We start from the raw sequence: 56465 nt of genomic DNA, 5'->3' as shown, positions 1-56465 counted from the left end.
CAGATGGGCCACCGTGGGCTCGGCGACCGCGCCCAGCGTCAAGGAGCAGACGGTGATGCCGAACTGGGCCGCGGCCATCATCTGGGGAAGCCGCTCCAGGCCGTACAGCACCTGGCGGGCCCGGGCCGTGCCGAGCGGTTCGATCTGGCTTCGGCGCACCGACACGAGAGCGAACTCGGCGCCGACGAAGAACCCGTTGGCGAGCACGAGCAGCCCGGCGAAGAGGAGTTGGACGAGGCTCATCGGGCGACCTCCACGACCGGTCCGGTCCGGACCAGCCGTACGCGCTCGGCTCGGTAGTGCCCGACACGGCGGACCGTGAGCCGCCAGCCGGGGAGTTCGGCCCTGTCACCGGCGGCCGGGATCCGGCCGAGCAGGTCGGCGACCAGGCCCGCGACCGTCTCGTACGGCCCCTCGGGCACGTCGAGGCCTATGCGCTGCAGGATGTCGACCCGGCAGCTGCCGTCCGCGTCCCAGGCCGGCCTGCCGTCCTCGGGCGGGGCGGCGGCGAGTTCGGGCACGTCCTGGCCGTCGTGCTCGTCGCGGACCTCGCCGACGATCTCCTCGACGATGTCCTCCAGGGTGACCACGCCCGCCGTGCCGCCGTACTCGTCGACGACGACCGCGATGGGCTGCTCGCTGCGCAGCTGGGCCAGCAGCGGCTGGACCGGCAGGGTCTCGGGGACCAGCAGCGCCGGACGGGCGATACGGACGACCGGCGTACGCAGCCGATCGTGCGCGGGAACCGCCAGCGCGTCCTTGAGATGGACCATGCCGACGATTTCGTCGATCTTGTCCTTGTAGACGGGGAAGCGGGACAGACCGGTCGCGCGGGTCAGGTTGACCACGTCCTCGGCGGTGGCCGACGACTGCAGCGCGCTGACCTTCACGCGCGGGGTCATGACGTGCTGCGCGGTCAGCTCCGCGAGGGAGAGGGTGCGGACGAACAGATCCGCGGTGTCCTGCTCCAGCGCGCCGGCCTGCGCCGAGTGCCGGGCCAGGGAGACCAGTTCGCCGGGGGTGCGGGCGGAGGCCAGCTCCTCGGTGGGCTCGACGCCGAGCGCCCGGACGAGGCGGTTGGCGACGGTGTTCAGCGCGGAGATGACCGGCCGGAACAGCCGGGCGAAGGCGTGCTGCGGGCCGGCGACGAAGCGCGCGACCTGCATGGGCTTGGACACCGCCCAGTTCTTCGGCACGAGTTCACCGATCACCATCTGCACGGCGGAGGCCAGCAGCATGCCGACGACGACCGCCACGCCGGAGACCGCGCCCTCGGGGATGCCGGCCGCCCGGAAGGGGCCGTCCAGCAGCTGGGCGAGGGCCGGTTCGGCGAGCATGCCGACGACGAGGGAGGTGATGGTGATGCCGAGCTGGGTGCCGGAGAGCTGGAAGGAGAGTTCCTTGAGCGAGTCCGCGACCCTGCGGGCGCGCTTGTCGCCCTCGGCCGCGGCCTTCTCGGCGTCCGTGGACTCGACCGTGACCAGGCCGAACTCGGCGGCGACGAAGAAGCCGTTGGCGAGGATGAGCAGGAGGGCCGCTCCGAGGAGCAGCAGGGGGCTGGTCATGATGCCGCCGCCTCGGTATGTCGTGAGGGGGCGGCGCAGGTACTACAGGACGATCCGTCCATCGCTGGAGGGAGTCACTCCTCGGGTAGCAGGGGCAGCCGAAGTCCGACGGGAACATCGGCGGCGGAGGCGCGACGAAAACGCCTCCGCGAACAGATTAATCAAGACAAGGCCCTCTACGGCAGATCCCTTGTCGAGCGGGCCTCGGCGAGCGCCCGCAGGGTGCGCGCGTCGGCGATGGCACGTTCCTTGGCGATGCCGGGCTGGATGCCGAGGGCGGGCAGGCTGGTGCCGTCACTGAGGTTGAGGAAGACCCAGGGGTCTCCGGGGCGCAGGTTCACATGGAGGATCTCGGCCCATTCCAGGTGGCGCCTGCTGGCGATGTTGACCACGGTGACGCCGTCCTCCGCGGCGACCACTTTCACCCGGGCGAGGGTCGCCAGTACTCCGAAGAGGATGGCGCCGGTGAAGACGAAGCTGAGCTTCTCGCCGGGGCTGAGCTGGTCCAGGAGCAGCGCGACGAGCGTGATCACCGCGAAGATCACGACTCCGCTGGTGAGCAGGACGACACGGGTGCGGCCGGGCCGGAAGGTGACGGGGAGGGTGGGCAGGTCGGACATCTCGTACGGACTCTCAGCTCACGGTTGTCGCAGTGACGGTCTCTCAGAGACGGCAGGCGTGGATGGCCGTGGTCAGGATGGCCCGGGCGCCGAGGTCGTAGAGGTCGTCCATGATCCGCTGGGCCTCCTTGGCCGGGACCATCGCACGGACGGCGACCCAGCCCTCGTTGTGCAGCGGGGAGACGGTCGGCGACTCCAGGCCGGGAGTGAGCGCCACGGCCTTCTCCAGCTGCTCGACCCGGCAGTCGTAGTCCATCATCACGTACGTCCGGGCGACCAGGACGCCCTGGAGGCGGCGCAGGAACTGCTGCACCTTGGGCTCCTCGCCGTCCGCCCCGGTACGGCGGATGACGATGGCCTCGGACTTCATGATCGGCTCGCCGAAGACCTCCAGGCCGGCGTTGCGCAGGCTGGTGCCGGTCTCGACGACGTCCGCGATGACCTCGGCGACACCGAGCTCGATGGCGGTCTCCACGGCGCCGTCGAGGTGGACGACGGAGGCGTCGATGCCGCTGTCGGCGAGGTGCCCGGCGACGATCCCCTCGTAGGAGGTGGCGACCGTCTTGCCCTTGAGGTCCTCGATGCCGGTCGCGGTACCCGGCTTGGAGGCGAAGCGGAAGGTGGAGCGCGCGAAGCCCAGCGGGAGGATCTCCTCGGCGTCGGCGCCGGAGTCGATCAGCAGGTCACGGCCGGTGATGCCGATGTCGAGCTGGCCGGAGGAGACGTAGATGGCGATGTCCCGGGGGCGGAGGTAGAAGAACTCCACGTCGTTGACCGGGTCGACGATCCGCAGTTCCTTGGACTCGCGGCGCTGCTGGTAGCCGGCCTCATGCAGCATCTCCGCCGCAGGGCCTGACAGGGAACCCTTGTTGGGGACGGCGATGCGCAGCATGAGGTCGGCTTCCTTTGCGGTGAGGTGTGCGGGTGGGGTGTGCGGTTCAGAGGTGGGCGTAGACGTCGTCCAGGGAGATCCCGCGGGCGACCATCATCACCTGGACGTGGTACAGCAGCTGCGAGATCTCCTCGGCGGCCGCCTCCTTGCCCTCGTACTCGGCGGCCATCCAGACCTCGGCGGCCTCTTCGACGACCTTCTTGCCGATGGCATGGACGCCCTTGCCGACCAGCTCTGCGGTGCGGGAAGTGGCGGGATCGCCGTGGGCGGCCTTGTGCTGGAGCTCGGTGAAGAGCTCCTCGAACGTCTTATTGGACATGGTGGCTCCCACCCTATCCACATACGCGATTCGTCAGCGCCACGGTTCAGATACTGAGCGGAGGGTGGCCGCAGTCGCCACCGCCGCCGTCACCGCCTCGTGCCCCTTGTCCTCGTTCGAGCCCTCGATTCCAGCGCGGTCCAGGGCCTGCTCCTCGGTGTCGCAGGTCAGCACGCCGAAGCCGACGGGGACGCCGGTCTCGACGGAGACCTGGGTGAGGCCCTGGGTGACGCCCTGGCAGACGTACTCGAAGTGCGGGGTGCCGCCGCGGATGACCACCCCCAGGGCGACGATCGCGTCGTAGCCGCGGCCCGCGAGGACCTTGGCGACGACGGGGAGCTCCCAGCTGCCGGGGACCCGGAGCAGGGTCGGCTCGTCGATGCCGAGGTCGTGCAGGGCGCGCAGGGCGCCGTCCACCAGGCCGTCCATCACCTTCTCGTGCCACTGCGCCGCGATGACGGCGACCCGCAGGTCACCCACATTGCGTACGGACAGCTCCGGTGCGCCCTTGCCGCTCACGTTCTCTTGTCTCCTAGATGTGCGAAGTGCGAAGTGCGATGTGCGATGTACGAAGTGCGATGCGCGATCGCTCAGGTGTGCGAGGACGCCCTTACTGGTTGCCGCAGGTGGACACGGGGGCCGGGTCCAGCCAGGGCAGGTCGTGTCCCATCCGGTCCCGCTTGGTGCGCAGGTAGCGGAGGTTGTGCTCACCCGCCTGTACGGGCATCGGCTCCCGGCCGGTGACCTTGAGCCCATGGCGGACGAGCGCGTCGGTCTTGTCGGGGTTGTTGGTCATCAGGCGGACGCTGCGGACGCCGAGGTCCTCCAGGATCTGCGCGCCGGCGCCGTAGTCCCGGGCGTCGGCGGGCAGGCCGAGCTCCAGGTTGGCGTCGAGGGTGTCACGGCCGCGCTCCTGGAGCTCGTAGGCGCGCAGCTTGGACAGCAGGCCGATACCGCGTCCCTCGTGACCGCGCAGATAGACGACCACTCCCCTGCCCTCCTCCTGGATGCGTTCCAGGGAGGCGTCCAGCTGGGGGCCGCAGTCGCAGCGCAGGGAGGCGAAGATGTCGCCGGTGAGGCACTCGGAGTGGACGCGGACCAGGACGTCCTCGCCGTCGCCGATCTCGCCGTGGACCAGGGCGACATGCTCGACGCCGTCGACGCTGGAGCGGTAGCCGTAGGCCTTGAACGCGCCGTGGGCGGTGGGCAGATGGGTCTCGGCCTCACGGCGGACGGTGGGCTCGCTGGAGCGGCGGTAGGCGATCAGGTCCTCGATGGAGATGATCGTCAGGCCGTGCTTGCGGGCGAAGGGGATCAGTTCGGGCAGGCGGAGCATACGGCCGTCCTCGCCGGCGATCTCGACGATCGCGCCGGCCGGACGCAGGCCCGCGAGGCGGGCGAGGTCGACGGCGGCCTCGGTGTGGCCGTTGCGGGTCAGCACACCGCCGGCCTTGGCGCGCAGCGGGAAGATATGGCCGGGGCGGACGAAGTCGGAGGCTTCGGCGTCGCCGCTCGCCAGGAGCTGGAGCGTGGTGGCGCGGTCGGCGGCGGAGATGCCGGTGGTCACGCCGTGCGCGGCGGAGGCGTCCACGGAGACCGTGAAGGCCGTCTTCATCGACTCCGTGTTGTCGTCGACCATCTGCGGGAGCTTCAGCCGCTCCAGTTCGTCGCTCTCCATCGGCGCGCAGATCAGGCCACGGCACTCGCTCATCATGAAGGCCACGATCTCGGGCGTGACCTTCTCGGCGGCCACCACCAGGTCGCCCTCGTTCTCGCGGTCCTCGTCGTCGACGACCACGATCGGGCGGCCGGCCGCGATGTCGGCGATGGCCTGCTCGATCGGGTCGAGGGACCAGTCCTCGATGCCGTCCGTGCTGTAGAGAATGGGTGCCGCGGTCATGCCGGGGCTCCTTCCAGGACGGGCTGCGGCGTCCTGCGGGAGCGCAGCCACCAGTCGCGCATGCCCCACAGGACGAGTGCGCCGTAGATGACGTAGACGAAGCCGGAGAAGGCGTAGCCGTTGGCGAAGTTGAGGGGGACGCCGACGACGTCGACGAGGAGCCAGGCGAACCAGAACTCGACCATGCCGCGGGCCTGTGCGTACATGGCGACGACGGTGCCGACGAATATGTACGCGTCCGGCCAGGGGTCCCAGGACAGGGTCGGGTAGGCCTTGAAGAGCAGGGCGACGGCGACCGTGCCGACGGCGGCGGCGGCGACCATCGCGCCGCGCTCGCGCCAGGTGGCGAAGCGGGGGGCGATGTGGCCGTCGCCGGACTGGCCCTTGTTGCGGTTCCACTGCCACCAGCCGTACAGGGCGACGGCCATGACGACCGCCTGCTTGCCCGCGCTGCCGGTCAGATGGCCGAAGAAGGCGCCGAAGAGGATGAGGCCGGAGGCGAACTGCACCGGCCAGCTCCAGAGGTTGCGCCGCCAGCCGAGGGCGAGGGCGATCAGACCGAGGATGTTGCCGATCATGTCCGACCAGAGGATGTGCTGGCCGAACAGGACGAAGGCCTCGGAGTTGAGGGAGTTCACTTCCCGGCCCCCTGACCGCTGCTCGCGAGCAGCCGCTCGACGTACTTGGCCACGACGTCCACCTCGAGGTTGACCGGGTCGCCGGGCTGCTTGATACCGAGCGTGGTCAGGGCGAGGGTGGTCGGGATGAGGCTGACCGTGAAGTAGTCGGGGCCGGCGTCGACGACGGTGAGGCTGATGCCGTCGACGGTGATGGAGCCCTTCTCGACGACATAGCGCGTGAGGTCCGCGGGCAGGGAGATCTTGATGATCTCCCAGTTCTCGGAGGGCTTGCGCTCCAGGACCCGCCCGGTGCCGTCGACATGCCCCTGCACGATGTGTCCGCCCAGTCGGGCGCCCACGGCCATCGGGCGTTCCAGGTTGACCCGGGAGCCTTCGGCGAGGGCGCCGAGGCTGGAGCGGTCGAGGGTCTCGGCCATGACGTCGGCGGTGAACCAGTCGGCGTCGTACTCGACGACGGTGAGGCAGACGCCGTTGACGGCGATGGAGTCCCCGTGCTTCGCGCCCTCGGTGACCACGGGACCGCGCACCCGGAAACGACAGGAGTCGCCGAGGTTCTCGACGGCGGTGATCTCACCCAGCTCTTCGACGATTCCGGTGAACACTTCCCGGGTCCTCCTGCCTCATTGGGGCACGGACTCCGGGGCTGTCGAAGACGACAGAGGACGAGCGAGGACACCGAGGGCGACGCCGGACAGAACCCATCCCCATGGATGAGCGCATACGGCGGCGCGCACGAATGCCCGCCCGCCGCGCACTGCCTCCCATCCGGACTTTAACCGTCGGTCCAGGAATTTCACCTGGTCAACCGGCCGCTGGAAGCGGACGGGTCGCGGACTGTAACCGCCGGTTCGGAATTTCACCGACCCCGGAGTGCGCTGCTTCTGGTACAGAGCCAGTCTGCCACGCCCGATCGAGGTCCATACGGGCGAACGATGTGGGTTGGCTCACAGGTGACGTCGCTGGACTTCTCAACTCCCGTTTCCCCGTTGGACCCTATGGTCTAGTCCTTTCTGGATCTCCCGTTGCCGGCCCGGCGGCGGTGACGACGGCCCTTGCCCGTCGCCGGGCCACCCCATCCGCTCGGGTGGGCTCCGGCAGGGTGGAGCCATGAGCAGCGCGACCGCCGACGACTTCGAGCCGCACCGCCCGCGCCTGTTCGGCCTGGCCTACCGACTGCTGGGTTCGGCCGACGAGGCCGAGGACGCGGTACAGGACACCTATCTCCGCTTCAGCGGCACGGACCGTACGGCCATCGAGCATCCCGCGGCCTGGCCGGCCAAGGTGGTCACCAACCTCTGTCTGACCCGTCTGACCGCCGCGCGGGCCCGGCGCGAACAGTACGTCGGCACCTGGCTGCCGGAGCCGGTCCTCACCTCGGACGGCTCGCTCGGCGAGGGGGCGGGGCTGAGGCGACGGCATCAGGAACGCGGAGACCAACGCTCGGGGGGCGCGAACAGCTCCTCCTGGGCGCGGTCCCGTGCCGTGAGCAGCGCCCCGCGCAGTACGGCCCCGCCGCCGAGGGCGCCGGCCCGGACCTCGGTGAGCAGCGGTGACATCCGCCGGACCCGTTCCTGCACCCGTGCGGCCAGCTCACTCCCGCCGGCCTGCCCGACCTCGCCGCCGAGGACGACGCACCCGGGGTCGAGGATGGCGACGACGGACGCGACCCCCAGGGCGAGCCGATCGGCGAGGGCATCCAAAAACCGGTCGGCCGAGCCGTGAGCCCCCGCGGCACCCCCAGCACCCGTAACGCCGCGACTCGCCCCAGCACCCCCCTCACGCATCCGAGCCAGCACCCCCACCGCCCCCCGCACCACCCCCGCGGCCGACGGTTCGTCCCTGACCCCGTCCGGCGCCAGCCCGAACTTCGCCGCCAGCTCCACCACCGCCGCCGAGCCCGCCAGCGAGTGGAAGCCTCCCTCACACCCCGTGGCCGACGGCAGTGCGGTCGTGCCGGGTACCGGCAGGAAGCCGATCTCGCCGGTGCCGCCCGAGGCCCCTCGGCGCAGGGAACCGTCCAGCACCACCGCCGCCCCGGTTCCGTGTCCCAGCCACAGGAGGACGAAGGTGTCGCGGTCGCGGGCCGCGCCGTCCCGCTGTTCCGCCAGGGCGGCGAGGTTGGTCTCGTTCTCGACGCTGACCCTCGCCTCGGGGAAGCGTTCCTGGAGGGCGGCGCACAGACGGCGGTGCCATTCGGGCAGGCCGGTCGAGTCCCGCAGCTCGCCCGTGACCGGGTCGATCAGCCCCGGCGCACCGATCCCGACCGTGTGCAGCCGGTCCGCGCCCGCCTCTTTCGCCACCCGCTCGACCAGCGCGACGGCCTGCTCCACCGCCGGCCCGGTCCCCATGTCCCCGCCGATCGGCACCGACGCCTCCGCGAGCACCCGCCCCACCAGGTCGGACACGACGACCGAGACGCCCTCCGTCCGGGCGTCCAGCGCCGCCAGATGGGCGCGGTCGGCCACGATCCCGTACAGCTTCGCGTTCGGCCCCCGCCGCTGTTCCCCCGCCTCTCCGGCCACACCGATCAGACCGGCCGCGGTGAGGCGTTCGACGAGGTCGGCGACGGTGGGCCGGGACAGTCCGGTCAGCTGCTTCAACTGCCCTGCCGTCAACGGGCCTTCCTGCTGCAGCAGCCGCAGCGCGAGCCGGTCGTTGATGGCCCGGGCGGTGCTCGGGGATGCGGGCATGCCGGGATCCTTCCAGACGGCGGGACGGGCAGACGCAGTGCGGTGCGGTGCCATGCCTGGCCCGCTCGGCCGTTAATCCCCTATCTATCAGGAAGGGACCCTGATAGTTTACGCGGCGTTGACCGAGCACAGGACGGGAACCGGGAAACGGGAGGGACGCAGAATGAGCGACGTGGTCCATGACCTGCGCGAGGTGAGGCGCGCCCGGTACGCCCTGGCCGCCGTGTTCACCGTGCACGGGGGCGTCACCGGCTCGTTCGCGACCCGTGTGCCGTGGATCCGGGAGCACGCGCACCTCAGCGCGGGCGAGCTGGGCTTCGCGCTCGCCTTCACGGCCTTCGGCGCCTCCTGCGCGATGCCGCTGGCCGGCCGGATCAGTCACCGCTTCGGCAGCCGTACGAGCCTGCGCGGACTGATCGCCCTGTGGACGCTCTCCCTCGTCCTGCCGTCCCTCGCGCCGAACATGCTCACCCTGTGCCTGGCGATGTTCGTCTACGGCGCGAGCGCCGGCATGGCCGACGTCGGCATGAACGCGCTCGGCGTGGAGATCGAACGCCGGCTGAACAAGTCGATCATGACCGGGCTGCACGGCATGTGGAGCGCGGGCGCCCTGATCGGCTCGGCCGGCGGCACACTCGCCGCGCATCTGGGCGCGGACGCCCGTGTGCACTTCGCGCTCGCGTCGGCGACCCTCACCGCCCTCGGCCTCCTGGCCTGTACCTGGGTCCTGGACCTGCAGCCCGCCGAGGACGAGGAGCCGCCGCCACGGTTCGCGCTGCCGCCGAGGTCCGCGCTGCTGATCGGTGCGGTCGGGTTCTGCGCGGTCTTCGCGGAGGGCGCGAGCCTGGACTGGTCGGCCGTCTTCCTGCGCGACCAGCTGGAGACCTCGGCGGGTCTCGCCGCGGCCTGTACGACCGGGTTCATGCTCACCATGGCGGTGGCGCGGCTGGTGGGCGATGCGGTGGTGAACCGCTTCGGCGCGGTGAGCACGGTCCGGGCGGGTGGCGGCTTCGCCGTGCTCGGCGGGGTGCTCATCGTCCTCGCCGGACATCCCGCCGTCGCCATGACGGGCTTCGCGCTGCTCGGCCTCGGCATCGCGGTCGTCGTACCGCTGTGCTTCGCGGCGGCCGGGCACAGCGGCCCGAATCCGAGCCAGGCCATCGCGGGCGTCGCGACCATCACCTACACCTCGGGGCTGATCGCGCCCAGCCTGATCGGCGGGGTGGCGCAGGCGACGAGTCTGGTGGTGTCGTTCATGCTGGTGACGGTCCTGGCCTGCGGCCTGGTGGGTTTCGCCGGCGTCCTGCGCACCGGCGACCCCCGTACCCGGCGCGAGGTCAGCCGGCCGGCCGCAGCAGTGCCCGACCCGCGGCCCTGAAGCCGTCGCTCCAGGGCGCGGGGCGCATCGTGGCCGCGTCCAGCCGGACCAGCACCCGGGTGCCCCGCGCGTACGTCTCGGTCCCGTCCGCCGAGCAGAACCGGAAGCCGTAGGTCAGCCCGGTGTTCCCGAGCCGCTCCAGCCACAGGTGGACGGCGTACTCGCCCGGCCGGGTCACCGGCGCCCGGTAGCTGATGGTGAGCTCCTTGACGGCGTTGCAGGCGTCTCCGGCCGCGGCCCAGTCGCCGTCGAAGTGGATGCCGTGCTCCTGCCACAGCTCGGTCCAGGCCCGCTCGACCTTGAGGGGATAGCGGGCGTTGTGCAGCAGCCCGAGCGCGTCCAGATCGTCGAAGTGGACGGTGACGGGCATCAGCCGTCCGTACGAGACGGCGGGGGCCGTGGGGGCTTCTGCGGTCACGGGTGGGACTCCTGGGCGTCGCGGGATGGAGCGGTGGGGACACTCCATCCTAAGCGGACGCTCAGGAGTCCCGGTCGGGAAGGGCCTGGTCAGCCCGTTATGGAGTCCAGCTGTTCGGCGGCCGGGCGCAGCGCCCAGAGGTCACCGCCGGGCGGGGTCTCCAGTTTCGGCACCGCCTCGCGCGCCGCCTCGTCCCCGGCGTCCGCCGCCGCGTGCACGATGTCGCTCGCCGCGAACCGGTGGAACTCGAGCTCGGGATACGGCCAGACGGCCGCCCCGGTCGCCGCGGGCAGCAGATAGTCCAGGGCCTTAGACACCCCTTGTCCGGCCGGTCCTTGATAGGCCCACAGGTTCACGCCGACGTGTCGGCCGATGGCCGCGAGGCGGGTGTAGGCGACCAGGTCGAAGGTCGAGTAGTGCCAGCTGCGCGTCCGCGCGAGCTCCTGCGGCTGGCTGCCGTCGGCGGCGATCTGGGGGTCGATGCGCCTGGTGCGCGCGTCGAGCACGGTCCGCCGGGCGAGCGCCCGGTCGCCGGTCGCGTACGCGAGGGCGGCGAGCTGCAGGTCGTAGAAGGTGCCGTGGTTGTTGCCGGCCGCGCCCTCCTCCTTGCCGAAGCCGCTGTTCCTGAGCCAGCCGAGGAAGTCGGAGTTCCACCTGCCCATCGCGGTGCGGTCCCGGGCGCTCCAGCCCGGCGCTCCGGTGGCGAGGACGGCCTGGGCGTCGAGCACGCTCGTGTACGACTGGGAGAAGTCGATGATGCCGATGGACCGGCCGTCGTACTTGCAGGGGATGAACTGGGCGTGGTCCAGGTTCGGGTTCATCCGGGTGGCCGGGTCGAGGAACCAGGTGCGCAGGATCTGGGCGGCCTTCTCCGCGTAGGCCCGTCTGCCCGTGTAGTACCAGGCCAGGGAGAGGTCGTACGTCGAGTCGAAGACGTGCTCGACGTCCTGGCGGTCGGTACCCGAGTCGACCTCCGGGTTGCGCTGACCGTCGCGCTGGACGTACGGGCAGCCCCACGGGTTGTCGGCGGTCGGGGTCGTGGTAGGCCACCAGTAGGGGGCCTGGCTGAGGTACTCGTGGACGTCCCCGCCGGGTGCGGGTTTCGGCTTGTCGACGACCGTCCAGGGGCCCTGGGACAGCCAGTTGTCGGCGCGGGCCGTCAAGGTCCGCAGTTCCCGGCGGAGTTGGGGATCACCACGGTCCAGCCGGGTCTTGGTCCGCTGCAGCCGGGCGCCGTCGAGGACGGCCGTGTCGGGGGCCTTCGGACTCGCGTGCGCCGAGGGGACGAGGACGGTTCCAAGACTCACCACCGCGGCCAGCAGCACGGCCGCACGGGATCTTCCTCTCATCGAGCACTCCGATCCATCGAACGAATGGTCAGGAATGTGAACGCAGTTCATGAGTAGGACCGTGCGAGCGTAGAACTCCGAGGTAGCCGTGACAATGGTCCGGACACCACTTCACGTACAGAACCTCGCGCGGGAGAACGCGCCCGGAGAAAGCGACCGTTCCCATGGATCTCGGCGTCCGCTGGAAAGTGCACGGCGATGGGCGGACACCCGCGCCCGGTGCGGTGGTGCGCCCCGACGAACGCCTCTCCTGGCCCCGCACCCTCGGCCTCGGCCTCGGCGCCCAGCATGTGGTGGCCATGTTCGGCGCGTCCTTCGTGGCCCCTGTGCTGATGGGCCTGGACCCCAACCTCGCGATCATGATGTCGGGCGTCGCGACCGTGGTCTTCCTGCTCGCGACGCGCGGCCGGGTGCCGAGCTACCTGGGCTGTTCGCTCTCCTTCGTCGGGGTGGCCGCGGTGATCCGCGCACAGGGCGGTACGAGCGCCACGGTCACCGGCGCGGTCTTCGTAGTCGGCGCGGCGCTCTTCCTGGTCGGTCTCGCCGTGCAGCGCTTCGGGGCGCGGATCATCCACGCCGCGATACCGCCGATCGTCACCGGCGCGGTGGTCATGCTGATCGGCTTCAACCTGGCGCCGGTGACCGCTTCGACCTACTGGCCGCAGGACCAGTGGACCGCTCTGCTGGTGATGCTGTTCACCGGTCTGGCGGTCGTCTGTCTGCGTGGTTTCTGGTCACGGATCGCGATCTTCCTCGGCCTGGTCTTCGGCTACGGCCTCTCGTGGGCCTTCGACCGGATCTTCGGCAGGATCCACTCGGTCGACGCCGGCGGCAGGGTCACCGACCACTGGCGGCTCGACCTCTCCGGCGTCGGCAGGGCGGACTGGCTCGGTCTGCCCTCCTTCCACGGCCCGACGTTCCAGTGGTCGGCGATCCTGGTCGCGCTCCCCGTGGTCATCGCCCTGGTCGCGGAGAACGCCGGACACGTCAAGGCGGTCGGCGAGATGACCGGCGACCCGCTCGACGACAGGCTCGGCACGGCGATCTCGGCCGACGGCATCGGTTCCATGCTGTCCACGGCCGTGGGCGGCCCGCCCAACACCACGTACTCCGAGAACATCGGCGTGATGGCCGCGACCCGTGTCTACTCGACGGCCGCCTACTGGGCCGCCGCCGGCTTCGCCCTCCTGTTCGGTCTGTGCCCGAAGTTCGGCGCGGTCGTCGCCGCCGTCCCCGGCGGCGTCCTCGGCGGCATCACCGTCATCCTCTACGGCATGATCGGCCTGCTCGGCGCGCAGATCTGGACCAACTCCCGGGTGGACCTGCGCAATCCGCTGAACCTGGTCCCGGCCGCCGCGGGCGTCGTCATCGGCGTCGGCAACGTCACCATGAAGTTCACCGACAACTTCTCGCTGAGCGGTATCGCCCTGGGCACCCTGGTCGTCATCACCGGCTACCACACGCTGCGGGCGTTCGCCCCGGCGCACCTCAGGACGCGGGAACCGCTGCTGGACGAGGGGAATCAGCGCGCCAGGTCGTAGGCGTACGACGGACTGAACGTCCCCGGCGCCCCCTGGCACCCGTCCGACTCCCCCGGCAGTTTCACCCACAGGTAGGCGTCGATCCGTGCCTCGCCCGTGTTCAGCGTCGGCGCCCGGCCGAGCTTGCGGCCGGCCGGGTCGCACCAGTCGCCCTCGGGCGGCGCGCCGTTGCCGTTGCGGCTGGTGTCGATGACGGCGCCGAGGCTCGACGGTCCGCCCAGGTCGTCGAGGACCTGGCGGTCGTAGGCGATCTCGTCGGACGTCGTGTGGAAGTTGGAGACGTTGCTGAAGATCCCGTCGGAGGAGGCGGGCGAGGCGGCGCCGGCCTGCTTCAGCATCCCCGCCTGCGCGGCGGCCGTGTTCCAGCCGGAGTGCCCGGCGTCGTAGTACACGCGCGCCTTCGGGTCGGCGGACTTCAGGACGCGGCCGGCCCGGGCCAACGAGGCGAACCGGTCCGCCCGTTGGTCGTCGGAGAGGCACTCGGCCTGGGCGACGGAGTCGGGCTCCAGGACGACGACGACCTCACCGGAGCCCAGTCCGGCCGCGAAGTCGTCGATCCAGCCGTCGTAGGCGTCGAGGTCCGGTGCCCCGCCCTGGGAGGCGCCTCCGCAGTCGCGGTCCGGGATCGCGTACGCCACCAGCACCGGAACGCGGCCCTGTCCGGCGGCGTCCGAGGTGACCTCACGGACCCGTGCGGTGATGGTCGCCGGCGTGAAGTCGGCGAACCACACGGCGGCGGGCCGGTCGGCGATACGGGACTCGATGAGCGGGGTGCGCGGGTCGGTCGGGTGGGCGCGGACCCAGTCGAGGACATGGGACTCGGGGTGGAGGTAGAGGCGGGCGGACGCGGGCGCGGGGGCGGGCCGCTGCTTCTTCTCCGGCGTCCTCGTGGGTGAGGGATCGGCCTTCTTCGTCGGACTGGGCCGGACAGCGGGGGACTTGGTGACCGTGGCGGACACGGACGGCTCGACGGGCAGCTGATCGAGCCGCGGCGAGCTGCTCACCTCGGGCTTGGCCGCCTCGGCACCGCTGCCGTCGTCCAGGGCGGACATCATGCCGGTGGCCGTGCCGACGGCGACCACCACCGAGGCCACCGCGACCATGGCACCCCGTCGGGCGCGCCTGCGCCGGGCCCTGCGTGCCGCCAGCCGGTGCGCGCGTGAGCCTGACACGTCCGCTTCCCTCCCCCACCACAGGCACCCGTTCCCCCGTTCCGGGGAAGCGTCGGGCCCGCCGCCACTTGGGTCAGCCTAGGACTGGGACCCTTCCCCCATGCCGCAATTGGAACAGTTCACCCCATCCGTGGGCGAGGTCGTCTCCCGGATGCGCGCCCTGGACGCCGCCCTTCCCGAGCGGGACGGGATCGCGGTCTTCAACCGCGTCTACCTCGCCGTGACGGAGGCGATCGACCGGGGGATCGACGCCGGCCGGTTCCCGGACGCGCGGGCGGCGATCACGCTGGACGTACGGTTCGCGCAGCGCTATCTGGCGGCCGTCGAGGCGGTGTCCGACGGCCGGCGGCCACCGGCCTGCTGGCGCCCGCTGTTCCAGTTCCGCCGCCATCCCGGCGTACGTCCGCTGCAGTTCGCGCTGGCGGGCATCAATGCGCACATCGGCCACGACCTGGCGCTCGCCGTTGTGGACGCCTGTCGTAGCCTGCGCTGCGAACCGGCCGAGCTGGAGGATGAGTTCGATCGCGTGGGCGACCTCCTCGTTTCGCTGGAGGAGCGCATCCGCGAAGAGCTGATGCCGGGTCCCGACCTGCTCCAGATCGCCGACCCGCTCACCCATCTGCTGGGCTCCTGGAGCCTGGAGCGGGCCCGGGACGCCACCTGGACCGCGGCCCGCGCGCTGTGGGCGCTGCGCGGACTCCCGGACGTGGCCGAGGAGTTCACCGAGCGCCTTGACACGGCGGTCGGCTTCGCCGGACGCATGCTGCTCACGCCCTTGCCGGACTGATCCGGCCACGAGCCGCGACACACCTCACCGACTGCCCTGCCTCGGGGTTAAGTTGCGGATTGAACCGACGCAAAGGAGCGTACGCATGGCCATTCGACTGGGCCTGAGCCTTCCCCAAGCGCGGCAGTACGACCTCGGGCGTGATGTGCCCGACGTGGCTCGCGCCGCCGAGCGGATCGGCTACGAGAGTCTGTGGGTCTACGAGCGTGCCCTGTTCCCCGAGCCCATGACGCAGGGCCTGTACGGCATCGAGGGCCTCGCCTGGCCGGACGTGTACCGCGGTGTCCCCGATCCCCTGGTGACGCTGACCCTTGCCGCGGCGTCGACCGGGACGGCCCGGCTCGGCACGAGCATCCTGGTCGCCCCGCTGCACAACCCCTTCCAGCTGGCCAAGTCCCTCGCGACGCTCGACGCGGCGAGCGGGGGCCGGGTGCTGGCGGGCCTCGGCACGGGCTGGTCGCTCGACGAGTACGCCGCGGCCGGTGTGGCGCCGTTCGAGGAGCGGGGCCGGGTCCTGGACGAGGTCATCGACGTCTGCCGGGCGGTGTGGGGCCCGGACCCGGTGACGTACGAGGGCCGGCTGACCAGGATCGCCTCTGCCGTGGTCGGTCCCAAGCCGGCCGCTCCGATCCCGATCCTGCTGCCGACCAACAGCAGGAAGGCGATGATCCGGCTCGTCGACCGCGCGGACGGCTGGATGCCCATCGCCATGGGAGCCGACCGACTGGCCGCGCAGTGGCGCCGGTTGCAGGACCTGGCGGCCGAGCGCGGACGCACCGAGCCGATCGAGACGGTGGTCAGGGTGAACGCCCAGTACACCGCGAAGGCCTACGACGGCTCGGACCGCGCCGCCTTCCAGGGCAGCGCCGCCCAGATCGCCGAGGACCTCGCGGTCCATGCCACGAGCAGCGGCCTCGACGCGTTCTTCTTCGAGGTCCAGGGCGGCGCCCGGGACGCCGAGGAACTCAAGGACGTGGCCGCCGAACTCTACGAGGCGGTACAGGCCACCGAGGCCCAGGGCCTGGCCTGAAGCCCTAGTCCTCGGGCAGTTCGACCGGTGCGATCTCGTCGTAGAGGTCGCCCGGGCCGGGGTTGGTCGCGTCGGTCTCGCCGCCGAAGTGGTGCATGACGCCCCAGACCGCGTTCAGCGCGGTCTGGACGGCGCCCTCGGCCCAGCCGGCGGTCCAGGAGATGTCGTCGCCGGCGAGGAAGACGCCCCGCTTGTCCTCGGGCAGCCGGTCCTGCATGAAGTGGGTGAACAGGCGCCGCTGGTAGCGGTAGTGACCGGGCAGGTTGGCCTTGAACGCGCCCATGAAGTACGGCTCGTTCTCCCAGGACACGGTCACCGGGTTGCCGATGATGTGCTTCCTGATGTCGACCTTCGGATAGATCTCCGACAGCGACTTCAGCATGACCTCCATCCGCTCGTTCGCGGACAGCGGCAGCCACTTCAGGCTGTCGTCGCACCAGGTGTAGGAGAGACAGATGACGGCGGGCTTGTCCGGGCCGTCGTCCAGGAGGTAGGTCCCGCGCGTCATGCGGTCGGTGAGCGTCATCGACATGACGTCCCGGCCCGTCGGGTTCCCCCGGTCGTCGACGGCCTTGTCCCGCCAGAACGGCCGGTCCACGGGCACGAACAGCTTGGAGCTCTCCATGTAGTGGGTGCGCTCGATGGCGGTCCAGTGGTCGATCGGGAAGAGCGAGTCGTCGCACGCGATCTTCGAGAGCAGCATCCAGGACTGGGCGGTGAAGATCACCGCCCGGTAGGTGCGGATGTCGCCGTTCGCGTCGGTCACGGTGATCCGGTTGTTCGCCGTGCGGTGCAGACGGGTCACGGCCGGGCGGGGCGCGCCGCCCTCGTGCAGGCTCGCCAGCGAGGTGCCGTACGCCCAGTGCACGATCTTCTCCGGCTCCCGCTCCCACAGGCGCAGCGGCAGCTGCTGGGAGCCGCCGACGATGCCCCGGTGGTGGTCGTCGGCCTCGGTGTAGACGACGCGGAGGATCTCCAGGATGGAGTTCGGGAAGTCGGTGTCCCAGCCGCCGGTGCCGAAGCCGACCTGACCGAAGATCTCGCGGTGCCGGAAGGACCTGAAGGCCGCGGAGTCGCAGAGGAAGCCGTAGAAGGTCTGGTTGTCGAGCTTCTCGACGAGCCGCCCCCAGATCTCACGGATGCGCGGCACGTCCCGCTCGCGCAGGGCGCGGTTCATGTCGGAGAAGTCGGCGCCCTCTTCGAGGCACTTGTTCCAGGCGTCGGCGACATCGCGGTAGACCTGCGGCAGGTCGTCGACCGTCTCGGCGTAGTGCGACTCGCCCTTGAGGTCGACGACCGTCGAAGGGGTCGTCTCCGCGAGGGGGTTGGGGAAGGGCCGGGTCTCGAGTCCGACCAGGTCGATGTAGTGCTGGAGAGCGGTCGAGGAGGGCGGGAAGCGCATCGCGCCCATCTCGGCGGTCAGGCCCTCGGTGCCCTGGCCGTCGAAGCCCACGGTCCGCAGCCGCCCGCCGATCCGGTCGGCCTCGTACACGACCGGCTTCAGGCCCATCTTCATCAGCTCGTAGGCGGCCACGATGCCGGACAGTCCGCCGCCGACGACCGCGACCTCGGTGCCGTGCTCGGTCGCGGGTATCTGGCCGAGGCCCGCCGGGTGGGCGAGGAAGTCGTCGTACGCGTACGGGAAGTCCGGGCCGAACATGGTGATCGGCGGCGACTGCCGCTCGTCCGCATGCTCGACGGCGTTGGGCACGGTGGACGTCATGGGGTACGGACTCCTTGCGGGAAAGCTACTGGGGAAGGCGCGGGGGATTCAGGCGAGCGACCCGTACAGGCCGGGACGGCGGTCGCGCAGATACGGGTTGGCCTCGCGGGACGCGGCGAGGAACGCGGGGTCGACGTCGGCGAGGACCAGCTCCTCGCCGCGCCCGGCGCGGGTGCGGGCGACCCCGTCGGGCCCGGCCAGCGCGGAGAGGCCGACGAAGTCGAACTCCCCTTCCTGACCGACGCGGTTGACGTACGCGACGTACATCTGGTTCTCGAAGGCGCGCACCGGGATCATCGCCTCGGCGACGAACTGGAACGGGTGCATCTGGGCCGTCGGCACGACGAGGAGGTCGGTGCCGGCCAGGGCGTGGGCCCGGACGTTCTCCGGGAACTCGACGTCGTAGCAGATCATCAGGCCGACGGTGAGCCCGTCGAGTTCCGCCTGGACGACGGGCTGCCCGCCCGGTGTGAAGTGGTCGCGCTCGAAGCGACCGAAGAGGTGGGTCTTGCGGTAGTTGGCGAGGCGGTCGCCCTGTGCCGAGATCAGCTGGGCGGAGTTGAAGACCGTGCCGCCCGTGCCGTCGCTCCCGCCGTCGCGCTCGGGGTAGCCGTAGGCGATCGCGAGCCCGTGCCGTGCGGCGATGTCGGCGATCGCGTCGGCGGAGTCCCCGTCGGCGGGCTCGGCCAGACGACCGATGTCGTCGCCGATCGCGTACCCCGTCAGGAACATCTCCGGCGCGGCCAGCAGCGCGGCACCCGCGGCGGCGGCACGACCGGCGGCCGCGTCGAGGACCTTGAGGTTCTCGCCGACGGAGCCGGGACGTCCGGAGCTCTGGAGCAGGGCGGTGCGCATGCGTGGTCCTCAGCGGTACGGAGGGTTTCGGGGGCCACCTAGACGGTACGGTCGCCGGGCCGCGGCCAGCAAGAAGGAGCCGTTGCGCGCCGCCGAGCGGTTCGTTGCGTACGGCACGTCCGCGGCGGCGATTCGTTGCGTGCCCTCAGTCACGGCCGCGGCTCACCAGCAGCAGCGCCGTCACCAGGTACGGCACCGCGAACAGCGCGAAGGCGGTGCCGTGGCCGGAGCTGGTCGAGATCGCCGCGTAGCCGGCGTAGACGGCAATGGTGGCCACTTCCGTGCCCAGTCCCGCGACGGAGGTCAGCGTCGCCCGCCCGGAGTCGTCGATGTGCCGCTGCAGTCGTACGTCGGCCAGTACCGTCGCCAGCTGGAAGCCGCCGAAGGCGAGCGCGACGAGGACCAGGGCGGCCGGGGTCCCGGCCGTGGCACCCGCGGCGAGCGCCACGGCCGCCGCGCCGAGGAGCCACCCGAGTCCCGCCGTGCCCAGCCGTTCGCAGCGCCCGGCGAGCAGGCTGCCGGCCGTCGCGCCGGTCCAGATCACCAGCAGCAGCCAGGGGACCGTCGCCTCCGCGACACCGGTCGCACGCACCAGCAGCGGTGTGTACTCGTCCAGCGCTCCCCATACCGCGGTCACGACCGGGACCAGCACCATCGCCCCGCGCAGGGACCGCTCGCGCCGCACCTCGGCCAGCCCCGCCCGAAGAGTGGCCGCCCAGCCGTCGCCGTCGTCCTCCCCCGCCACCCGGTGTTCCGGGAACCGGGTCGCCGTCACCGCGCTCGCCAGACAGACCAGCACACTGGCCGCACCGACGGCCGGATAGCCGCCCCACGCGAACACGGGCCCGGCGAGCCCCGTCGACGCCATGACCGCGACCAGCCCGAAGGCCTTGGCCCGGCCCATCACCTCGGCGTACCGCGCGTCCGCGCCGACCCGCTCCAGCTCCTCGTAGACGAGTGCCTCCAGGGCGCCGGAGACCAGCGCGCCGCGCGCGCCCCACAGCACGAAGCCCGCGGCGAAGGCCCCGTACGACGGGGCGAGCACCCACAGGGCGAAGCCGACGGCGGTGAGCAGCGGGCCCAGCCACAGCAGGAGCCGCCGGGAGACGGCGTCGGCCCAGGCGCCGGAGGGCACCTCCAGCGCGACACCGGTGAGCGACCAGATGACGAAGAGCGAGGAGATCTGCCAGACGGACAGGCCGGTGTCGCTGAACAGCAGCGCGTACACCGGGTAGAGCAGGACGAAGTCGTCCAGGAACGCGTAGCCGTACAGCGTGGCCGTCAGCCGGCGGGCGCCGGCGGTGGAGGATCAATGTCGCCAGGTCATGTCACCGATGGTAGGCGCACCGGGCGCGGCCGGCCCCTGGATTACGTCGGTGATCCGGACGAGAAGCGGCGCAGCAGCGGCGACAGCACCAGCACCGACTTGGTGCGCTCGACGAACGGCTCACCGGCGATCCGTTCCAGGACCCGCTCGAAGTGCCGCATGTCGGAGGCGAAGACCTGCACGATCGCGTCCGCGTCGCCGGTGACGGTCGACGCGGCGACGACCTCCTGGTACCGCTCCAGGCCTCGCCGGATGGTCTCCGGCGAGGTGTTGTGCCGGCAGTAGATCTCGACGAACCCCTCGGTCTCCCAGCCGAGGGCCGAGGGGTCCACCCGTACGGTGAAGCCGGTGATGGCCCCCGTGGCGCGCAGCCGGTCCACGCGCCGCTTCACGGCGGGCGCGGAGAGGCCGACGAGCTGCCCGATGTCCGCGTAGGAGCGGCGGGCGTCCTCGGCGAGGGCGTGCACGATGCGTTCGTCGAGATCGTTCAGCACGGTGGGTGGTTCAGCTCTCAGGTGTCGCGAGACGGGAACGGCCTTGGCGGTATACGAAGCCTTGGCGGTATGCGAGGCCTTGGCCGTATGCGAGGCCTTGGCCGTACACGAAGTAGAACACGACTCGGATCAGCCCCAGCTGGCGTGCAGCGGCTTGCCCTCCGCGTAGCCGGCCGCGCTCTGGATGCCGACGACCGCCTTCTCGGCGAACTCCTCCAGGGAGCCCGCGCCGGCGTAGGTGCAGGAGGAGCGGACGCCCGCGATGATCGAGTCGATCAGGTCCTCGACGCCCGGTCGGGCCGGGTCCAGGAACATCCGCGAGGTGGAGATGCCCTCCTCGAACAGCGCCTTGCGGGCACGGTCGTACGACGACTCGTCCGACGTGCGGTTGCGCACCGCGCGCGCGGAGGCCATGCCGAACGACTCCTTGTAGAGCCGGCCGTCGGCGTCCTGCTGAAGATCGCCCGGCGACTCGTAGGTCCCCGCGAACCAGGACCCGATCATCACGTTGGACGCGCCGGCAGCCAGCGCCATCGCGACGTCACGCGGGTGGCGCACACCGCCGTCGGCCCATACGTGCTTGCCGTACTTCCTGGCCTCGGCCGCGCACTCCAGCACGGCGGAGAACTGCGGCCGGCCGACGCCGGTCATCATGCGGGTGGTGCACATGGCGCCGGGGCCCACACCGACCTTGATGATGTCCGCGCCGGCCTCGATGAGGTCCCTGACCCCCTCCGCGGCGACGATGTTGCCGGCCACGAGCGGCACCCGCGGGTCGAGCGCCCGCACGGTCCTGATGGCGCTGATCATCGACTCCTGGTGCCCGTGCGCGGTGTCGATGACGAGCGTGTCGACACCCGCGTCGAGCAGCTGCTTGGCCTTGCCCGCCACATCGCCGTTGATACCGACGGCCGCGGCGACGCGCAGCTTGCCGTCCGCGTCGACGGCCGGGGTGTAGAGCGTGGCGCGCAGGGCGCCCTTGCGGGTGAGGATGCCGGCGAGCCTGCCGTCCGCGTCGACGGCGGGGGCGTAGCGGCGGTTGGCCCCGTCCAGCCGGTTGAAGGCCTCGCGGGGGTCGATGTCCGCGTCCAGGAGCAGCAGGTCGCGGGACATCACGACCTCCAGCTGGGTGAAGCGGTCGACACCGGTCAGGTCCTGGTCGGTGACGACACCGACGGGCCGGCCGCCCTCGTCGACGACCACACCGGCGTTGTGCGCCCGCTTCGGCAGCAGGGCCAGCGCGTCGGCGACGGTCTGGTGCGGGGCCAGCACGATCGGGGTGTCCAGAACGTGGTGGCGGCTCTTCACCCAGGAGACGACCTCGGTGACGACCTCGATCGGGATGTCCTGCGGGATGACGACGAGGCCGCCGCGCCGGGCCATCGTCTCGGCCATCCGGCGCCCGGCGATGGCGGTCATATTGGCGACGACCAGCGGAATCGTGGTGCCCGTGCCGTCCGGGGAGCCGAGGTCCACTCCCTGCCGCGAGCCGACGGCACTGCGGCTGGGGACCATGAAGACGTCGTCGTACGTCAGGTCGTACGGGGGCTGGATGTCATTGAGGAAACGCACGTGCTGCACATCCCAGTCGATCAGAGGTGGCCCCCGGACAGGTCAGCCAGGGGGAAAGAGCACGTACTTCATTGTCCCATGAGGGACGGATCGACGAGCCCGGGCGTTTCGTCCAGAGACCTCGGTCCCCGTCTTGGAGGATCCCCCGAGTCCTGGAGGATCCCCCGAAAGCGGCGATGCCCCGATGGATATCGATCGCGTGTGCGGAAATGATCCGTTCAGGGTGCGGCTGTTCTCACACGGCGGGAGTCACGCGTGCGCGGGGATGAGTTCGGGTCGAGGAACGAACTGAGCGGCACGGTGCACGGCGCGAGCATCCAGGCGGGCGTGGTGCACGGCGGTATCCGCGTCGTCTCCGGGACGGGGCCGGCGGGACCCACCCCCTGGCAGTTCCCGCCCTCCGTGCGCATGGTCGACCGCTCCGAGGAGCTGGCCGCGCTGGAGCGGCACCGGTCCCTCGCGCTGCGCGAGGAGCGGCCCGCGCTGGTCGCGGTGAGCGGGCTCGGCGGGGTCGGGAAGACCGCCCTGGCCCTGCGCTGGCTGCGCACCCTGCGCCCGCACTTCCCGGGCGGCCAGTTGTACGCCGATCTCGGCGCCCAGTCCCCCGGCGGGCCGGCGTCCCCGGCCGAGGTGCTCGGCCGCTTCCTGCGGGCGCTCGGTGTCCCGTCCCCGGAGGTGCCCACGGCACTGGCCGAACGGACCGCGCTGTACAGGTCGTTGACCGAGGGCCGGCGTCTGGTGGTGCTGCTCGACGACGCCGCGACCGCGGCCCAGGTACGGCCGCTTCTCCCCACGGGCAAGAACGTGACCGCGGTGACCAGCCGCAGCCGATTACCGGGGCTGGTCGTCGACGGCTGTCTCCCCGTGCAGGTACAGCCGCTCGCGGCCGAGGCGGCGGTGGAGCTGCTCGCGGACACCCTGTCCGACGACCGGGTGGCCGCGCAGCCGGATGCCGCGCGCACCCTGGTCGAGCTGTGCGCGGGACTGCCGCTGGCGGTGCGGGTCGCCGGTGCCCGGCTGGCGGCGCGGCCGGAACGCGGGATCACCACGATGGTGCGCGCCCTCGCCGAGGAGCGCGACCGGCTGGAGGCGCTGGCGATCGACGGCGACCACGACGTACGGGCGGCCCTGGACCTGTCGTACCGGGCGCTGCCGCCTCCGGCCGCCCGGCTGTACCGGCTGCTGGGGCTGCATCCCGGCCCGGAGTTCGGGGGCGCGGTGGCGCAGGCGCTGTGCGCGAACGCCGAGCCGCTCCTGGAGACGCTGCACGACGCGAGTCTGCTCCTGGACGCCGGGGACGAGCGCCACCGCTTCCACGACCTGGTGCGGCTGCACGCCGCCACGAAGGCCGAGGAGGACGAGCCGCCGCACGAGCGCGTGGCGGCGCTGCGCCGTATCGCCGACCACTACCTGGCGAGCGCCACCCGGGCCGAGGAACTGATCGACCCCCAGCACCGCACCATGGCACGGGACTTCGGCCCCGGTCCGGTCGTCACCGCAGACGTCGGGGAAGACGCCCAGTCCGCCCTGGACTGGCTGGAACGGGAGTTGCCGGCCCTGATGGCCGTGCTCCGCCAGGCACGCCCCGCGGGCTTCCCGACCGTCGCCTGGCAGCTGGCCGACGCCCTGTGGCCGCTCTTCCTGCGGCGGAAGTTCTACGACGACTGGAGCGCCGCGCACGACGAAGGGCTGTCGGCGGCGCGGGAGTCGGGCGACGCGGCGGCCGAGTGCCGGATGCTCACCTCCGGCGGGGTGGGGCAGCTCGGCGCCGGGAACCACGAGCGCGCCCTGGAGATGTTCGAGCGTGCGGCCCGGCTCTTCCTGGACGCCGACGACCGGCTCGGGCATGCCCGCACCCTCAACTACCGGGGGCTCGCCCTGCAACGGCTCGGACGTCTCGGCGAGGCCACCGACCGGTTCCGGCGCGCCGCGCGGGAACTGCCGGAGCAGGGCGACCCCCGGGCCGGTGCGCTGGCCCTGCTGAACCTCGCCGACGTGGCGCTGACCACCGGGGACGCCGAGGCGGCGGTCCGCCACGCCGATGCCGCCCGCACCACGCTGGACGCGGAGGGCGACGCCTACAACGCGGCCCGCGCGAGCGTGCTCCTGGGTCGCGCGCACCTCGCGCCGGGCCGTCTCGAGGAGGCGGCGCGGCAGGTGTCGTACGCCCTGGAGACCTTGCGTGGCATGGGGGCCGGGTACGAGGTGGCGCGGGCCCTCGGGGTCCTGGCCGAGGTCGCCGAGCGGCGCGGGGAGGTCCGCGCCGCTCGGGACCACTACCGGGAGGCGCTGGAGCTGTACGCCTCGGTGGGCCGGTCCGGATCACGGGAGGCGCAGGCCGCGCGCCGTGGGCTCCGGCGGACCGAGGGGTGACCGAACTCCCCGGCCGGCAGCCCCGCCACCAGCCACGCATGGGCGAGCGAGGCGACGGCCGCCCAGTCCTCCTCGGCACCGGGTCCCCGCAGTTCGAGTACGGTCCCGTCGGCGCCGAAGGCCAGCCAGCACCGGTCCCCGTCGTGCACCGCGACCACCAGGGCCCCCGGATGGGCCGCCGCCGTCTCCCGCGCCCGGCGCGCTCCCCTGCCGTGCACGGTCAGCACGTCGGCGAGCTCGGCCAGGCGGGCGGGGGCGGGCAACCGGACCCGGAGGTGCTCGTCGACGGTCACGGGCGTCGCCATGGCGCCCCCGCGCTGCCGGGATCGTCGTAGGACACGGTGACCGGGAGGCGTGCCGGTTCCGTCGTCGTCCGGGTGGCGGGGGCGCGCAGCCGGAGCTTGCGGTAGAGCAGGGCCCGCATCTTGCGGGAGAACCTGCCCGGTTCCGAGGAGATGCGGGCCGCCACCCGCTCGTAGCGGTGCGGAGGGCGGGTGGCCGAGCTCCGGCTGAGCTGCGGGCGCAGGGGGCGGTCCCCGCGCAGGCGCGGCGCGAAGGACATGAGTTCGGCGAGCGGCGAGCCTGGGTCCACCTCGGCGTCGGACCTGCCCGCCATGAGGACGGGCACCCCGGTCATCGCGCCGTAGAGGGTGACCGAACCGTGGTCGCCGACGATGTAGTCGGCGGCGACGACCGCGCCGGCCCAGTCGCCGTACGGGCTCACCAGGGTCAGTCCGGAGCGGACCAGTCCGGCGAGCCAGGCCCGCACCTGCCAGGCGCCGTGCGCGGTCCAGACATGGGGATGCAGGAGCGCGGCGATCCGGAACTCGTCCCGGGGCAGCTCGCCGACCAGCCGCTCCAGGAGCTCCCAGCCCTGTCCGAGCAGGGAGTCGGGCCCCCAGGTGGAGCAGACGAGGACCAGTCGCTGTCCGGGCGCGGTGTCCAGGGCGTCGCGGTACCGCGCCCGGGACGGCAGGCTGGCGGCGATCCGGTCGAAGCACGGGTCGCCCACCACCTCGGCCACGGGCAGCGCCTCGGGGCACTCACGGCCCAACCTGGTCAGCTCCTCGTGGTGGGCCAGCACGATCACCTCGGGCACCACCGCCCCGTCCCGCACCAGTCGCTGCCTGCTGAGGCCGTACACCGCGCGCCGTGCCACCGTCCGGCCCGGCCGACCGGCCGGGGCGAGCTTGTTGTGGCCGGCTCCGTGCGGGAGCACGATCACCGGAGTGGGCAGTTCGTGGAGGCTGCCGTGGCTGGCGGCAAGGGCGAGGTCGAAGACCGTCTGCACGGCCTGGCTCCACGGCAGCACCAGGCCGCCGAGCCCCTCCAGGAACTCGGCCACGCCGTTGCCGAACACATCGGGCGCCTGGGTGAAGAAGGTCTGCACCCTGATGTCGCCCTCCAGCAGGCGGATCGCGTCGAGCAGGCGCTGCCCCGCGATCATGGTGTGCACCACCACCAGTACCCGTCTGCGGGTCCTGCGGGTGGCCCAGCGTTCGACGTCCGGCCGTACCGGCACATGCCGCCAGTGCGTCTCGGGCACTGTCACGCTCATCGTTGTCGTCCCCCGGTTCCTCTTCGAGCCTTCTCGGTCGGCCGCGGTCTGGGCGGCCGTCACCGAGGGCGTGCCCCGGGGTCTGGATGGCGGGCCTGCAGAATTCCTGTACTCCCGCCCTGTGCGCCCCTCACGCTCCTGTGCGCCCCTGGCCCCTCCCCGGAACCCCGCAGAACAGTGGATCGAGTTCCGCACATACGTACGGCAGTGCCGAGGTGGCAGGAACCGCATACACCCACGGGGGTAAGGGTGGAACTTCTCGCGCTGGGACCGCTGGAGCTGTGGCACGACGGGCGGCAGTACGCACTGGGATCCCTGCAGGAGCGCCGTGTGCTCCTGATCCTGATCCATGCCCGCTGTGAACCGGTCTCCGTGGACACGCTGACGGACCGGGTCTGGAACGGTGAGCCGCCCCCGACCGCGGTGGACACACTGCAGAGTTACCTCTCCCGGCTGCGGGGGCGATTACGCGCGGCCGTGGGCGACGAACAGGCCTGGGTGGGCCGGGTCTCGCCGCGGCTGTACCAACTGCGGGTCGCCGATCCGGACGACATCGACCTGCTGCGGTCCCAGCGGCTGCGGGCAACCGCGGCGGCCGCCGCGGGACGGGGTGAACGCGAGCTCGCGATCGGCCTGTTGCGCACCGTGGAAAGCATGTGGCACGGCGAGCCGTTGAGTGAGTTCAGCGACAACGACTGGGCGCTGTCGGCGCGTTCGCGACTGGTCGAGGACCATCGCCGGGTGCGCGAGGAACGCATCGGCCTGGAAATGGAGTTGGGCCGCCACGCCGACCTCGTCGGCGAACTCCAGGAGCTGGCCTCGCAGAACCCCTTCGCGCAGAAGGTGATCGGCTCGCTGATGCTGGCGCTGTATCGCTCCGGGCGGCACGACGAGGCGCTCGCCGTGTACCGGGAGGCACGGGGCCGGCTGCACGAGAGCCAGGGCATCGAGCCGGGGGCGGAGCTGCGGGAACTGCATCTGCGGATGCTGGAGCAGGATCGCGCGCTGATGCGGACGGAGGGCGCGCGGGTCGCGGTGGTGCCGGCCGTCCCCGAGCCCCGCAACTGTCTGCCCCGGGACACACGGGACTTCACCGGGCGCGCCGGTGAACTGCGGATCCTGCTCGCGCGCGAGAGCGCCTCGGCGGGTGCGGACGGCGGGGACAACGCCCTGCCCGTCACCGTCGTCCACGGCATGCCCGGGATAGGGAAGACGGCTCTGGCCGTGCATGCCGCGCACCGGCTCTCCGCCGCCTATCCCGACGGCCAGTTCTACGTCGATCTGCGCGGCTACAGCAGTGAGCGACCGCTGGACCCGGCCGAGGCGCTGGCGCTTCTGCTGCACTCGGCGGGATGGTCGGGCGAGCTGCCGCCGACGCCGGCCGAGCGGGCGGCGAGGTGGCGGGAGTGGACGGCGCGGCACCGCGCGCTGGTGCTGCTGGACAACGCCAGGGACGCGTCCCAGGTCGTCCCGCTGTTGCCGGGCGCACCCACCTGCCGGGCGATCGTGACCACCCGGAGCCGGCTGGCCGGGCTCGACGGCGCCACGTTCCTGCGCCTGGACGCCCTGTCGAGGGCGGAGGCGGCCACCCTGTTCACCCGGATCGTCGGCCCGTCGAGAACCTCGGCCGAACCCGAGGCCCTGGAACGGGTGGTGGACGCGTCCGCGTGTCACCCTCTCGCCCTGCAGCTCCTGGCGAGCCGTTTCCGTCACCGCGAGTCATGGATGCTCCAGGACCTCCTCGACCGGCTGGCCCACGCGGCCGATCCGCTCGCGGAGTTCGACGACCAGGTCTCCGCGGCCTTCCATGTCTCGTACGCCGGACTCGGTGCCCCGGCCGCCATGTTGCTGCGCCGGCTCGCCCTGCACCCCGGCCCCGACATCACCCTCGCTGCGGCGGCCGCGCTGGCCGGCCCGGAGTTCGAACGGACACCGGGAGTGCTGGAACGCTGCGTGGAGGAACTGCTCGACGCCGGCCTCCTCGAGGATCCGGTCCGGGGCCGCTACCGGCTCCACGACCTGACCCGTGCCTTCGGGCTGCGGGCCTGCGCCGCCACCGACCAGGACGCGCTCCCCCGCCTCCTCGCCCATCACCTCACCGCGGCCCACCGCGCCGACCGCACGGCCCATCCGCACCGCCGGACGATCACCCTGCCCCCGGGCCGGGACCGTCACACCCCGCACTTCGCGGACGCGGACGAGGCCTCCGTATGGCTCACCGTGGAACGGTCCAACCTCCTAGCGGTCGCCCGCACGGCCGCCGCACGGCACCCCGAGTACGCCGCGCTGTTCCCGGCCGTGCTGGCCAGATCCCTCAAACTGTGGGGCACCTGGGACATCACGACGGAACTCTTCGACGCCGCCCTCCCGGCGCTGCGGGCCGCGGGCGACCGGGCCGCACTCGCCCATACGCTGACCGCCCACGCGGACCTGCTGGCCCAGCGCAACCACACCGAGGCCCTGCGCCGCGCCACCGAGGCCCTCTCCCTCTGCGAGGAGCTGGACGACACCCATGGCCGTGCCGACGCTCTCCTCCAGTCCGGCCGCGCCCATCTGGCGGCCGGCCACGGGGGTCCGGCGATGCGGGCCCTGGAGCGGTCCCTGGCCCTGTACCGCGAGGCCGGGGACCGCGCCGGCGAAGCCGAATGCCTGAATGTGCAAGGGGTGGCCCTCTACTACGCCGGCCAGTACGACGCAGCCCTGAACCGGGTCCAGCTCATGCAGACCATCTACGAGGAACTGCCCGACCACTACGGTCTGGCCCAGGCCCTCAACAACCGGGGCGAGTTGGCTGCCCTGCAGGGCCGTCACGACGACGCCCGCGACTGCTACGAGCGGTCCCTGGCCCTGATGCGGGAGCACGGCGGCCCACAGGACCTGGCGATTCTGGCGACCAACCTGGGCGCCGTGCACCAGGCGACCGGACGCACCGACCTCGCCCTGGCCTGCTACCGGCGCGCACTGGACGCCCACCGCAGCAGCGGCGACGTCCTCGGCGAGGCCGATGTCCTCATCCGGCTCGGCCTGGCCCACGCCCGGTCCGGGCGCCGGGGCGAGGCCCTGCTGCACCTCTCCATGGCGGAACAGGTCGCCGCCGGCATCGACAACCCCTTCGAACGGCTCCGCGCCCTGATCGGAGCCGCGGACGTGCAACGGGAGTCGGGCCAGCGGGACATCGCGTTCAGGGGCTACGAGGAGGCGCTCGCCGTCGCGCGGGAGATCGACGTCCCCCTGGGCACCGCCCAGGCCCTCGACGGCCTCGCCCGGACCGCCCGTAGTGCCTCTCAGGCCCGTGCGTACGGCGAGCGGGCGATCACCCTGTACCGCGGCCTGGGCGCCGAAACGGAGGCGGACCAGTTGCTTGAGCTACTGGTCGGTCACACATCGACCGGCTCCTGAGCACCTTCCCAGGAGCCGGCGACGACGGCCTAGGACAGGGTCACCACATCCAGCGGTACAGCTCGATGAGGTCGCCGTCATTGCGGTTCGGGGAAACGTTCAACTTGCGCTCCGTCATGTGAGTTTCCGAACCCGATGTAGATCATCACATCGGCGAGGCAGAAGCTATCGAACACTCGGGGAGTTATGCGAATGCATCCGCGAAGTACGAACACGTGTGGTAAACCGTGAGCCGAGTGCACCCTCTTTCGTTTCCGCGAGCAAACGACCCGAAGGAGCGCCATGGACGCGGAGCTGGCCATGCTGGTGGGGAGCGGGGCCACCACCGTGGTAGGCCTCATGGTCACCGAGACCTGGGAACAGGCGAAGCAGCGTCTGATCCGGCTCTTCGCCCGTGGAGACGACGAAGCGGCCTCCCTCACCGGCGAGTTGGAGGAGTCCCGCGCCACGCTCGCCGCGGCGTCCGGCACCCCCGACGAACAGGACGTCACCGCCGACACCACAGCGGCGCTACGGCTCCGGCTGCGCCGTCTGCTGGAGCAGCACCCCGACGCGGCCGACGAACTCCGCCTGCTCATCGAGGAGTTCACGACGAGGGACGGTGGTCGGGGCTCGGTGCACAACACCATCACCGGCGGCACCCAGCACGGCCCCGTCTTCCAGGGCCGGTCCTTCTCCCGTCTGACGTTCGGCGGGTCCGGGACCCCGCCCCCCGAACAGTGAAGTCCGTCAGCGACCGGCCCCGCCGAGGGCCAGGGCCACCGACAGGTCCGTCGTCCGGTCCACCGCCTCGCCGAGGACGTCGACGGCGGTCTCCCACTCCTCGGGCCGCGCCGCCGCGTACGGCCGCCAGTTCCGTACGACGATCGACAGCCCCTTCTCCACCGCGCCCTCGGGCCAGACGGTGTGGTCGCAGAGCGAGTCGGCGAGGGCGTCCCAGTTGCGCCCGAACCAGTCGGGCAGCCCCAGGGCGCCGGCGACGCGGTCCATGAGCCCCGCCTTGTCCGCGACCCCGGCGAGGTCCAGCGTGACGAGGTGCTCCGTCATCTCAGTACCGCCCTGAACGAGTTGTAGTGATCATCGGTGTAGTAGATCTCGCCGGCCTGTCCGGTGACGATGCGCCGGGCCCCGCGATCGCGTGAGCCCGGCGTCGGCACGGTGTACTCGTGGTAGTAGCCCCGCTCGTGCCGGGGCAGCAGGCCTTCGAAGTTCCCGAAGACGACGCCGTCACGCGCGTACGGGAACGGGCCGCCCTCGTCGATGAGGGCCAGCGTCCGCCGTGCCTCGGCGGGCAGTCGCGAGACCCGGACGGTGGCCATACCGTCGGTCCGTCCCGACCCCGGTCCGGAGTCGGTGGCGGAGCACCCCACCACGAGGACCAGCAGACACAGCAGCAGACGAGGGACGAACCGCAGCACCATGGGTCCGATGCTGCCACGGCCGCCCCTGCCCGACCTCCCGTCAGGGCCCGTCGGGGTCGGCCCGGTTGAGCGCCGGCCGCGGTGTCGGACCCGCCGTCATGAGCACGTCCGCGGCGGAGGTGTCCGTCACCAGGCTGGTGACGAGTCCGGAGCGCAGCACCGCGTCGATCGCCGACGCCTTGCGCGCCCCGCCCGCGATCGCGACCACCTCGGGGATACGGCGGAGCTGGTCGGCCTTGACGGTGATGCACCGCTCGCCGAGGTCCCGTCCGACCCGGCGCCCCTCCCCGTTGAAGAGGTGCGCGGACATCTCGGCGGCGACGCCGAGAGAGGCGTAGTGCGCGCGCTCCTCGTCGCTGAGCATGTCGTGCACCGTGGAGATGCCGGGCTCCCAGGAGCCGATGGAGACGCAGGCGACGGTGACCTTGTCGAAGTACTCGAAGGCCCGCGCGATCCCGGTCTGGTTGCGCAGGGCCGCCGCGGTCGCGGCGTCCGGCAGCAGCATCGGCGCGTAGATGGGGTGGGCGTCGCCGCCGGACACCTGGGCGGCGCGGCGCACCGCCTCCACGGAGCCGCGCTCGGCGGTCCCGGCGTCGTAGACACCCGTCAGCTGCACCACCGTGCACGGCGGCAGCCGGTCCAGGGCCGCGGCCATGTGGATGGTGGAGCGGCCCCAGGCAAGGCCGAGCACATCGCCCTCGTTGACGAGCTCGCCGAGCAGGTCGGCGGCCACCTCACCGAGGTTCTCGGGATCGGGCGACTCCTCGGCCTCGGCCGGGGACTCCACCACGACGGCGTGCCTGAGGCCGTAGCGGGCGCGCAGCGCGTCGGAGCGCTCGGCGTCCAGCTCGGCCGGGACGCGGATCTCGATGCGTACGAGATCCCGTTCGAGAGCCGTCTCCAGGACCCGGGCCACCTTGAAGCGGCTGACGCCGAACTCCTCCGCGATCTGGATCTTGGACTTGCCCTCGAGGTAGAAGCGGCGGGCCATGGCCGCCGCCTGCACCAGCTCAGCGGGTCCCATCCGCACTGCTGACCGGCCCGCCGACATACCCGACACGGCGATCTCCTCACTGCTGTTCACACTCTGGATTCGCCGTTCATCCTTGCAGATCCGGCGCACTTGATCCGCCCTGATGGGCGCCGTTCACGTAGCTGTTCACCGACCTGTGGCTCAGTGGTTGCATGCCCAGGACGCCTTGGCCGTCGCCCCCTCCGCCTGGTTGCGCAGGGCACGGACCGCCTCGGCCGGGTCGTCCGCGCCGTAGACCGCCGAGCCGGCGACGAAGACGTCCGCGCCGGCGTCCGCGCAGCGCTCGATGGTGGCGGCGGAGACCCCGCCGTCGACCTGGAGCCAGAGCTCGAGGCCGTGCTTGCTGATCAACTCGCGGGTGCGGCGAATCTTCGGGAGCATGATGTCGAGGAACGCCTGCCCGCCGAAGCCCGGCTCCACGGTCATGATCAGGAGCATGTCGAGCTCGGGGAGCAGGTCCTCGTACGGCTCGATGGGCGTCGCGGGCCTCAGGGCCATGGAGGCGCGGGCGCCCTTGGCCCGGATCTCCCGGGCGAGCCGCACCGGCGCGGCGGCCGCCTCGACATGGAAGGTGACGGAACCGGCCCCCGCCTCTACGTACCGGGGCGCCCACCGATCGGGGGCCTCGATCATCAGATGGCAGTCCAGCGGGGTGTCCGTCGCACGGGCCAAGGACTCTACGACCGGCACACCGAGCGTGAGGTTCGGGACGAAATGGTTGTCCATGACGTCGACGTGGAGCCAGTCGGCTCCCTCCACGGCCTTCGCCTCGTCCGCGAGGCGGGCGAAGTCGGCGGACAGGATGCTGGGGTTGATCTGCGGGGCCATGACCCAAGCCTGCCATGTCCGGGCACGTTTGTTCGCGCCGGTCCAGACCTAAGCCGTTCATCGGATGTTGTCCGCGGGTGCCGCGTGCCATGCTGGGCCGCCGGTCGGCACCACGTACGTCTACGGGGGTAGCCATGCGGCAGCTCTACGCCTGGAAGCGGAACGCCATCCGGTTCGTCTGCGGGCGGCGCTCCAAGTGGCTGATCGTCGGAGTGTGGGTCGTGGTCTTCCTGATCGCGGCGCCGTTCGGCGCGAAACTGAACAGCGCCCAGGACAACGACGCCCAGTCGTGGCTGCCCGGCTCCGCGGAATCCACCCAAGTCCTCGACGCCTCCCAGCACTTCCGGCCCGAACAGATCCCGGCGGTCGTCGTCTACGCGCGCGACGGCGGACTGACCGCCCGGGACCGGCAGCAGATCGCCGAGGACGCCCGGCAGCTCAAGGCGCTGCGCGGCCACGGCATCCGCGGGGCCGAGACCCAGGGCCCGGTCTTCGACCGGCGGATCTCGCCACGAGCCGCCCAAATCTATGTGCCGATCACCATGGACGCGCAGGGCTGGCAGCGCATCGCACCCGCCGTCGACTCCATTCGCGACCAGGTGGGCAGGGGTGGGGGCGGACTCGCGGTGCACATCACCGGACCCGGCGGCACCTCGGCGGACTTCTCCAAGGCCTTCGAGGGCATCGACACGACACTGCTGTTCTCCGCGATGGCGGTGGTGATCGTGATGCTGCTGCTGACGTTCCGCAGTCCGACGCTGCTGTTCGTGCCGCTGCTGGGGGTCGTGGTGGCCCTGTTCACGGCGCAGGCGCTGATCTACCTGCTGGCGAAACACGCCGGTCTGACCGTCAACGGCCAGAGCGCGGGCATCCTCACGGTCCTGGTCTTCGGGGCGGGCACCGACTACGCGCTGCTGCTCGTCGCCCGCTACCGGGAGGAGCTGCGCCGACACGAGGACCGCCACGAGGCGATGGAGCTCGCCCTGAACCGCGCGGGCCCGGCGGTCCTCGCCTCCGGTCTGACCGTCGTGCTGAGCATGCTGGTGCTGCTCGCCGCCGAGATGAACTCGACACGGGGCCTCGGCCCGGTGGCCGCCATCGGCGTGACGGTCGCGCTCCTGGCCATGCTCACCCTGTTCCCGGCCCTGCTGCTGGTCTTCGGGCGCTGGATCTTCTGGCCGACCGTTCCGCACTTCGGCTCCGCCGATCCCACCGAGCGGGGCGTCTGGGCCCGTATGGGCCGTCGTATCGCCCGCCGTCCCCGGATGGTCTGGGGCATCACGGCCGCGGTGCTCGTCGCCCTGTCGCTGGGGCTGTTCCAGTTGCGCGCGGCGGGCATCGCCAACGCGGACGCCTTCACCAACACCCCGGACTCCATCACCGGCCAGAAGGTCTCCGCGCGGTACTTCCCGGCGGGCTCCGGCGACCCGCTGGTGATCATCTCCAACAAGGCGCAGGCCATCCAGGTCGGCCGCGCGGTCGCCGCCGACCGGGGCGTCGTCCCGACGAGCATCGGCGTACCGCCCGGCACCGCGCCCGAGCACGACGGGCAGGTGCTGTTCGAGGCGACCCTGCGCGCCCCCTCCGACAGCGACGCGGCGAAGGCGACCGTGGAGCGGGTGCGTGACGCGGTGCACGCGGTGCCGGGCGCCGACGCGCAGGTGGGCGGGGGCACCGCCGCCCTGCTCGACATGGAGAACGCCCAGACCCACGACAACTACCTGGTGATCCCGCTCGTCCTGGCCGTCGTCCTGCTGGTCCTTGGTGTCCTGCTGCGCGCCCTGGTGGCCCCGCTCCTGCTCATCGGGACGGTGATGCTGTCCCTGGCCACCGCACTGGGCCTGAGCGCCCTCGCCTTCCGGTACGTCTTCGACTACGCGGGCGAGGACGTGGCGTTCCCGCTGTTCGTCTTCGTGTTCCTGGTGGCCCTGGGCATCGACTACAACATCTTCCTGACCACCCGCATCCGCGAGGAGGCCTTCCGTCAGGGCACCCGGTCCGGTGTGGTGACGGGCCTGGCCACCACGGGCGCGGTGATCACCTCGGCCGGTCTGGTCCTCGCGGGCACGTTCGCCGCGCTGGGCACGCTGCCGATGGTGGGCTTCGCGGAGATCGGGTTCGCGGTGGCGCTGGGCGTCCTGCTGGACACCTTCGTCGTCCGCTCCGTGCTGGTCACCTCGCTCTTCCTCGACGTGGGGAAGAGGGTGTGGTGGCCGCACCGGCTGGCCCACGAGGACGGCTCCGCCCCCGTGGCCACCGAGGCGGAGCGGATCAGCCAGTCCTCCGAATGAGGGCCAGGTACATGGCGTCGGTCCCGTGCAGATGCGGCCACAGCTGCACGTCGGGGCCCTCGCCGAGGTCCGGCACGCCGGGCAGCAGCGGGCGCGCGTCGATCAGCTCGGCGTCCGGATGCTGCTTGAGCAGGTCCTGTACGACCGCCCGGGTCTCGGCGAGATGCGGCGAGCAGGTCGCATAGCCGACGACACCACCGACCCGCACCGCCTCCATCGCGCCGCGCAGCAGGTCGCGCTGGAGCGGCGCGAACCCCTCCAGATCCTCGGGACGGCGCCGCCAGCGCGCCTCGGGCCGCCGGCGCAGGGCGCCGAGTCCGGTGCAGGGCACGTCCATCAGCACCCGGTCGAAGGAGCCGGGCCGCCAGGGCGGGCGGGTCCCGTCGGCGGCGATGACCTGGTACGGCCCGGGGTTGCCGTCCAGGGCCCTGGCGACCAGCCCGGCCCGGTGCGGCTGCTTCTCGGAGGCGAGCAGAAAGGCCCCGCGCTCCGCGGCGAGGGCACCCAGCAGCGCGGCTTTGCCGCCCGGCCCGGCACACCCGTCGAGCCACTTCTCGTCCCGGCCGTCGACAGGCGCGGCGGCCAGCGCGAGGGCGACGAGCTGACTGCCCTCGTCCTGCACCCCGGCCCGTCCCTCCCGCACGGCGTCGACGGCGCCCGGCTCCCCGCCCTCGGAGAGCCGCACGGCATACGGCGACCAGCGCCCGGGGACAGCCGCCTCGGCCGCCAGCAGCTCCTCGGTGGTGGCCCGCCCGGGGCGCGCCACGAGCGTCACCTCGGGCCGCTCGTTGTCCGCGGCCAGCAGCTCCTCGATACCGGCCCGCCCGCCGCCGAGCGAGTCCCACAACGCGGAGACGACCCAGCGGGGATGGGAGTGCACGACGGCGAGATGGTCCTCGGGATCGTCGTCGTAGGGCGGTGCGACGCGCTCGATCCAGGTGTCCAGATCGTCCTGGGCGACCTTGCGCAGTACGGCGTTGACGAACTTGGCCCGCCCGTCACCGAGCACCACACGGGCGAGCTCGACGGAGGCGGAGACGGCGGCGTGGGTCGGGATGCGCGTCCCGAGCAGCTGGTGCACACCGAGGCTCAGCACGTCGAGCACCGGCGGGTCGACCTCTCTGAGCGGCCGGTCGACACACGCGGAGATGATCGCGTCGTACGTGCCCTGCCGCCGGAGTGTCCCGTAGACCAGCTCGGTCGCGAGCGCGGCGTCCCGCCCGTCGAAGCCGCCCTTCTCCCGCGCCTTCCGCAGCAGCGGCGGCAGCACGAGGTTGGCGTACGCGTCCCGCTCGTCCACGGCCCGGAGCGCCTCGAAGGCGAGCATACGGACGGGGTCCTTCTTGGGCCGCCGGTAGGGCTTACCGGGCTTCTCTGCCCGACGGGGGGTGTCGCTCACGAAAAAAGTGCTCCGCTTCTGAACCGGGTGTGCGCTTCCCAGCGTACGTGCAGGGCGTCATGGGTAACGTCGTCAGCCTGAGCGATGTTCTGCCGACGGGGGTCAGCATGCCTGTGGGATTTCGCCGCATGCGACTCGCGGGAGCGAGCGCGGACACGCCGAAGGCATACGAGGCCGACCCACTCGCCTACGTCGCCGCGCGCCTCGCAGCGGGCCGGCGAGCTGACGTGAGCCGGCGGTTGCTGGACCTGCGTGAGCCGCAACGCAGCGTCGAGATCGCGGTGTCCAACCCTCGCCCCGTGCCCGCCGCCGGCAGACGCGGCTGGGCGGTCCGGCGCCGGCCGCGCTGACCCTGCCGGTGACGGCCCTGGCCTTCGCCCTCGGCTGGTGGGGCATGTCCCGGTACACGGCTGTCCACCGCCATGGCGTCGCGGGGTTTCCGGACGCGTCCGGTTCCTGATCCGGCGGCCTACGCCCCGAGGGTCTCGCCGTCGCCGATCCGTACGCCACGCGCCCAGTCGGCCGCCTTCATCGGCTTCTTGCCCTGGGCCTGCACCCACACCAGCTCGACACCGTGGGAACCCGTGCCGACATGAACGCTGTTCTTGCCGACGGACAGCCGGCCGACCGCCAGGTCGGTGCGCTCCGGGGCGGGGGTGACCTGGATGAGCTTGAGCCGCTCGCCGCGGAAGGTGGTCCAGGCGCCGGGGGCGGGGGTGCATCCGCGCACGACCCGGTCGACCCGCAACGCCGGCGCGGCCCAGTCCACCTGGGCGTCCTCGACGGTGATCTTCGGCGCGAGGGTGATGCCCTCGGCCGGCTGCGGTACGGCCTTCAGGGTGCCGTCCTCGATGCCGTCCATGGTCGCCGCGAGCAGCCCGGCGCCGGCGAAGGCGAGGCGGGTGAGCAGGTCGCCGCTGGTGTCGGTGGGCCGGATCACCTCGGTGACCGTGCCGTACACGGGCCCGGAGTCCAGCCCCTCCTCGATGAGGAAGGTCGAAGCCCCCGTGATCTCGTCACCGGACATGAGGGAGTGCTGCACCGGCGCCGCCCCTCGCCAGGCGGGCAGCAGCGAGAAGTGCAGGTTGACCCAGCCATGGGCGGGGATGTCCAGCGCGACCCGCGGCAGCAGGGCTCCGTAGGCGACGACGGGACAGCAGTCGGGCGCGATCTCCGCCAGCCGCTCCAGGAACTCCGGGTCGCGCGGCCTGACCGGCTTCAGCACCTCGATCCCGGCCTCCTCCGCCCGCTGTGCCACGGGCGAGGCGACCAGCCGACGCCCCCGTCCCGCCGGCGCGTCGGGCCGCGTGACCACGGCAGCCACCTCGTGCCGCCCGGAGGCGATCAGGGCGTCCAGGGCGGGAACGGCGACCTCGGGGGTCCCGGCGAAGACGAGCTTCATGGGTGGGGCAGGGCCTCTCGGGCGGGGACGGGTACGGGCAACGCACAAGTCTATGACCACGCAGTCGCCCGACCCACAGGAGGAGAGCCGCCGACGGCGCCAAGCACCCACCGGGGCGCACGCATATGCCTACACGCCCCCTCTGCGTGACCAGCGGAGCGATCCCGCGTTGGTCAAGAAGGAGTTGACCACAACGGGCCGCACGCACGCGGCCCGATCCTTTTCACGCCGGTTCGAGAGGCTTGTTCATGGCCGACCACGCAACCCACGACGCCCAGGCTCGGGCCAGCCTGCACTTGCTGGTGCGGGACATCGAGCGGGTCCGCCGGCAGGTGGACGCACTGCGCACGCTGACCGCCCAGCTGGGCAACGTCTACCGCCCGCGCCGCTCCGGCCCCTCCACGGGCTTCGTCGTCTACGGACGCGCCCCCGCCCCGACGGTCCGCCTCGCGCAGGAGCTCCGGGACAGTGTCGAGACCCTGGTGACGGCAGCGGTCGACTTCGACCGTTCCCTCGGCTTCTCGTGGGACGCGGTGGGTTCGGCGCTCGGCGTCACCAAGCAGGCGGTGCACCGCCGTTACGGCGCCCGGCGCGCCGCGGCCCAGGCGGCCGCGGAGGCGGAGCGGACGCCCGAGCCGTCGGCGACGAGGACGGTCGGCGTCAACACCGGCCTTCCCACGGTGCCCACGGTCCCCGCCGCCCGCTCCATGCCGACCCAGCCGACGGCCGGCAGCCCCGTCCTGCGCGACGAGGTCCGACCAACGGCGTTCCCCGGCCCCCGCAACGGCTGAACCACGTTCCTCCCCCGCCCTCCCGGCCCACCGCCAGGGAGGGCGCCCGTATGCGGTCCCCGAGCACCGGCTCCCGGGCTCCGGGCTCCGGGCACCACGCAGCGGCACCGGCACCGCGCCACCCCTACCCGATGTCCGGTGGATCGATCCGTACCCGGACCGGCGCCTCCCCTGCTCCCCGGGCCATCCGTGCCGCCTGGGTCGCCTTCAGGGCGGACGCCAGGGCGGCGCCGCTGCCCGGTGGCACCCGCACCAGCGCTCGCTCCCAGTGCTCCCCGGGGGGCCCCGCGCCCGCCCGCCGCGGCCGGTCCGCCGATGTGACCGGCAGGGGCACCGGTCCGAGCACCTCGGCCTCCCGGGGCAGCTCCGCGGTGCGGAGGAACTCGGCGACCGCCTCGCGTGTCCCCGACACGGCCGCCATCCGGGACACCGGCGGAAAGCCCAGCTCGGCCCGCTCGGCGAGCTCCCGCACCGCGTGTCCGACGGGGTCCCACCGCACGAGCGCCTGCACGGGCCGCAGCGTCGGCTCGGCGACGACGACCACGGTGCCGCCGGCACCCTGCGGCCGTACGAGGGCCGCAGCCGCGATCCATCGCCGCAACGCGTCCTCACCGGCCCGCAGATCGGGTCGCCCGAGCATCGCCCAGCCGTCGAGCAGCAGCGCCGCCGCATAGCCGCCCTCGGCCACGGGCTCGGCCCCGGGTGTGCTCACGATCAGCGCGGGCGCCCCCGGCACCGTGTCCAGTACATGCTCGCGGCCCGAGGTCCGCACCGGGACCGCGGGGAAGGCACGCCCCAGCTCCTCGGCCGTGCGCCGCGCCCCGACCACCTGCGCCCGCAGCCGGAACCCGCCGCACTCGGCACAGTGCCAGCCGATCTCCTCCCGCCCGCACCACCCGCAGCGCAGCGCCGCCGCCCCGGACTCCCGCGCCTCCAGCGGCCCCGAACAGTGCCGGCACCGAGCCGGCGCACGGCAGTTGGCGCAGGCCAGCCGGGGAACGTATCCCCGCCGCGGCACCTGAACCAGCACCGGGCCGTGCCGCAGGCCGTCCCGCACGGCCTGCCAGGCGAGGGTCGGCAGCCGTGCGGCCCGGGCCGCCTCGTCGCGCGCGAGATCGTGGTCCCCCACGGTCCGCACCAGCGGAGCGGCCTCCCGCACCTGTTCCCGCCCGGCGACCAGCGGCCGGGCCCAACCGCTCTCGACCAGCTGGGCCGCCTCCACCGTGCAGCTCCAACTCCCCAGCAGGAATCCGCACCTGTCCTGAGCGGCGCGCAGCAGCAGCACTTCACGGGCGTGCGGCTGGGGAGCGTGCTGCTCACTGTGACTGTCGTCGCCGTCGTCCCAGATGACGACGAGCCCCAGGTCCTGCACGGGCGCGAACATGGCCGCCCGGGTGCCCACGACGGCCCGTACGGACCCCCGCCGCACCGCGAGCCACTCCCGGTACCGCTTCTCGGGCCCGGCGTCGGCCGTGAGCACGGCATGCCGCCCCTCCCCCAGCACCGAGGTCAGTGCGGCGTCGACCCGCGCGACGGCCCGCCCGTCGGGCACCACGACCAGCGCCCCACGCCCGGAGGCGAGCGTCGCCGCGATGGCCCGGGCGATCTCCTCGCTCCACTCGGGCCCGGGCAACGCGTTCCACACGGCACGCGGCGCGCGCCCCGCCGCCAGCGACTCCACGAACGCGGCCCCGTGCTCGTACCGCCCCCAGGACCCGGCCTCCGGCGCCCCCGGCGGCGGCAGCGGCGCGGGCGAGGGCCGCTGCTCGGCCCGCGCGCTGCGCGGGGGCACGGCGAGCTGCAGCACATCGGCGAGACTCCCCGCGTAGCGGTCGGCGACGGCCCGGGCGAGCCCGAGCAACTCCTCGCTCAGCACCCGCTCGGGAGAAACGACCTGGGCCAGCGCGGCCAGCGGCCCCGAGTAGTCGGACTCGGCCAGCCGCTCGACGAGGAACCCGTCGATCAGCCCCCCGCCCTCGCGCCGCCCGTCCCGCACCCGATGGCGCCCGGCCCCGAACCGCACCCGCACCCGCACCCCGGGCTGGGCGTCCGCGTCGAGCTCCGCGGGCACGGCGTAGTCGAAGTACCGATCAAGATGCAGCACCCCCTTGTCGACCAGCACCCGCGCCACCGGCAACTCCCCGGCCAGCGCGGCCCCCCGCCAGGTCCGGGGCTTCGCCCGCGGCTCCCTGGCCTTCCGCACACTCTCCCGAATGAACGCAAGCTGCTCAGGCGGCGCCCCCTCCGCGCCCCCGCCCCCCTGCCCGTTCTCGCTGCTCACGCTTGCATTCTTACCAAACCCCACTGACATCCGACGCACGCGAAGGCCCGGCCCCCCGAAGGGGACCGGGCCTCATCGAGCGACGCGGGACCTACAGGCCCGCCGCCTTGCGCAGGGCGTCCACGCGGTCCGTCTTCTCCCAGGTGAACTCCGGCAGCTCGCGGCCGAAGTGGCCGTAGGCGGCCGTCTGGGCGTAGATCGGGCGCAGCAGGTCGAGGTCGCGGATGATGGCGGCCGGGCGGAGGTCGAAGACCTCGTCGATCGCCTTCTCGATCTTCTCGGCGTCGACCTTGGCGGTGCCGAAGGTCTCGACGAACAGACCGACCGGCTCGGCCTTGCCGATGGCGTACGCGACCTGGACCTCGCAGCGCGAGGCGAGGCCGGCGGCGACCACGTTCTTCGCGACCCAGCGCATCGCGTACGCGGCGGAGCGGTCGACCTTGGACGGGTCCTTGCCCGAGAAGGCGCCGCCACCGTGGCGGGCCATGCCGCCGTACGTGTCGATGATGATCTTGCGGCCGGTCAGACCCGCGTCACCCATCGGGCCGCCGATCTCGAAGCGGCCGGTCGGGTTGACCAGGAGACGGTAGTTCTCCGTGTCGAGCTTGATGCCCTCGTCGAGGAGCGCCTTCAGCTCCGGCTCCACCACGAACTCGCGGATGTCGGGGGCCAGGAGCGAGTCCAGGTCGATGTCGGAGGCGTGCTGCGAGGAGACGACCACCGTGTCGAGGCGGACGGCCTTGTCGCCGTCGTACTCGATGGTGACCTGCGTCTTGCCGTCGGGGCGCAGGTAGGGGATGGTGCCGTTCTTGCGGACCTCGGACAGGCGCTTCGACAGGCGGTGCGCCAGGAAGATCGGCAGCGGCATCAGGGTCGGCGTCTCGTCGGTGGCGTAGCCGAACATCAGGCCCTGGTCGCCGGCGCCCTGACGGTCCAGTTCGTCCTCGTCGCCCTCGACCCGGTTCTCGTAGGCCGTGTCGACACCCTGGGCGATGTCCGGGGACTGTGCGCCGATGGACACCGAGACACCGCAGGAGGCGCCGTCGAAGCCCTTCTTCGAGGAGTCGTAACCGATCTCCAGGATCTTGCCGCGGACGAGTGTCGCGATGTCCGCGTAGGTCTTGGTGGTGACCTCGCCGGCCACATGGACCAGGCCGGTGGTGATCAGCGTCTCGACGGCGACCCGAGAGGTCGGGTCCTCGCGCAGAAGCGCGTCGAGAATGGTGTCGCTGATCTGGTCAGCGATCTTGTCGGGGTGACCCTCGGTCACGGACTCCGAGGTGAAGAGACGACGGGACACAACGCTCCCTGGGGTTGCAGCGGCTGCTGGCTGATCATTGGCGGACGGGCTCGGGGGCTGCGCCCGGCATCGTCCGAGAACAGTTTATCGGTCGTACTCCGCGGGCGGCCCCCCTGTCTCGCCTCTCGGGAGGGCTGTGACCTGCGGCACGCGCATTCTGCCCAATTCCCGGTGGGCTTGGCCAGGGTCGCCACACCCCTGTGGCAGAGGTTTCAGGGGACCGAGAAGCGATGAAACATTCAGCCGAGGCGTTCCGCCACCAGGTCCCAGACGGTTTCGGCCAAATCTTCCTTGGGGCCCCGCGCCACGGGCGTCTCGCTGTCGTCGGCGCCGAGCACCACGGCCTCGTTCTCCTCGGAGCCGAAGGTCTTGCGCTCCCCCACCTCGTTCACCACCAGCAGGTCGCAGCCCTTGCGCCGCAGTTTGACGCGGCCGTTGGCGAGGACGTCGTCGGTCTCCGCGGCGAAGCCGACGATCACCTGTCCGGGGCGGGCGCGCTCGGTGGAGATCTCCGCGAGGATGTCCGGATTCCGTACGAGAACGATGGGCTCCGGTTCCCGGTCGTCCTTCTTCTTGATCTTTCCGGCCGCGTAGGCCGCCGGACGGAAGTCGGCCACCGCCGCCGCCATCACCACGGCGTCCGCGTCCGCCGCCGCCTTCAGCACCGCCTCGCGCAGCTGCACCGCGGTGCCGACCTGGAGGACGTCGACGCCCGCCGGGTCCGGCAGTCCGGTGTTGGCGGCGATCAGTGTGACCCGGGCGCCGCGCGCGGCGGCGGTGCGGGCGAGGGCGTAGCCCTGTTTGCCGGAGGAGCGGTTGCCGAGGAAGCGGACCGGGTCGAGGGGCTCGCGGGTGCCGCCGGCGCTGACGACCACATGCCGGCCCCGGAGGTCGGGCTCGGTGACTCCCCGGGCGAGCACACGGCGGCAGACGGCGTAGATCTCCGTCGGGTCGGGCAGGCGGCCCTTGCCGGTGTCGACGCCGGTGAGGCGGCCGACGGCGGGCTCGATGACGACGGCGCCGCGGCTCCGTAGCGTCGCCACGTTCTCCTGGGTGGCCGGGTGCTCCCACATCTCCGTGTGCATGGCGGGCGCGAAGACGACCGGACAGCGGGCGGTGAGGAGGGTGTTGGTGAGCAGGTCGTCGGCGAGGCCGTGGGCCGCCTTGGCGAGCATGTCGGCGGTGGCCGGGGCGACGACCACCAGGTCGGCGTGCTGCCCGATGCGGACGTGCGGGACCTCGTGGACGTCGTCCCAGACCTCGGTGGAGACGGGGTTGCCGGACAGGGCGGACCAGGTCGCGGCACCGACGAAGTGCAGCGCGGAGGCGGTGGGGACGACGCGGACGTCATGGCCCGACTCGGTGAACCTTCTCAGCAGCTCACAGGCCTTGTACGCGGCGATGCCGCCGCTGACCCCCAGCACGACCTTGGGCTTGTCCACCGTCTCTCCCCGGCTCGGCAACGTACAGGTCCCATGCTGCATCACAGCGGGGGACGACCCCCGCACCCCCGCAGACCACAGGCCCGACAGTCGCGCTGTCGGGCCTGTGGAAAAGCCAACTGCAATACGAAAGTACTACCGCAGCTTCTGCTGTGTACTGCCGCGTACTACTGCGCGGGGCCCTCGACGGCCTCGGACGTCAGCAGACCCGCGTTGATCTCGCGCAGGGCGATCGAGAGCGGCTTCTCGTGCACATGGGTGTCGACGAGCGGACCGACGTACTCGAGGAGGCCCTCGCCGAGCTGCGAGTAGTACGCGTTGATCTGGCGGGCACGCTTGGCCGCGTAGATCACGAGGCTGTACTTCGAGTCGGTGGCCTCGAGGAGCTCGTCGATCGGCGGGTTGATGATGCCCTCGGGCGCGGAGATGGAAGAGGACACGCTCTACCTTCCGATGGATGGGAAAAGAGTCAGTCAATCAGTGACGATCACAGATCGTGATCACACTACGTGCATCAAGGCTAGCAGCTCGCGAGCGACGTCCTCGACGGAGGTGTTGACCAGGGTCACGTCGAACTCCGGCTCCGCCGCCAGCTCGATCCGTGCCGCGTCCAGACGGCGCTCGATCACCTCGGGCGGCTCGGTGCCCCGCCCGGTGAGCCTGCGCACGAGCTCCTCCCAGGAGGGAGGAGCCAGGAACACCAGCTGGGCGTCCGCCATGGACTCGCGGACCTGCCGGGCGCCCTGGAGGTCGATCTCCAGGAGCACCGGCTCGCCCGCCTCCAGCCGGTCCAGCACCGCCGTACGCGGGGTGCCGTACCGGTTGCCTGCGAACTCGGCCCACTCCAGCAGCTCACCGTTGGCGATCAGCTTGTCCATCTCCTCGTCGGTGACGAAGAAGTAGTGGACTCCGTGCTTCTCGCCGGGGCGGGGCTTGCGGGTCGTCGCCGACACCGAGAGCCACACCTCGGGGTGTTCCTTGCGCATATGGGCGACGACCGTGCTCTTGCCGACCCCGGAGGGGCCGGAGAGCACGGTCAGCCGCGGACGTACGTCCGGGGGCTCGGGGGTCGTCCCCCGGAATGTTGCAGCCATGCAGCGATTATTCCAGCAATCCCGGGGTGCCCGGGACTCCTGGTCCGGAGGTCACCGGACTCAGGAACCGGTGCTGCCGAACTCACGCTCCAGAGAAGCGATCTGGTTGGAGCCGAGACCCCGCACACGGCGGCTCTCGGAGATGCCGAGTCGCTCCATGATCTGCTTGGCGCGGACCTTGCCCACGCCCGGCAGGGACTCGAGCAGCGCGGAGACCTTCATCTTGCCGATGACGTCGTTCTCCTGGCCCTGCTTGATGACCTCGTGCAGGGAGGCGCCGGAGTGCTTGAGTCGATTCTTGACCTCGGCCCGCTCCCGGCGAGCCGCGGCGGCCTTTTCGAGCGCGGCTGCGCGCTGTTCAGGGGTAAGGGGCGGAAGAGCCACGCCTACGTCACCTCGGATGTCGAACTGTCGGATACGGACCGGTGAGGAACCTAGTCGCCCCACACCTGGGGAGCCACGAGCAACACGCTCGCCCGGTGACTCTCGTCGGAGACTAGCGGCCAACTCCGCCGGAGTCAGCGAGAACAGCGGAAAAGTCCTGGTCAGCCTCCGCCAGGACGGACATTTAGGACATAATGCCCCGGATTTGAGGATGTATCCAGGCTCAAGCGGGCTTTCGAACAGTCGTCGGAGGACCCGTATGACCTCCTGGAACGCCCGAGACGACCGTCAGGGAAGCCGCATACGGTCGTCTCGGGAATCTCCTACGTGGTACAGCTCACACCTCTGCCAAGGCGGCCCGGATCTCCTCCGCGAAGCGGTCGGCGGAGGCCCGCAGAGCCCCGATGTCCGGCCCGTGCCGCAGCACTCCCCGGCTCACGTTCGGCACCACGTTGCGCGCCGCGGCCCCGAAGACGGACGGCAGGTCGGCCGGGGTGGCCCCCTGCGCGCCGACACCGGGGGCGAGCAGCGGACCGTTGATGTCCAGGTCGTACGACGACAGGTCGCCCAGCGTGGCGCCCACGACGGCCCCGAAGGACCCCAGGGGCTGTTCCCCCTCGTTCTCGGCCGCGAGATGGCCGAGGATCGTCGCTGCGACGGTGCGTCCGTCGGCCCGCACGGCGTGCTGGACCCCACCGCCCTCCGGGTTGGAGGTGAGGGCCAGCACGAACAGCCCCGTCCCGTTCTCCCGGGCCAGCGCGATCGCCGGCGAGAGCGAGCCGTAGCCCAGGTAGGGCGAGACGGTCAGGGCGTCCGAGAACAGCGGGGAGCCCTTGTGCAGGAAGGCCTCGGCGTACCCGGCCATGGTCGATCCGATGTCGCCGCGCTTGGCGTCCATGACGACCAGCGCGCCGGCCGCCCGCGCCTGTTCGACCGACTTCTCGAGTACGGCGACCCCGCGCGAGCCGAAGCGCTCGAAGAAGGCGCTCTGCGGTTTCAGCACGGCGACCCGGTCGGCCACGGCCTCGACGACCGTGCGGGAGAACCGCTCCAATCCGGCCACGTCGTCGTTGAGACCCCACTGGTCGAGCAGGGACGCGTGCGGGTCGATGCCGACGCAGAGGGGGCCGCGCTCGTCCATGGCCCGCCTCAGGCGCGCGCCGAAGGGTTCGAGGACAGTCATCCGTTCTTCCTCACGTCGGCGCCGACCGCGTCGGCGAGGGTGGCGTACGGGCTCGTACGCAGGCGGGCGGCGAGCCCCTTGTGGATGGCGCGGCCCCAGAAGGGCCCCTCGTAGACGAAGGCGCTGTAGCCCTGCACGAGCGTGGCACCGGCCAGGATGCGCTCCCAGGCGTCCTCGGCGCTCGCGATGCCTCCGACGCCCACCAGGGTGATGCGGTCGCCCACGCGCGCGTAGAGGCGCCGCAGCACCTCCAGGGAGCGCGCCTTGAGAGGGGCCCCGGACAATCCGCCGGTCTCCTTCACCAGCGAGGGCTCGGACTTCAGGCCGAGCCCCTCGCGCGCGATGGTCGTGTTGGTGGCGATGATCCCGTCCAGGCCGAGCTCGACGGCCAGGTCGGCGACGGCGTCGACGTCCTCGTCGGCGAGGTCCGGCGCGATCTTGACCAGCAGCGGGACACGCCGACCGGTCACCGTGCGGTCCGCGGCCTCGCGGACGGCGCTCAGGAGCGGCCGCAGCGCCTCGGTGGCCTGGAGGTCGCGCAGACCGGGCGTGTTGGGCGAGGAGACGTTCACCACCAGATAGTCGGCGTACGGCGCCAGCCGCTGCGTGGACTTCACGTAGTCGCCGACCGCCTCCGCCTCCGGGACGGCCTTGGTCTTGCCGATGTTGACGCCCACGACCGTCCTGAAGACCGGCTCACGTGACGCCAGACGGGCCGCCACGGCCAGCGAGCCCTCGTTGTTGAAGCCCATGCGGTTGATGAGCGCACGGTCCTTCACGAGCCGGAACAGGCGCTTTCGGGGATTGCCGGGCTGCGCTTGCCCGGTCACCGTGCCGATCTCGACGTGGTCGAAGCCCAGCATCGACATGCCGTCGATCGCGACCGCGTTCTTGTCGAAGCCGGCGGCGAGCCCGAACGGGCCGTGCATGCGCAGCCCGAAGGCCTCGGTGCGCAGCTCCTTGTGACGGGGCGCGAGGGCCGCCGCGACGAAGGTGCGCAGGACGGGGACGCGGGCGGCGAGGCGGATCCAGCGGAAGGCCAGGTGGTGGGCGTTCTCCGGGTCCATGCGCTTGAAGACGAGGTTGAAGAAGATCTTGTACATGGTTCCTCACGAAGACATGGGTGTCCTCACGAAGAGGGGGACACCGGTTCCGGTGTCCCCCTCAGGGCTGCTAGTCGCGGGCCGCGGTCAGGTGTTCCGCGTGTTCCTGGAGCGAACGGACGCCCACGTCACCGTGGTTGAGGGCGTCGATGCCCTGGACGGCCGCGGCGAGCGCCTGGACCGTCGTCAGGCACGGGACCGACCGCGCCACGGCCGCCGTACGGATCTCGTAGCCGTCGAGGCGTCCGCCGGTGCCGTACGGGGTGTTGACGATGAGGTCGACCTCGCCGTCGTGGATGAGCTGGACGATGGTCTTCTCGCCGTTCGGGCCGGTGCCCTCGAACTGCTTGCGCACCACCGTGGCCTTGATGCCGTTGCGCTTGAGGACCTCGGCCGTGCCGGAGGTGGCGAGCAGCTCGAAACCGTGGGCGACCAGCTCGCGGGCCGGGAAGATCATCGAGCGCTTGTCGCGGTTGGCGACCGAGATGAACGCGCGGCCCTTGGTGGGCAGCGGGCCGTAGGCGCCGGCCTGCGACTTGGCGTACGCCGTGCCGAAGACCGAGTCGATGCCCATGACCTCGCCGGTGGAGCGCATCTCCGGGCCGAGGACGGTGTCGACGCCACGTCCCTGGATGTCCCGGAAGCGGGACCAGGGCATGACCGCCTCCTTGACGGAGATCGGCGCGTCGAGCGGGAGCTCGCCGCCGTCCCCGTTGGCCGGAAGCAGACCCTCCGCCCGCAGCTCGGCCACGGTCGCGCCGAGCGAGATCCGGGCGGCGGCCTTCGCGAGCGGCACGGCGGTCGCCTTCGAGGTGAAGGGGACCGTACGGGACGCGCGCGGGTTGGCCTCCAGGACGTACAGGATGTCGCCGGCCAGGGCGAACTGGATGTTGATCAGGCCGCGGACGCCGACACCCTTGGCGATGGCCTCCGTCGAGGCCCGCAGCCGCTTGATGTCGAACCCGCCCAGGGTGATCGGGGGCAGCGCGCACGCCGAGTCGCCGGAGTGGATGCCGGCCTCCTCGATGTGCTCCATGACGCCGCCGAGGTAGAGCTCCTCGCCGTCGTACAGGGCGTCGACGTCGATCTCGATCGCGTCGTCCAGGAAGCGGTCGACCAGGACCGGCCGGGAGGGGCTGATCTCGGTCGACTCGGCGATGTAGGACGCGAGGCGCGTCTCGTCGTAGACGATCTCCATACCGCGCCCGCCGAGGACGTACGACGGCCGCACCAGGACCGGGTAGCCGATCTCGTCGGCGATGGCCTTGGCCTCGGCGAAGGTGGTGGCGGTGCCGTGCTTGGGGGCCGGCAGGCCCGCCTCGGCGAGCACCCGCCCGAAGGCGCCCCGGTCCTCGGCCGCGTGGATGGCCTCCGGCGAGGTACCCACGATCGGCACGCCGTTGTCCTTGAGCGCCTGCGCGAGGCCCAGCGGGGTCTGGCCGCCCAGCTGGACGACGACGCCCGCCACGGGGCCCGCCTGCTGCTCCGCGTGGACGATCTCCAGCACGTCCTCCAGCGTCAGCGGCTCGAAGTACAGGCGGTCGGAGGTGTCGTAGTCCGTGGAGACGGTCTCCGGGTTGCAGTTGACCATCACGGTCTCGTAGCCGGCGTCGCTCAGCGCGAAGGAGGCGTGGACGCAGGAGTAGTCGAACTCGATGCCCTGGCCGATGCGGTTCGGGCCGGAGCCCAGGATGATCACGGCCGGCTTCTCGCGCGGCGCGACCTCGCTCTCCTCGTCGTAGGAGGAGTAGAAGTACGGCGTCCTCGCCGCGAACTCGGCGGCGCAGGTGTCGACCGTCTTGTAGACCGGGCGGATGCCCAGCGCGTGCCGCACCTCGCGCACGACGTCCTCACGCAGACCGCGGATCTCGCCGATCTGCTGGTCGGAGAAGCCGTGCCGCTTGGCCTCGGCGATCAGGTCCCGGGTCAGCTCGGGCGCCTCGGCGAGCTCGTCGGCGAGCTCCTTGATCAGGAAGAGCTGGTCGACGAACCAGGGGTCGATCTTCGTGTACTCGAAGACCTCCTCGGGCGTGGCGCCCGCGCGGATGGCCTGCATGACGGTGTTGATCCGGCCGTCGGTGGGACGGACGGACTCCGCCAGCAGCGTCTCCTTGTCGCCGGGCTCGCCGACGAAGGTGAACTGGCTGCCCTTCTTCTCCAGCGAGCGCAGCGCCTTCTGGAAGGCCTCGGTGAAGTTGCGGCCGATGGCCATGGCCTCGCCGACCGACTTCATGGTGGTGGTCAGCGTGGAGTCGGCCTGCGGGAACTTCTCGAAGGCGAACCGGGGGGCCTTGACGACCACGTAGTCGAGCGTGGGCTCGAAGGAGGCCGGGGTCTCCTGGGTGATGTCGTTCGGGATCTCGTCGAGGGTGTAGCCGACGGCGAGCTTGGCGGCGATCTTGGCGATGGGGAAGCCGGTCGCCTTGGAGGCGAGGGCCGAGGAACGCGACACGCGCGGGTTCATCTCGATGACGATCACCCGGCCGTCCTCGGGGTTGACCGCGAACTGGATGTTGCAGCCGCCGGTGTCGACGCCGACCTCGCGGATCACGGCGATGCCGATGTCCCGCAGGATCTGGTACTCGCGGTCGGTGAGCGTCATCGAGGGCGCGACGGTGATCGAGTCGCCGGTGTGCACGCCCATGGGGTCGAAGTTCTCGATGGAGCAGACGACCACGACGTTGTCGTGCTTGTCGCGCATCAGCTCCAGCTCGTACTCCTTCCAGCCGAGGATGGACTCCTCCAGGAGCACCTCGGTGGTCGGCGAGAGGGTGAGGCCCTGGCCCGCGATGCGGCGCAGCTCCTCCTCGTCGTGGGCGAAGCCGGAGCCCGCGCCGCCCATGGTGAAGGACGGACGGACGACGACCGGGTAGCCGCCGAGGGTGTCGACGCCGGCGAGGACGTCCTCCATGGAGTGGCAGATGACCGAGCGGGCGGACTCGCCGTGGCCGATCTTCTGCCGGACGGCCTCGACGACCAGCTTGAACTGGTCGCGGTCCTCGCCCTTGTGGATCGCCTCGACGTTGGCGCCGATCAGCTCGACGCCGTACTTGGCCAGGACGCCGTTCTCGTCCAGCGAGATGGCCGTGTTGAGGGCCGTCTGGCCGCCCAGGGTGGGCAGGAGGGCGTCGGGGCGCTCCTTGGCGATGATCTTCTCGACGAACTCCGGGGTGATCGGCTCGACGTAGGTGGCGTCGGCGATCTCCGGGTCGGTCATGATCGTCGCCGGGTTGGAGTTGACCAGGACGACCCGCAGGCCCTCGGACCGCAGGATGCGGCACGCCTGGGTGCCGGAGTAGTCGAACTCGGCGGCCTGGCCGATGACGATCGGGCCGGAGCCGATGACCAGGACGGACTGGATATCGGTGCGCTTAGGCACGCTGGCCCTCCATCAGGACTGTGCTCATCAAAGACGTGAAGCGGTCGAACAGGTAGGCGGCGTCGTGCGGGCCGGCGGCCGCTTCGGGGTGGTACTGGACGCTGAAGGCAGGCTGGTCGAGCAGCTGGAGGCCCTCGACCACGTCGTCGTTCAGGCAGACGTGGGAGACCTCGGCGCGCCCGAACCTCGTCTCGCTGACCTTGTCCAGCGGGGCGTCCACGGCGAAGCCGTGGTTGTGCGCGGTGACCTCGACCTTGCCGGTCGTCCGGTCCTGCACGGGCTGGTTGATGCCCCGGTGGCCGTACTTCAGCTTGTAGGTGCCGAAGCCGAGCGCGCGGCCCAGGATCTGGTTGCCGAAGCAGATGCCGAACAGCGGCGTCCTGCGCTCCAGGACCGCGGTCATCAGCTCGACCGGGCCGTCGGCGGTGGCCGGGTCGCCGGGGCCGTTGGAGAAGAACACCCCGTCGGGGTTGACGGCGTAGACCTCGTCGGCGGTGGCGGTGGCGGGCAGGACGTGCACCTCGATGCCGCGCTCGGCCATGCGGTGCGGGGTCATGCCCTTGATGCCGAGGTCGATCGCGGCGACGGTGAACCTCTTCTCGCCGATCGCCGGGACGACGTACGCCTCCTGGGTGGCGACCTCCTCGTACAGCGAGGCGCCCTTCATCTGGGGCTGGGCCCGCACGCGCGCGAGGAGCTCGTCCTCGGCGGTGATCTCCGTGCCGGAGAAGATCCCGGCGCGCATCGAGCCGCGCTCGCGCAGATGGCGGGTGAGCGCGCGGGTGTCGATCCCGCTGATGCCGACGATGCCCTGTGCGACCAGTTCGTCGTCCAGGGCACGCTTGGCGCGCCAGTTGGACGGCACGCGCGCGGGGTCGCGGACGACATAGCCGGAGACCCAGATTCGCCGGGACTCGTCGTCCTCGTCGTTCCAGCCGGTGTTGCCGATCTGCGGGGCGGTGGCGACGACGATCTGGCGGTCGTACGACGGGTCGGTGAGGGTCTCCTGGTAGCCGGTCATGCCGGTCGAGAAGACCGCCTCGCCGAAGGTCACCCCCACGGCCCCGTAGGCGCGGCCGCGGAAGGTCCGGCCGTCCTCCAGGACGAGTACGGCGGGAACCCGGGTGGCTCCCCTGGTGGAGGTTGTCATCGTGCGCCTTCCGTCTTGTTGATCATCTGGTTCAGGGTGTCGACCCACTCGGTGTGCTCGGCCGCGTGGTCCGAGCGGAACCCGGAGTCGATCAGCCGGTCGCCGTGCGCCCAGGTGACCACGAGCAGTCCGCCCTCGGTCAGGACCTTGCCGGCGATGCCCTTGCCGAGCAGGGCCTCGCGCAGCGCCTCGGCCGGGATGAAGAAGTCGGTGGCCCCGGGGCGTACCACGTCCAGTCCCGCGTCCGTCAGCGTGAGCTCGACCCGGCTCCGGGTGCCGAGGCCGTGCGCCACGATGCGGTCGAGCCACTGACCTGCGGTGGTGGAGCCGTGGTAGCGGCCGCTCATCGTCAGTCTCGCCTCGCCGGGCTCGTCCGGCGCGCTGGGCAGCGCGGGGAGGTCGCCCTGCAGGGTGCCGCGCCACTTCCAGCCCTCACGCATCAGCCAGTAGACGAGCGCGACGAACAGGGCGAGGCCCACGAGCCAGCCGATCCGGGCGGCCCAGTCGGTGACCGCGGCCGACTTCTTTTCGGCGGCGAGGCCGGTCGTGAGTCCGGTCGCGAGCAGAGTTGCAGGTGTCACGTGAGCTTCCCGTCGACGAGCGTGGCCTTGCCCCGGAGCCACGTGTGCGTGACACGGCCCGGCAGCTCACGCCCCTCGTACGGGGTGTTCCGGCTGCGCGAGGCGAAGCCCGCGGGGTCCACGGACCCACGGTATGCCGTGTCGACGAGCGTGAGGTTGGCGGGCTCACCAGCCGAGACGGGACGTCCGTGCCCCTTCGCCCGCCCGATCGCGGCGGGCTTGGCGGACATGCGCTCGGCGACCCCGGCCCAGGTGAGGAGCCCGGTGTCCACCATGGTCTCCTGCACCACCGACAACGCGGTCTCCAGGCCCACCATCCCCATGGCGGCCGCGGCCCACTCGCAGTCCTTGTCCTCGTGCGGGTGCGGGGCGTGGTCGGTGGCGACGATGTCGATCGTGCCGTCGGCGAGCGCCTCGCGCAGGGCGAGGACGTCGCGCTCGGTGCGCAGCGGCGGGTTGACCTTGTAGACCGGGTTGTACGACCGGACCAGTTCGTCGGTGAGGAGCAGGTGGTGCGGGGTCACTTCGGCCGTGACGTCGATGCCGCGGGACTTGGCCCAGCGGACGATCTCGACCGAGCCGGCGGTCGAGAGATGGCAGATGTGCACCCGGGACCCCACGTGCTCGGCGAGCAGGACGTCCCGGGCGATGATCGATTCCTCGGCCACCGCGGGCCAGCCCCCGAGGCCCAGTTCCGCCGAGACGACACCCTCGTTCATCTGGGCGCCCTCGGTCAGCCGCGGCTCCTGCGCGTGCTGGGCGACGACCCCGCCGAAGGCCTTCACGTACTCCAGCGCCCGGCGCATGATCACCGCGTCGTCGACGCACTTGCCGTCGTCGGAGAAGACGGTGACCCCGGCGGCCGACTCGTGCATGGCGCCGAGTTCGGCGAGCTTCCTGCCCTCCAGGCCCACGGTGACGGCGCCGATGGGCTGCACGTCGCAGTACCCGTGCTCCCGGCCCAGTCGCCACACCTGCTCGACGACGCCGGCGGTGTCGGCCACGGGGAAGGTGTTGGCCATGGCGAACACGGCGGTGTAGCCGCCGCTCGCGGCCGCCCGGGTGCCGGTGAGGACCGTCTCGGAGTCCTCGCGGCCGGGCTCACGCAGATGGGTGTGGAGGTCGACCAGACCTGGCAGCAGCACCTTGCCGTCCGCCTCGACGACGTCCGCGCCCTCCGCGGACAGCCCCGAGCCGACCGCCTCGATGGTCTCGCCGTCGATCAGCACGTCCTGCGGCTCGCCGCCGAGCACCTTCGCACCACGGATCAGGATCTTGCTCATGTTCTTACTTCTCCTCGATGGTGCGGGCGTGGGTGACGGCGGGCTCGTTGCCACCGAGCAGCAGGTACAGAACGGCCATCCGGATGGAGACTCCGTTTGCGACCTGCTCGACGACGGTGCAGCGCTCCGAGTCGGCCACCTCGGCGGTGATCTCCATGCCGCGGACCATCGGCCCCGGGTGCATCACGACGGCGTGCTCCGGCATCCGCGCCATCCGGTCGCCGTCGAGGCCGTAGCGCCGCGAGTACTCGCGCTCGGTCGGGAAGAACGCCGCGTTCATGCGCTCGCGCTGCACGCGCAGCATCATCACCGCGTCGGACTTGGGCAGCGTGCTGTCGAGGTCGTACGACACCTCGCACGGCCAGGTCTCGACGCCGACCGGCACCAGGGTGGGCGGCGCGACGAGGGTGACCTGGGCGCCCAGGGTGTGCAGCAGATCGACGTTGGAACGGGCGACCCGGCTGTGCAGGACGTCACCGACGAGGGTGATGCGCTTGCCGGACAGGTCCTGGCCGAGGCCGGCGTCCCGGCCGACGAGGCGGCGGCGCATGGTGAACGCGTCCAGCAGGGCCTGTGTGGGGTGCTGGTGGGTGCCGTCGCCGGCGTTGATCACGGCGGCGTCGATCCAGCCCGAGGTGGCGAGCCGGTACGGGGCTCCGGAGGCTCCGTGCCGGATGACCACGGCGTCGACGCCCATGGCCTCCAGGGTCTGCGCGGTGTCCTTCAGGGACTCGCCCTTGGAGACGCTCGACCCCTTGGCGGTGAAGTTGATGACGTCCGCGGACAGGCGCTTCTCGGCGGCTTCGAAGGAGATACGCGTGCGCGTGGAGTCCTCGAAGAAGAGGTTCACGACGGTACGACCGCGCAGGGTCGGCAGTTTCTTGATCGGCCGGTCGGCGACCCGGGCCATCTCCTCGGCGGTGTCGAGGATCAGGACGGCGTCGTCACGGGTGAGGTCGGCGGCCGAGATGAGATGACGCTGCATCTGTCAGGCTCCGTAAGACAGTTAAGACAGTTCAGTGGGGACGGGGGTCCGGGGGCGTCCCCCGGGGAGGCACAGCCGGGCAGGCGAGGGCACACCGAGGAGTGCCCGGCACACCTGCTAGTGGGTCTGCTTCGCGCCGAGCAGCACGGTGTCGCGACCGTCCTCCTCGGCGAGCTGGACCTTGACCGTCTCCCGCAGCGACGTGGGGAGGTTCTTGCCGACGTAGTCGGCGCGGATGGGCAGTTCGCGGTGGCCGCGGTCGACCAGGACCGCGAGCTGCACCGCGCGGGGGCGCCCGATGTCGTTCAGGGCGTCGAGGGCGGCGCGGATGGTGCGGCCGGAGAAGAGCACGTCGTCGACGAGGACCACGAGCCTGCCGTCGATGCCGTCACCGGGGATGTCCGTGCGGGCCAGCGCGCGCGGCGGGTGCATGCGCAGATCGTCGCGGTACATGGTGATGTCGAGCGAACCGACCGGGATCTTGCGGTCGGTGATCTCCTCGAGCTTGACGGCGAGCCGCTGGGCGAGGAAGACGCCGCGGGTCGGAATGCCGAGGAGCACCACGTCGTCGGCGCCCTTGGCGCGCTCGACGATCTCGTGGGCGATACGGGTCAACACCCTGGCGATGTCGGGCCCTTCGAGGACGGGCCGGGCATCGGACACCGGGAATCCGGACGTGTCGTCTTTGTTTGTCTTGTCCATACGAAACGGACCTCCTTCTCCGCCTCACGGGACGGACCTTAAAGGACGTCGGATTTGCGCCATCAACGTTAGCAGGCCGGGGCGAGACCCCTGATCACCCCCCTGGCCTAATCGGCCATCGCCGGCACGGAAGAGTCGGTGTGGACCATTCGGCTTGACGCAGAAGAATCACGCTGCGTAACCTCACAGTGAGTTACCAGACGCGCGGCCGCGGAACCACTGCAGCCGCGTCGACACAGTGTCCGGGGAGCTATATGTCCAGCGAATACGCCAAACAGCTCGGGGCCAAGCTCCGGGCCATCCGCACCCAGCAGGGCCTTTCCCTCCACGGTGTCGAGGAGAAGAGCCAGGGACGCTGGAAGGCGGTCGTGGTCGGTTCGTACGAGCGCGGTGACCGCGCGGTGACCGTACAGCGTCTCGCCGAACTGGCGGATTTCTATGGCGTTCCCGTCCAGGAGCTGCTGCCGGGCACCACCCCGGGCGGTGCGGCCGAGCCCCCGCCGAAGCTGGTCCTGGACCTGGAGCGGCTGGCCACCGTGCCGGCCGAGAAGGCGGGCCCGCTCCAGCGCTACGCGGCCACCATCCAGTCGCAGCGCGGTGACTACAACGGCAAGGTGCTCTCGATCCGCCAGGACGACCTGCGCACACTCGCCGTCATCTACGACCAGTCCCCCTCGGTCCTCACCGAGCAGCTGATCAGCTGGGGCGTGCTGGACGCCGACGCGCGCCGCGCGGTGGCTCACGAGGAGAGCTGAGCCTCACAGCACCACAGCGGGCAACATCCTCAAACCGGCGCTGGCCCGGGGCGAGTTGCACATCGTCGGCGCCAC

The 56465-nt window shown here is 71.6% G+C and carries 51 protein-coding genes, 1 pseudogene and 1 riboswitch (1 of these 53 running past the window's edge); of the genes and pseudogenes, 12 read left to right on the top strand and 40 right to left on the bottom strand.

The window, feature by feature from the left end; genetic code table 11:
- The 9 genes from ABZT17_RS24865 to ABZT17_RS24825 form a co-directional block, all read right to left on the bottom strand.
- A protein-coding gene (locus ABZT17_RS24865) for a hemolysin family protein (RefSeq protein WP_356351786.1) crosses the window boundary here: on the bottom strand, window positions 1-243 show its 5' portion. Its footprint begins 843 nt before the window's first position; the window shows 243 of its 1086 coding nt (coding positions 1-243); it begins with the start codon at window positions 241-243; its stop codon lies off the left edge, out of view.
- On the bottom strand, window positions 240-1565 hold the full coding sequence (locus tag ABZT17_RS24860; RefSeq protein WP_356351785.1) for a hemolysin family protein: 1326 nt from the start codon (window positions 1563-1565) through the stop codon (window positions 240-242). The genes ABZT17_RS24865 and ABZT17_RS24860 overlap by 4 nt, the downstream gene beginning before the upstream one ends.
- A gap of 176 nt (window positions 1566-1741) precedes the next feature.
- A complete protein-coding gene (locus ABZT17_RS24855; protein ID WP_356351784.1) occupies window positions 1742-2185 on the bottom strand; it encodes a PH domain-containing protein in 444 nt (147 codons plus the stop codon).
- Between the two features lie 43 nt (window positions 2186-2228).
- Window positions 2229-3077, bottom strand: coding sequence for an ATP phosphoribosyltransferase (hisG, locus tag ABZT17_RS24850; RefSeq protein WP_356351783.1), 849 nt, complete (start codon window positions 3075-3077; stop codon window positions 2229-2231).
- Window positions 3078-3123: 46 nt separating this feature from the next.
- Complete coding sequence (locus ABZT17_RS24845; protein ID WP_030946750.1) at window positions 3124-3396, bottom strand: phosphoribosyl-ATP diphosphatase; 273 nt, start codon at window positions 3394-3396, stop codon at window positions 3124-3126.
- A gap of 33 nt (window positions 3397-3429) precedes the next feature.
- Window positions 3430-3915 carry a 6,7-dimethyl-8-ribityllumazine synthase gene (gene ribH / locus ABZT17_RS24840; RefSeq protein WP_003988915.1) on the bottom strand — a complete coding sequence of 162 codons (486 nt, stop codon included), beginning with the start codon at window positions 3913-3915 and terminating at the stop codon, window positions 3430-3432.
- A gap of 91 nt (window positions 3916-4006) precedes the next feature.
- Window positions 4007-5296 (bottom strand): bifunctional 3,4-dihydroxy-2-butanone-4-phosphate synthase/GTP cyclohydrolase II, encoded by a 1290-nt coding sequence (locus tag ABZT17_RS24835; protein ID WP_356351782.1) that lies wholly within the window; start codon window positions 5294-5296, stop codon window positions 4007-4009.
- Window positions 5293-5934 (bottom strand): nicotinamide riboside transporter PnuC, encoded by a 642-nt coding sequence (gene pnuC / locus ABZT17_RS24830; RefSeq protein ID WP_356351781.1) that lies wholly within the window; start codon window positions 5932-5934, stop codon window positions 5293-5295. Before pnuC ends, ABZT17_RS24835 begins: the two co-directional genes overlap by 4 nt.
- Entirely contained in the window at window positions 5931-6539 is a 609-nt protein-coding gene (locus tag ABZT17_RS24825) for a riboflavin synthase (protein WP_356351780.1), read from the bottom strand. Before ABZT17_RS24825 ends, pnuC begins: the two co-directional genes overlap by 4 nt.
- 145 nt (window positions 6540-6684) lie before the next feature.
- Window positions 6685-6815: riboswitch (FMN riboswitch) on the bottom strand.
- Between the two features lie 229 nt (window positions 6816-7044).
- On the opposite strand from ABZT17_RS24825, the pseudogene ABZT17_RS24820 reads away from it, so the two are divergent.
- Window positions 7045-7329 (top strand): annotated as a pseudogene (locus tag ABZT17_RS24820) (sigma factor); the annotation flags it as partial.
- A 26-nt stretch (window positions 7330-7355) separates the two neighbouring features.
- Here ABZT17_RS24820 and ABZT17_RS24815 read toward each other — a convergent pair.
- Window positions 7356-8627, bottom strand: a complete 1272-nt coding sequence (locus ABZT17_RS24815; RefSeq protein ID WP_356351779.1) for an ROK family transcriptional regulator — start codon at window positions 8625-8627, stop codon at window positions 7356-7358.
- A gap of 163 nt (window positions 8628-8790) precedes the next feature.
- Between ABZT17_RS24815 and ABZT17_RS24810 the strand changes: the two genes are divergently transcribed.
- Complete coding sequence (locus tag ABZT17_RS24810; RefSeq protein WP_356351778.1) at window positions 8791-10005, top strand: MFS transporter; 1215 nt, start codon at window positions 8791-8793, stop codon at window positions 10003-10005.
- Here the strand turns inward: ABZT17_RS24810 and ABZT17_RS24805 are convergent.
- On the bottom strand, window positions 9965-10423 hold the full coding sequence (locus ABZT17_RS24805; RefSeq protein WP_356351777.1) for a thioesterase family protein: 459 nt from the start codon (window positions 10421-10423) through the stop codon (window positions 9965-9967). The genes ABZT17_RS24810 and ABZT17_RS24805 overlap by 41 nt on opposite strands.
- Before the next feature lie 89 nt (window positions 10424-10512).
- On the bottom strand, window positions 10513-11772 hold the full coding sequence (locus ABZT17_RS24800) for an alginate lyase family protein (protein WP_356351776.1): 1260 nt from the start codon (window positions 11770-11772) through the stop codon (window positions 10513-10515).
- Window positions 11773-11936: 164 nt separating this feature from the next.
- On the opposite strand from ABZT17_RS24800, the gene ABZT17_RS24795 reads away from it, so the two are divergent.
- The gene (locus tag ABZT17_RS24795) at window positions 11937-13313 is read left to right on the top strand and encodes a solute carrier family 23 protein (protein WP_356351775.1); all 1377 of its coding nucleotides are present in this window, start codon (window positions 11937-11939) and stop codon (window positions 13311-13313) included.
- Here ABZT17_RS24795 and ABZT17_RS24790 read toward each other — a convergent pair.
- Entirely contained in the window at window positions 13295-14416 is a 1122-nt protein-coding gene (locus tag ABZT17_RS24790) for a glycoside hydrolase family 6 protein (RefSeq protein WP_356351800.1), read from the bottom strand. The genes ABZT17_RS24795 and ABZT17_RS24790 overlap by 19 nt on opposite strands.
- A 169-nt stretch (window positions 14417-14585) precedes the next feature.
- On the opposite strand from ABZT17_RS24790, the gene ABZT17_RS24785 reads away from it, so the two are divergent.
- Together ABZT17_RS24785 and ABZT17_RS24780 are read left to right on the top strand one after the other, a co-directional pair.
- On the top strand, window positions 14586-15272 hold the full coding sequence (locus tag ABZT17_RS24785) for a DUF5995 family protein (protein ID WP_356351774.1): 687 nt from the start codon (window positions 14586-14588) through the stop codon (window positions 15270-15272).
- An 85-nt stretch (window positions 15273-15357) separates the two neighbouring features.
- Window positions 15358-16302, top strand: coding sequence for an LLM class F420-dependent oxidoreductase (locus tag ABZT17_RS24780; RefSeq protein ID WP_356351773.1), 945 nt, complete (start codon window positions 15358-15360; stop codon window positions 16300-16302).
- A 4-nt stretch (window positions 16303-16306) separates the two neighbouring features.
- Here ABZT17_RS24780 and ABZT17_RS24775 read toward each other — a convergent pair whose 3' ends face one another.
- The 5 genes from ABZT17_RS24775 to ABZT17_RS24755 form a co-directional block, all read right to left on the bottom strand.
- Window positions 16307-18025 (bottom strand): NAD(P)/FAD-dependent oxidoreductase, encoded by a 1719-nt coding sequence (locus ABZT17_RS24775; protein ID WP_356351772.1) that lies wholly within the window; start codon window positions 18023-18025, stop codon window positions 16307-16309.
- 48 nt (window positions 18026-18073) lie between these two features.
- Entirely contained in the window at window positions 18074-18880 is an 807-nt protein-coding gene (locus ABZT17_RS24770; RefSeq protein ID WP_356351771.1) for a carbon-nitrogen hydrolase family protein, read from the bottom strand.
- Between the two features lie 145 nt (window positions 18881-19025).
- A complete protein-coding gene (locus ABZT17_RS24765) occupies window positions 19026-20165 on the bottom strand; it encodes an MFS transporter (protein WP_356351799.1) in 1140 nt (379 codons plus the stop codon).
- Between the two features lie 83 nt (window positions 20166-20248).
- Entirely contained in the window at window positions 20249-20701 is a 453-nt protein-coding gene (locus ABZT17_RS24760) for an Lrp/AsnC family transcriptional regulator (protein WP_142150397.1), read from the bottom strand.
- A 129-nt stretch (window positions 20702-20830) separates the two neighbouring features.
- A complete protein-coding gene (locus tag ABZT17_RS24755; RefSeq protein ID WP_356351770.1) occupies window positions 20831-22273 on the bottom strand; it encodes a GuaB1 family IMP dehydrogenase-related protein in 1443 nt (480 codons plus the stop codon).
- Between the two features lie 255 nt (window positions 22274-22528).
- On the opposite strand from ABZT17_RS24755, the gene ABZT17_RS24750 reads away from it, so the two are divergent.
- Window positions 22529-24646 carry a tetratricopeptide repeat protein gene (locus ABZT17_RS24750; protein WP_356351769.1) on the top strand — a complete coding sequence of 706 codons (2118 nt, stop codon included), beginning with the start codon at window positions 22529-22531 and terminating at the stop codon, window positions 24644-24646.
- Here the strand turns inward: ABZT17_RS24750 and ABZT17_RS24745 are convergent.
- Together ABZT17_RS24745 and ABZT17_RS24740 are read right to left on the bottom strand one after the other, a co-directional pair.
- On the bottom strand, window positions 24550-24951 hold the full coding sequence (locus ABZT17_RS24745) for a hypothetical protein (protein WP_356351768.1): 402 nt from the start codon (window positions 24949-24951) through the stop codon (window positions 24550-24552). The genes ABZT17_RS24750 and ABZT17_RS24745 overlap by 97 nt on opposite strands.
- Window positions 24936-26204, bottom strand: a complete 1269-nt coding sequence (locus ABZT17_RS24740) for a hypothetical protein (protein ID WP_356351767.1) — start codon at window positions 26202-26204, stop codon at window positions 24936-24938. The genes ABZT17_RS24745 and ABZT17_RS24740 overlap by 16 nt, the downstream gene beginning before the upstream one ends.
- A gap of 249 nt (window positions 26205-26453) precedes the next feature.
- Between ABZT17_RS24740 and ABZT17_RS24735 the strand changes: the two genes are divergently transcribed.
- Window positions 26454-29603, top strand: a complete 3150-nt coding sequence (locus ABZT17_RS24735; protein WP_356351766.1) for a tetratricopeptide repeat protein — start codon at window positions 26454-26456, stop codon at window positions 29601-29603.
- A gap of 282 nt (window positions 29604-29885) precedes the next feature.
- Window positions 29886-30326, top strand: coding sequence for a hypothetical protein (locus tag ABZT17_RS24730; RefSeq protein WP_356351765.1), 441 nt, complete (start codon window positions 29886-29888; stop codon window positions 30324-30326).
- A gap of 6 nt (window positions 30327-30332) precedes the next feature.
- Here ABZT17_RS24730 and ABZT17_RS24725 read toward each other — a convergent pair whose 3' ends face one another.
- From ABZT17_RS24725 to rpe, 4 genes are all read right to left on the bottom strand, one after another.
- Window positions 30333-30650: a barstar family protein gene (locus ABZT17_RS24725; protein ID WP_356351764.1), complete on the bottom strand. Its 318-nt coding sequence runs from the start codon at window positions 30648-30650 to the stop codon at window positions 30333-30335.
- Entirely contained in the window at window positions 30647-31024 is a 378-nt protein-coding gene (locus ABZT17_RS24720) for a ribonuclease domain-containing protein (protein ID WP_356351763.1), read from the bottom strand. Before ABZT17_RS24720 ends, ABZT17_RS24725 begins: the two co-directional genes overlap by 4 nt.
- Window positions 31025-31064: 40 nt before the next feature.
- Window positions 31065-32108, bottom strand: a complete 1044-nt coding sequence (locus tag ABZT17_RS24715) for a sugar-binding domain-containing protein (RefSeq protein WP_356351762.1) — start codon at window positions 32106-32108, stop codon at window positions 31065-31067.
- A gap of 90 nt (window positions 32109-32198) precedes the next feature.
- Window positions 32199-32885, bottom strand: a complete 687-nt coding sequence (gene rpe, locus ABZT17_RS24710) for a ribulose-phosphate 3-epimerase (protein WP_356351761.1) — start codon at window positions 32883-32885, stop codon at window positions 32199-32201.
- A gap of 134 nt (window positions 32886-33019) precedes the next feature.
- Between rpe and ABZT17_RS24705 the strand changes: the two genes are divergently transcribed.
- Entirely contained in the window at window positions 33020-35176 is a 2157-nt protein-coding gene (locus ABZT17_RS24705; protein ID WP_356351760.1) for an MMPL family transporter, read from the top strand.
- On the opposite strand, the gene ABZT17_RS24700 is transcribed toward ABZT17_RS24705, so the two are convergent.
- On the bottom strand, window positions 35157-36575 hold the full coding sequence (locus ABZT17_RS24700; protein ID WP_356351759.1) for a transcription antitermination factor NusB: 1419 nt from the start codon (window positions 36573-36575) through the stop codon (window positions 35157-35159). The two genes, ABZT17_RS24705 and ABZT17_RS24700, sit on opposite strands and share 20 nt — an antisense overlap.
- A gap of 128 nt (window positions 36576-36703) precedes the next feature.
- Here ABZT17_RS24700 and ABZT17_RS24695 point away from each other — a divergent pair, with 128 nt between their 5' ends.
- On the top strand, window positions 36704-36925 hold the full coding sequence (locus tag ABZT17_RS24695) for a hypothetical protein (protein WP_356351758.1): 222 nt from the start codon (window positions 36704-36706) through the stop codon (window positions 36923-36925).
- A 119-nt stretch (window positions 36926-37044) separates the two neighbouring features.
- On the opposite strand, the gene fmt is transcribed toward ABZT17_RS24695, so the two are convergent.
- Window positions 37045-37977, bottom strand: a complete 933-nt coding sequence (gene fmt, locus ABZT17_RS24690) for a methionyl-tRNA formyltransferase (protein WP_356351757.1) — start codon at window positions 37975-37977, stop codon at window positions 37045-37047.
- Between the two features lie 248 nt (window positions 37978-38225).
- Here fmt and ABZT17_RS24685 point away from each other — a divergent pair, with 248 nt between their 5' ends.
- Window positions 38226-38768 carry a hypothetical protein gene (locus ABZT17_RS24685; protein WP_356351756.1) on the top strand — a complete coding sequence of 181 codons (543 nt, stop codon included), beginning with the start codon at window positions 38226-38228 and terminating at the stop codon, window positions 38766-38768.
- Between the two features lie 124 nt (window positions 38769-38892).
- Here the strand turns inward: ABZT17_RS24685 and ABZT17_RS24680 are convergent, their stop codons facing one another.
- The 14 genes from ABZT17_RS24680 to pyrR form a co-directional block, all read right to left on the bottom strand.
- Window positions 38893-41049, bottom strand: coding sequence for a primosomal protein N' (locus tag ABZT17_RS24680; RefSeq protein WP_356351755.1), 2157 nt, complete (start codon window positions 41047-41049; stop codon window positions 38893-38895).
- Between the two features lie 91 nt (window positions 41050-41140).
- Complete coding sequence (gene metK, locus ABZT17_RS24675) at window positions 41141-42349, bottom strand: methionine adenosyltransferase (protein WP_356351754.1); 1209 nt, start codon at window positions 42347-42349, stop codon at window positions 41141-41143.
- Between the two features lie 239 nt (window positions 42350-42588).
- Window positions 42589-43791: a bifunctional phosphopantothenoylcysteine decarboxylase/phosphopantothenate--cysteine ligase CoaBC gene (gene coaBC / locus ABZT17_RS24670; protein WP_356351753.1), complete on the bottom strand. Its 1203-nt coding sequence runs from the start codon at window positions 43789-43791 to the stop codon at window positions 42589-42591.
- Window positions 43792-43958: 167 nt separating this feature from the next.
- Complete coding sequence (gene rpoZ / locus ABZT17_RS24665) at window positions 43959-44231, bottom strand: DNA-directed RNA polymerase subunit omega (RefSeq protein WP_003988945.1); 273 nt, start codon at window positions 44229-44231, stop codon at window positions 43959-43961.
- Window positions 44232-44291: 60 nt separating this feature from the next.
- Window positions 44292-44885, bottom strand: coding sequence for a guanylate kinase (gmk, locus tag ABZT17_RS24660; protein ID WP_356351752.1), 594 nt, complete (start codon window positions 44883-44885; stop codon window positions 44292-44294).
- 60 nt (window positions 44886-44945) lie between these two features.
- Window positions 44946-45269 carry an integration host factor gene (locus ABZT17_RS24655; protein ID WP_003977346.1) on the bottom strand — a complete coding sequence of 108 codons (324 nt, stop codon included), beginning with the start codon at window positions 45267-45269 and terminating at the stop codon, window positions 44946-44948.
- 337 nt (window positions 45270-45606) lie between these two features.
- Window positions 45607-46452, bottom strand: a complete 846-nt coding sequence (gene pyrF, locus ABZT17_RS24650; protein WP_356351751.1) for an orotidine-5'-phosphate decarboxylase — start codon at window positions 46450-46452, stop codon at window positions 45607-45609.
- Window positions 46449-47555 (bottom strand): quinone-dependent dihydroorotate dehydrogenase, encoded by a 1107-nt coding sequence (locus ABZT17_RS24645; RefSeq protein WP_356351750.1) that lies wholly within the window; start codon window positions 47553-47555, stop codon window positions 46449-46451. The genes pyrF and ABZT17_RS24645 overlap by 4 nt, the downstream gene beginning before the upstream one ends.
- Before the next feature lie 70 nt (window positions 47556-47625).
- Window positions 47626-50934, bottom strand: coding sequence for a carbamoyl-phosphate synthase large subunit (gene carB / locus ABZT17_RS24640; protein ID WP_356351749.1), 3309 nt, complete (start codon window positions 50932-50934; stop codon window positions 47626-47628).
- Window positions 50927-52084, bottom strand: a complete 1158-nt coding sequence (gene carA / locus ABZT17_RS24635) for a glutamine-hydrolyzing carbamoyl-phosphate synthase small subunit (RefSeq protein ID WP_356351748.1) — start codon at window positions 52082-52084, stop codon at window positions 50927-50929. The genes carB and carA overlap by 8 nt, the downstream gene beginning before the upstream one ends.
- Window positions 52081-52665: a hypothetical protein gene (locus ABZT17_RS24630; protein WP_356351747.1), complete on the bottom strand. Its 585-nt coding sequence runs from the start codon at window positions 52663-52665 to the stop codon at window positions 52081-52083. The genes carA and ABZT17_RS24630 overlap by 4 nt, the downstream gene beginning before the upstream one ends.
- Window positions 52662-53948 carry a dihydroorotase gene (locus tag ABZT17_RS24625; protein WP_356351746.1) on the bottom strand — a complete coding sequence of 429 codons (1287 nt, stop codon included), beginning with the start codon at window positions 53946-53948 and terminating at the stop codon, window positions 52662-52664. The genes ABZT17_RS24630 and ABZT17_RS24625 overlap by 4 nt, the downstream gene beginning before the upstream one ends.
- A 4-nt stretch (window positions 53949-53952) precedes the next feature.
- Window positions 53953-54933 carry an aspartate carbamoyltransferase catalytic subunit gene (locus tag ABZT17_RS24620; protein WP_356351745.1) on the bottom strand — a complete coding sequence of 327 codons (981 nt, stop codon included), beginning with the start codon at window positions 54931-54933 and terminating at the stop codon, window positions 53953-53955.
- A gap of 117 nt (window positions 54934-55050) precedes the next feature.
- Window positions 55051-55635, bottom strand: a complete 585-nt coding sequence (gene pyrR, locus ABZT17_RS24615; RefSeq protein WP_356351744.1) for a bifunctional pyr operon transcriptional regulator/uracil phosphoribosyltransferase PyrR — start codon at window positions 55633-55635, stop codon at window positions 55051-55053.
- A 254-nt stretch (window positions 55636-55889) separates the two neighbouring features.
- On the opposite strand from pyrR, the gene bldD reads away from it, so the two are divergent.
- Entirely contained in the window at window positions 55890-56390 is a 501-nt protein-coding gene (gene bldD, locus ABZT17_RS24610; RefSeq protein ID WP_142150451.1) for a transcriptional regulator BldD, read from the top strand.
- Window positions 56391-56465: the final 75 nt, after the last annotated feature.

Source organism: Streptomyces sp. NPDC005648, from assembly GCF_040605395.1.
Lineage (GTDB): Bacteria > Actinomycetota > Actinomycetes > Streptomycetales > Streptomycetaceae > Streptomyces.
The sequence above is the reverse complement of the archived record's forward strand: the minus strand, read 5'-3'. Positions and strand labels throughout refer to the sequence as shown.

What these genes read in the sequence shown, in the direction of transcription:
- pyrR (WP_356351744.1), bottom strand. Translation starts at nt 55,635, where the DNA reads ATGGACAAGACAAACAAAGACGACACGTCCGGATTCCCGGTGTCCGAT.
- ABZT17_RS24775 (WP_356351772.1), bottom strand. Translation starts at nt 18,025, where the DNA reads ATGACGTCCACCGTGCCCAACGCCGTCGAGCATGCGGACGAGCGGCAG.
- ABZT17_RS24835 (WP_356351782.1), bottom strand. Translation starts at nt 5,296, where the DNA reads ATGACCGCGGCACCCATTCTCTACAGCACGGACGGCATCGAGGACTGG.
- ABZT17_RS24695 (WP_356351758.1), top strand. Translation starts at nt 36,704, where the DNA reads ATGCGACTCGCGGGAGCGAGCGCGGACACGCCGAAGGCATACGAGGCC.
- ABZT17_RS24800 (WP_356351776.1), bottom strand. Translation starts at nt 11,772, where the DNA reads ATGAGAGGAAGATCCCGTGCGGCCGTGCTGCTGGCCGCGGTGGTGAGT.
- carA (WP_356351748.1), bottom strand. Translation starts at nt 52,084, where the DNA reads ATGACAACCTCCACCAGGGGAGCCACCCGGGTTCCCGCCGTACTCGTC.
- ABZT17_RS24810 (WP_356351778.1), top strand. Translation starts at nt 8,791, where the DNA reads ATGAGCGACGTGGTCCATGACCTGCGCGAGGTGAGGCGCGCCCGGTAC.
- ABZT17_RS24845 (WP_030946750.1), bottom strand. Translation starts at nt 3,396, where the DNA reads ATGTCCAATAAGACGTTCGAGGAGCTCTTCACCGAGCTCCAGCACAAG.
- ABZT17_RS24855 (WP_356351784.1), bottom strand. Translation starts at nt 2,185, where the DNA reads ATGTCCGACCTGCCCACCCTCCCCGTCACCTTCCGGCCCGGCCGCACC.
- ABZT17_RS24860 (WP_356351785.1), bottom strand. Translation starts at nt 1,565, where the DNA reads ATGACCAGCCCCCTGCTGCTCCTCGGAGCGGCCCTCCTGCTCATCCTC.
- fmt (WP_356351757.1), bottom strand. Translation starts at nt 37,977, where the DNA reads ATGAAGCTCGTCTTCGCCGGGACCCCCGAGGTCGCCGTTCCCGCCCTG.
- ABZT17_RS24730 (WP_356351765.1), top strand. Translation starts at nt 29,886, where the DNA reads ATGGACGCGGAGCTGGCCATGCTGGTGGGGAGCGGGGCCACCACCGTG.
- ABZT17_RS24645 (WP_356351750.1), bottom strand. Translation starts at nt 47,555, where the DNA reads ATGTACAAGATCTTCTTCAACCTCGTCTTCAAGCGCATGGACCCGGAG.
- ABZT17_RS24790 (WP_356351800.1), bottom strand. Translation starts at nt 14,416, where the DNA reads ATGGTCGCGGTGGCCTCGGTGGTGGTCGCCGTCGGCACGGCCACCGGC.
- ABZT17_RS24625 (WP_356351746.1), bottom strand. Translation starts at nt 53,948, where the DNA reads ATGAGCAAGATCCTGATCCGTGGTGCGAAGGTGCTCGGCGGCGAGCCG.
- ABZT17_RS24770 (WP_356351771.1), bottom strand. Translation starts at nt 18,880, where the DNA reads ATGCGCACCGCCCTGCTCCAGAGCTCCGGACGTCCCGGCTCCGTCGGC.
- ABZT17_RS24620 (WP_356351745.1), bottom strand. Translation starts at nt 54,933, where the DNA reads ATGCAGCGTCATCTCATCTCGGCCGCCGACCTCACCCGTGACGACGCC.
- ABZT17_RS24720 (WP_356351763.1), bottom strand. Translation starts at nt 31,024, where the DNA reads ATGGTGCTGCGGTTCGTCCCTCGTCTGCTGCTGTGTCTGCTGGTCCTC.
- rpe (WP_356351761.1), bottom strand. Translation starts at nt 32,885, where the DNA reads ATGGCCCCGCAGATCAACCCCAGCATCCTGTCCGCCGACTTCGCCCGC.
- hisG (WP_356351783.1), bottom strand. Translation starts at nt 3,077, where the DNA reads ATGCTGCGCATCGCCGTCCCCAACAAGGGTTCCCTGTCAGGCCCTGCG.
- ABZT17_RS24780 (WP_356351773.1), top strand. Translation starts at nt 15,358, where the DNA reads ATGGCCATTCGACTGGGCCTGAGCCTTCCCCAAGCGCGGCAGTACGAC.
- ABZT17_RS24795 (WP_356351775.1), top strand. Translation starts at nt 11,937, where the DNA reads ATGGATCTCGGCGTCCGCTGGAAAGTGCACGGCGATGGGCGGACACCC.
- ABZT17_RS24705 (WP_356351760.1), top strand. Translation starts at nt 33,020, where the DNA reads ATGCGGCAGCTCTACGCCTGGAAGCGGAACGCCATCCGGTTCGTCTGC.
- pyrF (WP_356351751.1), bottom strand. Translation starts at nt 46,452, where the DNA reads ATGACTGTCCTCGAACCCTTCGGCGCGCGCCTGAGGCGGGCCATGGAC.
- bldD (WP_142150451.1), top strand. Translation starts at nt 55,890, where the DNA reads ATGTCCAGCGAATACGCCAAACAGCTCGGGGCCAAGCTCCGGGCCATC.
- ABZT17_RS24815 (WP_356351779.1), bottom strand. Translation starts at nt 8,627, where the DNA reads ATGCCCGCATCCCCGAGCACCGCCCGGGCCATCAACGACCGGCTCGCG.
- ABZT17_RS24725 (WP_356351764.1), bottom strand. Translation starts at nt 30,650, where the DNA reads ATGACGGAGCACCTCGTCACGCTGGACCTCGCCGGGGTCGCGGACAAG.
- gmk (WP_356351752.1), bottom strand. Translation starts at nt 44,885, where the DNA reads ATGGCTGCAACATTCCGGGGGACGACCCCCGAGCCCCCGGACGTACGT.
- ABZT17_RS24740 (WP_356351767.1), bottom strand. Translation starts at nt 26,204, where the DNA reads ATGAGCGTGACAGTGCCCGAGACGCACTGGCGGCATGTGCCGGTACGG.
- ABZT17_RS24785 (WP_356351774.1), top strand. Translation starts at nt 14,586, where the DNA reads ATGCCGCAATTGGAACAGTTCACCCCATCCGTGGGCGAGGTCGTCTCC.
- ABZT17_RS24745 (WP_356351768.1), bottom strand. Translation starts at nt 24,951, where the DNA reads ATGGCGACGCCCGTGACCGTCGACGAGCACCTCCGGGTCCGGTTGCCC.
- ABZT17_RS24685 (WP_356351756.1), top strand. Translation starts at nt 38,226, where the DNA reads ATGGCCGACCACGCAACCCACGACGCCCAGGCTCGGGCCAGCCTGCAC.